Consider the following 49567-nt stretch of genomic DNA (forward strand, 5'->3'; position numbering starts at 1 on the left):
GGTCCAGATGGACTTTTATTTTTATAAAGTGTTCAACTTGATTTTACAATCGGCGAAAAATAATTTTTAATAAAAAAGATCAACTGTTGTAAATTGCAGCAGTTGATCTTTTTTTGCCTAATTTTCTTCTTTTTCCAGCATTTTCTTTAAAACATTAACTAAACCTATAGTCTCATCTTTGCTAAGCATCTGAGTAATGGTTTGATCAGTTTCTCTGCGGTGCTTCTCTACTTTCTTGCAAACTTCCTTACCATCTTCAGTAGAAATCACGGTGCCATTATCATCAGTAACTAAATCTTTAGCAACTAAACTTTTTACTAATTCTTCAACTTTATCCTTAGTTACATGAAGCTCCTTGGCTAATTTGTCATATGTCTTGCCATGCTTATGGTGTTCCAATTCAATCAAAACTTCTAATTCATTTGCACTGATATTAAAACTCTTTAAATCAGCATCCATTTGCTTTTCTACTTCATTGCTAATTCTAGTAAAAAATGATCCAATAGTACTTTCTGTCATCATTTCAGATTCTTTCAATTCATTAACTCAATTATACTAGCCGAAGAAAAAACAGCTCAACAATGTTGAACTGTTTTTTGAATTTTAAATTAAAGGTTCTCATCCATGTTGAAGGTTAACTTAGACATGTTAATTGAATCAATCATCATTTGACCCCAAAGCTTTTCAGTTTCCTCACGAGTATGAGCAACTGTCTTTTGGTTTTCCTTAGTCAAGTAATCAGTTAATTCTTCACCTGATTTGCCATCAGCACCCTTAATAATTTCTTCAACACGATCTCTGAAGTAACGGTTAAGTTCAGTTAAGTATGTAGTGTCAAGTTGAACAAATTGTGGGTAATGACTTTCAACAAGTGCAGCAAATGACTTGTAGTACCACCATGCATCATTCATGTTGTAATCCATTGAAGTATTGTTATATGAAGGATCAGTATCATTCATATTAGCAAAGAATGGAACAAATGGAGTAAAGGTTGGACCACCAATACATAGCCACATAATAGCTGCACGATCTTCTGGCACATCACTTCTAATTTGCAAAATGTGGGCATTTTGGGTACGGTTCAAACCAATTGGACGATAGCGGTGCTTTTCTTCTTCAGTACCTTTGCCAAATGGATCATATGGAGTGTCTTGGTAGTGTGAACCCAAAGCAAATTGAATATCTTCTTTAGTGATCTTTTTAGCAGCCTTACGAATGAATGGAATATCACCATCTTGTGGATCTTGTTCAATTTCTGGGTTAAACAACTTTTGAATGTACCATTGACGATTAGTGTTGTAGTGACGGTCTTGTTCAGTGTAAGTACCAAAAATGTGGCGGAAGTTCCAGCCCTCATGATCAGGATTCAAATGATGTTCTTCAACAAATTCTTGAATTCCTTCACTCCACATGAAGTAATCAGGATTATCAAAATCAACTTGTTCAATTGCCACACGGTTACCAGTAGCTGCATAACAATCATCTGGGATACGCTCTGCAACCCAATGGTGACCAGTAACAATTTCCATGTACCAAATTTCGTCTTTATCACTGAAAAGAACTGAATTACCAGCTGGTGAACCATACTTAGCAATCAACTTACCTAAGTATCTAACACCGTCTCTAGCGGAATGAATATATGGCAAAACTGAAGTTTGCATACAGTCTTCATCCAAACCATCTTTAACAAGTGGATCAAATGCTAAAGTACGTTCATTACCATATGTTGATTCAGTACATGACATAGCAACGTTTTCTTCGTTAATACCACTTTCGTCGTAATAACCGCGATGCTTGTAATCAACGTTTGGAACAGCTGGAACACGTTGAGCGTCTTCTGGTAAATCCATTTCAAACTTGTTAAGCCATGACTTAATGTGTTTCTTTTCACCATGACGAGCTGGTTCGATAATAAACTTTTGTGGGGTGATTGGACGGAATGTATCATCATTACGAGCAATCATAGTAGTACCATCGATTGAGGCTTTTTTACCTACCAAGATAGTAGTACATGCACTATATTCTTTCATAAAATTCTCCTTATAAAACTATATACACTTAAACTTTATCACTAGACTAAGCCATGGAAAAGACCAATTGCATAATTTGCGGCATCAAAATCAGCCAAATCTTCAGCTTTTTCACCAAGTCCAACCAATTTAACCGGTAAGTTCATCTCATTACGGATAGCCAAGACTACCCCACCTTTAGATGAACCATCAAGCTTAGTTAAAACCAGACCCGTTAATTTGGTTGTCTTATCAAAATCTTTAGCTTGGAGCAAGGCATTTTGTCCGGTTGAACCGTCAAGAACCAATAATGTTTCAGTTGGTTGGTCAGGCAGAAGCTTTTTAATAGTTCTTTGAATCTTTTCTAGCTCAGCCATGAGGTTCTTTTTGTTTTGCAAACGGCCAGCAGTATCAACTAACAAGTAATCAGTTTTTTCATTAATTGCACGTTCAGTTGCATCATAAACAACAGAAGCAGGATCAGCTTTTTCTTTTCCAGTTACTACAGGAACATCAACGCGTTTGCCCCACTCAACTAATTGTTCTACGGCACCGGCTCTGAAGGTATCAGCTGCAGCCATGATAACTGACTTACCTTCATCTTTAAAGCGTTTTGCAAGCTTACCAATAGTAGTAGTTTTACCTGCACCATTGACGCCGACAAAGAGATAAACATTAGGCTTATCTTCAGGGTGATAAATTAACTTTTCATCTTCACTGTTGCCACCCTTGTCATACAAGTCAACCAATTTTTCAACAATAACCTTTTTCAGATCATCACGAGATTTGGCATTTTGCAATTTGGCTTCTTCACGAAGTTCATCGGTTAATTGTTCTGCTGTCTCATAACCTACATCAGATTCAATCAATAAATCTTCCAAATCATCAAAGAAGTCCTCATCAACAGTTCTAAATTTAGCAAAGAATGCATTAAGTCGAGCACCAAAACCTTTATTGGTTTTTTCCAAACCTTTTTCATAAAGTTCTTCTTGTGAGGAATCTTCATCTTCTTCTAGTTCTTCAGTTTCAGGTTCTTCCTCGTCTGTTTCGGTTTCCGCCTCTTCAGTAGTTTCAGATTCTTGAGGTTCTGTTTCCTGTTCCTCTTCAATTTCAGCGGTTTCTTCAGATTCAGGCTTTTCTTCATCCTCTGCTACTTCTCCTGAAGCTTCAGACTCGTTATCCTCTTCAATGGGTTCTGTTTCTTCTTGCTTGTCAGATTCAGCAGATTCTTCAGATTGTTCCTCTTGAGCAACTGCTTCACTATCGTCCTGTTTTTGCTCTACTTCTTCTTGTTTTTCCTGCTCTTCTTTTTTCTCTTCTTCGTCATCTTTTTTACCAAAGAGAGACTTTTTAATTCGATCAAATAATCCCAATTATTTCACCCCGTTTTTCTTTTTCATTTCTTTTAATGATACTGACAATACTTGAGATATACCAGATTCTTGCATTACCACACCATACAATTGATCAGCTTGCTTCATTGTTCCTCGTCTATGAGTAATCACAATAAACTGTGTCTTTAAATTATATTTAAGCAAAAATTGAGCAAAACGTGTGACATTTGCATCATCAAGCGCTGCTTCAACCTCATCAAGTAAACAAAATGGTACTGGATTTACCTGCAACATTGCAAATAATAATGTTATCGCAGTTAATGCCCGTTCACCACCAGAGAGCAAACTTAAACGCTGTAACTTCTTGCCAGGTGGCTGAGCGATAATCTCAATTCCTGTTTCTAATAAATTATTTGGTTCAGTTAATTCAAGCTTAGCCTTTCCACCGCCAAAGACAAGTGGGAAAATCCGCTTAAAGCTTTCAGCCACTGCCTCAAATGTTGCTTTAAATCGACTCTTAACCTCTTCATCTAATTCATTCATTGATTTTTCAAGGTCATCACGAGCTTTAAGCAAGTCATTTTGTTGACCATTCAAGAAGTCATAACGCTTTTTAACATCTTCATATTCTTGAATAGAATCCAAATTAACTGGGCCAATGTCTTCAAGTGACATTCGATGCAGTTTAACACTTTTAGCTAATTTTTCTCGAGTTTCTTGATCATTTTGACCTTCAGCTTGAGCAATAGCGGCTTCAAATGTTAATGCATAATCATCACGCAAAGTTTCTAAGCGTTGATCAATCAAACTATTAAACTTTGCAATTTTAACAGAATAATCTTCCTGTTCGATTGCCGCATCCTTACGCAAATCATAATTTCGGCTAGCAACTTGATCTAACTGATTAATTTGCGCATCAAATTGTCCAAGTTGTGAACTAAGCTCATTTAATTTATTTTGCAGTTGTTCGTTCTTTTGTTTAATTTCTTCCTTCTGCTTCTTTAAATCGGTGTTCTTCTTAACAGAAAGTTCTCCATTTTGATTAAGATCTGTTAATTTTCCCTTTAAATCAGCAGCCTGCTTTTCATTATTATCAATTTGATTGCGTTTATCTTTTTCTTGAACAGCTAGATTTTCTAATTTATTTGCAAAAACTGCGATTTGTGGATCAAGCTTGGATAATTCACTTTGCACACGTTGACTTAAATTATTAAAGTTCTTAATACGTGATTGCAATTCATTCATTTGGCTCTTTTTCTCTTCACCTTGTTTAGATAAAAGAGCCTGCTTATCATTTGCTTCTGCAATCTGCTTTTGCAATTCAACTATATGATCATTCCGCTGCTTCACACGTGATTCATATAAAGTATTAGCATCTTGAAGTCGCTTAACCTCTTTTTCTTGATTTTGGAAAGAAATAGCTGCTTCATTAATCGTTTGATTAATTTCTTGCAAAGAATCATGCAATTTTTGCAACTTATTTTCTACTTTAACGCTTTGATCAACCAAATCTTTTAATTGTGCTTGGTCTTCCTTAAATGATCTAGTTAAACTACTGATTTGCTTTTCTAACTGATTAATCTCAGTTGCCGTCTGCAATGGTGAATTATTGCGCAGGTTCTTTTGTCCACCGGTCATAGAACCACCCGGTGAAACAACATCCCCATCTAAAGTAACTATTCGATAACGACCAATTCGTTGAGAAATTGCCATTGCGTTTTCGATTGTATCGACAATCACAACACTGCCTAACAAGTAATTAATTGCGGCAGTAATATTATGATCCGTTTTGCTTTCTACTAGCTCACTGGCAATTCCCTTGAATCCATTAAAGGACTTCAAGGTAGTTACTGTAGATTGTGGAATGGTATATTGGCGTAACCCATCTAATGGCAAAAATGTGGCACGACCAGCTCTACTGCGTTTTAACTGATTAATTGCATTTTTAGCACTATTACGGCTATCTGTAATCAAATCTTGAACGCCGCCACCAAGAGCTGTAGTCATCGCTGCTTCAAGTTCAGCTGGGAAAGTAAGCAACTCACCTACGGCACCAATTACGCCAGGAAAATCATTTAAATGATTCAAGACGTTACGGACACCGTAGTAATAACCTTCATGACGTTTTTGAATATTAATTAAAGCTTCATGACGGGCTTCGATCTTTTCCAGTTTATTCCGCTCATCATTAACTGTTTGCTGCAGACGCCTAATTTGATCATTCAAGTCATTACTTTGATCACTGGCTTCAGCAAAAGCCGCATTTTTGTCTTTACGTTTAGCAGTTAGATCTTTACCTTCGGCTCGTAATTTTTCCAGTTCTGCTTTAGCTTCAGATAGTTGTTTACCCACATCATTGCTTTGATAAGTGGTGTCAGCCTTACTACGTTTTAGCTCAGTATTCAAGTTAATTACTTGATTGTTAACCGCAGCTTGATCTTGCAATAATTGAATGTAGTCGTTACGACAATCCTCCAGTTTCTTATTGAGTTCCTCTGGATTTTCACTCAATTCACCTGTAAGCTTATCCCGCTTTTCTTGTAAAACCGCTTGTTGCTTCTTAAGGCTAGCTTGATCTTTTTGTAAACTTTCCAAATGAGCGTTCAGTTGTACCAGGCTCTTCTTCAGCGTTTCAACTTGATTTTGATATTCGATCTTAGTAGCATCATCAAATTGACGTGATTGTTCAGCCATTTGCAAGTTAGCATTCAAATCTGATAATTGCTGACTTAATTTTAATAATTCATTTTGAACTTTTTCTCGTTCATCCCGAATTTTTTGGTACTCTGCTCTTTTTTCTGAGACCGCATTTTGAGATTCTTTAACTTCAGCATCTAATTTTGATAATAAAATCTTATTCTTATCAGCTGATTTTTGAATAGTTTCTTTTTGCTTATTAATATCTTCGATTTCAAATGCTAATAAACTCTTTAGTTCTTTATCTAAACCAGCCTTTTGAAACTTATATTCTTTGGCTAGCGAACTTTGTTCATGCAGCGGCTCTAAGCGGCCCTCAAGTTCTTTTACTAAATCATTAATTCGAATCAAATTATCTTGAGTCTTCTTAAGTTGCCCTTGAGCTGCTTCTTTTTGCTGTTTAAAGTGAAGCACACCCGCAGCTTCTTCAAAAATTACGCGGCGCTGTTCCGGACGTGAATTTAAGATTTGATCAACTCGTCCCTGAGAAATAATGGCTAAGCTATTTTGCGATATACCAGAATCAAGAAAAAGCGTCCGTACATCACGCATGCGGACTTGCTGTCCATTAATCAAAAACTCACTATCGCCAGAACGTAAAATATTTCTAGTAATTGAAACTTCGTCCGTATCAAATGCTAATTCACGTTTGCGATTATCAAAAATTAAGGTAACTTCAGCTTTATTTAATGGCTTACGATATTGACTACCAGCAAAAATGACGTCCTTCATGTTTGTTCCACGAAGAGACTTAGCGCTGGATTCACCCATTACCCAACGAATAGCTTCTGTAATATTACTTTTACCACTCCCATTAGGACCAACAATACCAGTTATTCCATCATTAAAATGAATAGTTGTTCTGTCAGCAAATGATTTAAAACCATCGAGCACTAATTCTGTTAATGGCACCTTTTTAAATCCCCTTACTCTAATTTTTGTAAAGCTGCTTTAGCGGCTTGTTGTTCTGCAGCTTTCTTGTTATGACCTTCACCTTGTGCTTGAACTTGATCATTAATCTTTAATTCAACTACAAAATGTGATGGCAATTGTGATTCACTAAGTACCGAATATTCAATATTTACTGGACCATTTTGTTGTAATAACTCCTGCAAATCGGTCTTATAATCACGTGAATCATCAAATTCGCCTTTATCAATCAATGGATAAACAGTTAAATGCAAAAAATGTTCAACTGCTGGCATCCCTTGGTCAAGGAATAAAGCGCCATTGAATGCTTCAAAAACGTCTTCCAACAATGTTTTACGATTACGAGCACCAGCTTTTTCCTCACCATTACCTAAATGAATTTCATTTTGAAAACCACATTCAATCGCAAATTCAGAGAATCCTTCAGTTCTAACAATATTAGATCTTAACCGTGTTAATTCTCCTTCATTTAATTTAGGATAATGACGGTATAAATAATCAGAAACAGCCAATTCAAGAACGGCATCACCTAAAAATTCCAACTTTTCATAATCACGAATTCCATCGTTAGGATGCTCATTTGAATATGAAGAATGCGTAAATGCTTCTTCTAATAGCTTTTCATTATTAAATTCAATATTATATTCATCTTTTAATTTTTTTAGAAATTTTGTACTTACCATAAAATTGCCCCTTTTATACCTTTAAATTATACCAGTTTTAGTGCTATATTTTGAATGCAAAAAAGTCACTTCTAGAATTAGAAGTGACTTTTCGTTTTTAAGCTTAATTTTACTTAGTATAAGCAACATTGTACCAGTTAGGAAAACCATTACCCATTGAGTCAGATGGCTTAAGTGAGTAGCCAGTAAGTTTCTTGTTAACTGCAGTAATAGTGTAACTGTTTGATACAGGAAGAACGTAAGCTTCGTCATCCATGTACTTTTGCCATTCGTGGAACTTATCTACACGGTACTTGTGATTAAATGCCTTTTGTGAGTCCATTTCATCAAGAAGTTGAGTATTCTTCTTAGTTACGAAACGAGAATAGTTCATTGGTGACTTTTCACCGTAAAGGTCGTTTGGTGATGGTTCACTTGAAAGTGACCAGGCACCGATAAACATATCTACTGATGGATCATCATGTTGAACCTTATCGTAGAATGAGTTGAATTCAATTAAACGACCACCGGTCAACTTAACATTCAAGCCCATCTTCTTCCATTGTTGAATGTAATTTTGAACGATTGGTTCTTGGTTTGAAGTACCAGTCATAGCTGCAAGACGGATAGTTAAAGGCTTACCATTTGGTTGTACACGATACTTGCCCTTCTTCTTAAAGCCTGCCTTGTCCAAAATTTCGTTACCCTTCTTAAGGTTGTAAGTGTAACCCTTTACATCCTTATCGAAGTAATCACCAAATTGTTTAGGAATTAAAGTCGGAATTCTAAAGCTTAAGCCGTATGAGTAACGCTTAGCAACTTGGTTTACATTCATACCGTAACCAATTGCTTGACGAAGAGCCTTATTGTTCATCTTGGACTTAGGGTTCATTACGTTTTCGCCCTTCTTAGCGTCCCACTTACCTACCTTAAAGCCAAGGTATGAGTATGAAAGTGGAACAGTAGCAATGAAGTTAACGCCCTTAGTATTCTTAACGTTTGGCCATTGTGAGTTGATAACTTGGATAACGTCAAACTTGTTTGACTTAATACTTTGAGCAACTGAGTTAGGGTTGATTACAGTAGCGGTAATCTTAGTAATCTTTGGCTTGCCCTTGTAGTAATATTCGTTAGGAACCCAAGTGGTTGATTGACCACGAACAAGTTTTTGTAACTTGTATGGACCAAAGAACAACGGTCTCTTACGAATCTTATCACTAGACATTAAGTCTTTGAATTTAACATCTTTTAAGTAGTGGTATGGTGCAGCTGCTTCCCAAATATAGCCGTTACCACTAGTGTTCATGCCTGGCTTCATAGTCTTAAAGTGAAGAACAACCTTACGACCATTTTCACCATCTGGCATTTCAAGACCAGAAATAGTGCTTGCCTTGCCTTCGTGGTATTCTTTCAAACCTACCAAGTCAGCTAAACTTGCAGTGTAACGTTGTGACTTAGAATCCTTGTTAGCAATGATTTCGTAAGCATATTCATAGTCTTTAGCGGTTACTTGCTTACCATCTGACCACTTAACACCCTTCTTAATGTTAATAGTTGCAGTCTTAGCCTTTTGATCAATCTTAATAGTAGCTGCACCCTTATTGTTGAACACATAGTGATCATCGGTACCAAAAAGACTCTCAGCACCATATTGCATAACTTCACTATCAGTATTAGAAGTTGAAAGTTCATCATTAAAAATTCCAGTAAATGGTGTATCAGTTTCAACCGCAACCTTTACTGTACCACCATTTTTAGTGGCTTTAGTTGGAACAGCTTGGCTAAATTTAGCGGCGTTAGAAGCTTCATTGGCATTAGAGCCAGATTTACCACAAGCTGCTAGTGTAAGGGCAACACCTGATAAAAGTGTAATGCCAGCAAAAACTTTTGCCTTTTTCATTAGTAAAAATCCTCCATAACTTGGAACAAGTTGACTTATCCATAATATCACTATTACAAAAAAGTTACAACAGCATGAAAACGGCAGGTATCTTTTTTAAGATATCTGTCGCTTTTTTATGTTAGTTATTAGATTTTATAATATGAAAGTTTATGTAAAGGATTATTTATTGTTTAGAATTTTGGAGATTTTTACTAGTGTGCCTAATTACTTAGCGTAACCTACTTGGTACCATAATTGGTGCCCGTTGTTGTTTTGTGATGGCTTAGTTGAGTAACCGGTGATCTTGTTGTTTACAGCATTGATACTGTATGAGTTGCTGGTTGGGATTACAAAGGCTTCATCGTACATGTACTTTTGCCATTGGTGGAAGACCTTTACGCGGTACTTAGTGTCAAATGACTTCTCTGAGTCCATTTCAGCAAGCAACTTGTTGTTTTCTGGAGTTACGAAACGTTCGTAGTTCATTGGTGAAGTTTCACCGTACATGCTTCCTTGTGATGGTTCAGAAGCTAAGCTCCAACCTGCTTGGAAGAAGTCGATATCCTTAGAATCGTGTTGAACCTTGTCGTAGAATGAGTTGAATTCCATCAAACGACCACCAGTAAGCTTAACGTTCAAACCGATCTTGTGCCATTGTTGTAAGTAGTTTTGAGCAATAGCTTCAGCGTTTGGTGAACCTGACATAGTAGCAAAGTGAAGTACTAATGGCTTACCGTTAGGTTGTACACGCCACTTACCCTTCTTCTTGTAGCCAGCCTTGTCCAATAATTGGTTAGCCTTCTTCAAGTTGTAGTTGTAGCCCTTGATGCTGCTGTCGTGGTATGCACCGAAGCCTGAAGGAATTAAAGTATTAACTCTGAAGCTCAAGCCTTGGGTGTAACGCTTGTTAACGGCATCAATGTTCATTGCGTAACCAATAGCTTGACGCAATGACTTGTTGGCAACCTTGGAGTTCTTATCCATGACATTCTTGCCAGTCTTAGCGTCCCATTTACCCATCTTAAAACCAACGTAGCTGTATGCCAATGGAACTTGAGCAACCCAGTTAACACCCTTGGTGTTCTTAACTTGATCCCATTGTGAGTTAATTACGCCAGTGATATCGAACTTGTGACTCTTAATAGCTTGTGAAGCTGAGTTAGGGTTAACTACTTGGATTACAACCTTGTTTAACTTTGGTTTACCTCTCCAGTAGTACTTGTTTGGTACCCAAGTTACTGATTGACCACGAACAAGCTTATCAAGCTTAAATGGACCAAAGTATAATGGCTTCTTTCTGATTTGGTCACATGATTGAAGCTTGTTAAATGGAATATTCTTTAAGTAGTGGTATGGTGCAGCTGATTCCCAGAAGTAGCCGTTACCTGAGAAGTACATACCTGGTCTCATTTGTTTGTAGTGAATTACAATTGTACGGCCATTTTCACCATCTGGCATTTCAATACCGGAAATAGTCTTAGCCTTGCCTTCGTGGTATTCTTTCATACCTTGAATTGATTCAAGAGTTGAATCGTAACGTTGTGCTTGAGTCTTCTTGTTTGCCAAGATTTCGTATGGATATTCAAGGTCTTTAGCATTTACTTGCTTACCGTCTGACCACTTAACACCCTTCTTAACAGTGATGGTTACTGTCTTGGCCTTACGGTCAAGTTTCATAGTTGCGGCACCTTTATTGTTAATTCTGTAATAATCATCAGTATCGAATAATGATTCTTCACCAGGTGCAGCTACACTTGAGTCAATTGCGGAGGTTGATAATTCATCTGAAAAGATTCCAGTAAATGGGGTATCAGTTTCCAATGCTACAGAAACGGTACCACCTTGCTTGGTAGCTTTCTTAGGAGTTGAATCTGGAAACTTCTTAGCATCCTTTGCTCCTTAGTTATTACTGCTACCGCTTTGACCACAAGCAGCCAATGCTAATGCGGCTGCGGAAACTACTCCTACAGAACCTAAAATCTTTGCTAATTTCATATAATTATTCCTCCATCTAGGACATCTTTTATGTTTTTTATTAATAATCTTTGAATCAAGTTGATGATTAAATAATACCACGATATATTAGTTTTTCAATAGTTTTATGAAATTAATTTTAATTTTTATTTTATTAGAATTGCATAACTTTATTATTATGCAGACACAAAAACAGCTCTATCAAGCGATGGAGCTGTTTTAATATATTTATTAGATTATTAATTTTCACGTTGTCTTGCGTCACCTGCACGTTGTAAGGCACGACCAACATAGTTAATACTTAAGGAAATAACCAAAAGCAAGATAGTAGCTGGGAGCCATAACCATGGACGGTTAATAACGTTAACTGGGTCATCAGCAAATCCAATCAAAGTACCAAGTGATGGTGTAGTGGTTGGCAAACCGTATCCCAAGAAGGACAAACTAGTTTCAATACCGATGTTACCAGCAATAGTCAAAACAACGTCGATGATAATCATTGAAGTGATGTTAGGCAAAACTTCACGGAACATAATTTGGAAGTTAGATGAACCTGAAGTCTTTGATGCCAAAACATAGTCACGGTCACGCTGTGAAAGGATGAATGAACGGTAGTAACGTGCCGTCGTCGTCCATCCAAACATGGCAATCAAGAATACCAAAGTTACAGCGTTGTAGTTAGGAATAACTGTAGTCAAAACAATGATAATTGGCATTTGTGGCAAAATTTGAATGAAGTCAACTATTCTCATGATGATGACATCAACAACACCACCGTAGTAACCAGAAACTAATCCGACTACCAAACCAACAATTTCAGTAATTACAGTAACTGAGATACCGATCATGATTGAGTTACGTCCACCCATGATGAGCAGTTTCAAAATATCACGACCACCATCGTCAGTACCTAGAAGGTGACCCCCTTGGCCCCAACCGTAGTATGCGTCAACGATGTTCATTTCAGTAATTTGTGCTCTGTTCAAAAACAATGAACCACCGAAAGTAAGCAATAAAATTAAAATAATGATAATTAAAGCTGTAAGTGCAGACTTAGAACGTAAAATTTCACGTACAGCCACCCTGAATCCAGAAGGTGGGAGAGTAGCCTTCGGTGTAGCGTCTTTTTTACTTGCTTTCTTTGTAGCAGTATCTTTCTTTTTATCAGCCATTTCTTCTCTCCTCCCTATTGAATTCTAATACGTGGGTCAATAATACTCATGATGATATCTGAGAGCAAGTTACCAATTAGAGTCAAGATACCAAAGATAAGAATCAAAGCAGTTAAAGTGGTGTAGTCACGTTGACTGATTGAGTCAAGGAACAACTTACCCATACCAGGATAACTGAAGACACTTTCAATAATCATTGAACCACTAAGAAGACCAGTAATAGTGTTACCAAGGAAGGCAGCAATTGGCAATAATGAATTTCTCAAAATATGCTTATGGAAAACTACATTTTCAGGAACACCCTTACTGCGGGCAGTTCTAACGTAGTCTTCAACCTTGTTATCAACAATACCTGTTCTCAAGTACTGTACAGTACCAGTAGTAGCAATCAAGGCATACAAGATAGCTGGAAAAATCATGTGGTAAAGTCTACTGCCAAGTACACCCCAAAATCCTGAGGCGTTGGCTGAAACTGAACCTGAAATTGGGAACCAACCCAAGGTAAAGCCGAAGAGCCATAATCCTAAGATATAGAATACGAAACCCGGTGTAGCTAAAGTAATGTAGTTAAAGATTTGTACACCAGTATCTTGCCATTGGTCTTGGTGACGACCAGCAGTAATACCAAGAGGAATCGCAATACTATAAGTTAAGATAGTTGTCAAAAGTGATAACCAGAAAGTATTATTTGCACGGTCTGCAATTAATGATGTTACAGGTACGTGTTGAATATAACTTGTACCAAGATCACCATGGAATAAGTTGCCTACCCATCTAAAGTATTGAACATACCATGGATCATAAAGACCAGCAGCTCTTCTTAAAGCTTCGATTTGTTTAGGGTCGGTGTTAGGGTTAATTGATCCACTGAATGGGTCACCTGGCATCATCTTAGCAAGCAAGAAGACCAACAGACTCAAGATAATCAATTGTGGGATCATGATTAACAAACGCCGTAAGATTGTTTTCCACATGCTTAATCACTCTCCTTTTCTTCTCGTTCTTTGAGTTCAGCTTCTTGAGCCATATCTTCAGGCAATGCTACCCAGTGCTTAGGTGCAACCTGTTGCAATGGATATACACGTCCGTTCTTGTCATACCATTTGCTTTGGTTTTCCTCGAATTCTTTTTCTACTTGTTCACGGTGTTTCTTATGTTCTTCACGATGTTCAACGTCAACTTGAGGAATAGCAGAAAGAAGTCGCTTAGTATAAATGTGAATTGGGTGCTTGTAAATTTCTTCACGACTACCTAATTCAACCAAACGACCACGGTGCATAATAGCTAAGTTTTCTGACATGTGCTTAACAACACCTAAGTCGTGAGAAATGAAGAGATATGCAATGTTGTATTGTTGTTGAATATGCTTCATGAAGTTCAAAACCTGAGCTTGAACTGATAAGTCCAAAGCAGAAGTTGGTTCGTCGGCAACAATTAATTTAGGGTTAGTAGCAACGGCACGAGCGACACCAATTCTTTGACGTTGACCACCAGAGAATTCATGTGGGTACTTGTAAATTGCATCACTAGGCATCCCTACGATGTCAAGCAAGTCCTGTACACGATCACGTTCTTGATCGGTAGTCAAATTTTCAAAGTTTCTAATCGGTTCAGCAATGATGTCTTCAATTCTCTTACGAGGGTTCAAACTTGACATTGAATCCTGGAAAATCATTTGAACATCTTTGTTATAATCAAGCTTCTTACGATTGCTTGCCTTAGTGACGTCCAAACCCTTATACATGATTTGTCCGCCAGTAACTTTTTCAACCCCAACGATTGCTTTACCGGTAGTTGATTTACCAGAACCAGATTCACCAATCAAACCGTAGGTTTCACCTTCGTTAATTGAGAAGTTTACACCATCAACGGCACGAACATAATCTGTAATTCTGTTCCAAAAGCCGGAGCGAATTGGGTAATAGACTTTTAAATCTTTTATTTGGATAATTTCTTTTGCCATAAATTACTCCCCGCTTGCTGCTGTTGCTTTTTGCGTACTGTCTTCATCCTCAAAGTGGAATGTCTTCCAGCAGGTACATCTTACCCAGTGACCAGGTGCTACCTCATGAACACGTGGCTCCTCCTCATGGGCACTTGCAGGAATCCAAGGAATTCTTGCAGCAAATCGATCACCACTACGTGGCATATTCTTAAGAGATGGTACAGTACCCTTGATAACATGAAGGTCTTCATCAGTATCATCAGATTGAGGCATTGAATTAAGAAGTGATCTTGTATATGGATGAAGTGGATTTTCAAAAATTGTCTTAACATCTGATTTTTCAACAATTTGTCCAGCATACATAACCGCAACTTCATCAGCAGTCTCAGCCACAACGCCCAAGTCGTGGGTAATCAAGATAATACCTGAATGTGACTGTCTTTGAATATCTTCTAGCAAGTCCAAAATTTGAGCTTGAATAGTTACATCCAAAGCAGTAGTTGGTTCATCAGCAATAATTACTTCTGGCTTACATGCAATAGCCATCGCAATAACTACACGCTGACGCAAACCACCTGAAAGTTCATGTGGGTACATCTCGTACATTTCTTCAGGTCTAGGCATTCCTACTTGATTAAATAATTCAATAACTCGTGCGTGACGTGCTTTTTCATCCATATCAGTATGGTAATAAAGAGTCTCGGCAACTTGGTCACCAACACGCATTAATGGATTTAAACTAGCAAGTGGATCCTGAAAGATCATCCCGATCTTATCTCCACGAATCTTGTTGAACAATGATTCATTCAAACCAACAAGGTTCAATTCATTATAAAGAATGTCCCCTGTAACTTTAGTATTTTTATGGTCGTACAATCCAATAATACTTGAAGCGATAGTACTTTTACCACAACCAGATTCACCAACAATGGCTAAAATCTCGTCGCGCTTTAAAGTTAAATTAATATCGTCCGCAGCATCATAGAACTTCCCTTGCAAACGGTACGCCGTATGCAGGTGCTGTATATCTAGTAATAGATCACTCTGCTTTTCCAAAGGTCATTCCTCCATTTATAGCTTCTTTTATTAAAAGCTGTTTAATATTTTCTATTTATTTTCTAATTATAAACACAAAGTCGGTCGTATGCAAATAACGACACGGCTTTTTTTTAGAAAATTAACCTTGATGTGACTTAATATATAATACAGCGTCACCAACAGTCTTAATTTTCTCAGCTTCGTCATCAGGAATTTCTGAACCAAATTCATCTTCAAGTTGCAAAATAAATTCAACTAAGTCGATAGAATCAGCGTCTAGATCATTTGTAAAATTAGTATTTTCAGTAATTTTATCTTGATCAACATTAAAATTATCGGCAATTAAGGTTTTAATTTTATTGAAAATTTCTTCTTCTGTCATACAAATTCTCCTTTTTAATAAACTATTGTACTATTTTGTAGCGAATTCGTCTTTAAAATCTTGCACTAAATTTTCTTTAATCATTTTATCAACTTGTTTTAAAGTGAAATAAATTGGACGTTCATTAGAGCGGCCATGAGTTTTAACCACTGGTGCATTAACTCCAAGCAAAACTGCACCGCCATACTTAGCTGTATCAAACTTTGATTTAAGACTTGATAAAGAGCCCTTTACCATCAAAGCTCCTAATTTGGTCATAACACCACCGTTTAACAAGCTATCTTTTAGCAAATGCAAGATTACGCTTGATGTACCTTCAATATTTTTAAGAACAGCATTGCCAGTAAAACCGTCTGTAACTACTACATCAGCTTTACCTAGTAATAATTCATTCCCCTCAATGTTCCCTTGGAAGTTAAGGTCACTATCTTTTAATAATTCATAGGCAGCTTGGTGAACCTCATCCCCTTTATCACTTTCAGAACCATTATTTAATAGCATTATGCGAGGAGTTTGAATGCCACGAATTTTTTCAGCATAATATGATGCCATTTCTGCCCATTGAAGTAAATATTCAGGTTTGCTCTTAGCATTGGCACCTACATCGACCATATTAAAGCCGTCATCACTATTTTGAAGTGGTAAGGTTGGCATTAAGCCTGGACGAGTAATGCCCTTAATACGACCGATGATAAAAATACCACAGGCTAATAATGCACCAGTATTACCTAAAGAAAGAAGAGCATCGGCCTTTCCTTCTTTAACAAAGTTTGCTGCTACAACCATTGAAGAATCTTTCTTTCTTCTAATTGCCTTAACGGGTTCATCTTCATCGGCAATCACTTCGGTGGTTGCAACTACGCCCAATTGATCATTAATTTGATCAGCAGGAATTAAATTACGTAATTGTTCTTTATCACCGAATAATAAAAACTTAGTTTCAGGCATTTCATCTTTTGCCTTTAAAACAGCTTCAACGATTGCTTCAGGCGCATTATCTCCGCCCATCGCATCAATAGCAATTGTTCTCAATATAATTCACCACAATCTTTTAAATTCTATTTTGTTCTAATCGTTTATATTCTAGCACTTGGTTAAGTGTCTGATGATCAGCTAATTTCGGATCTTGCTGAACTAATTCTCGCGCCACTTTTTGCGCAACAACCAAGGTATTGTAGTTATTAACTACATCTCCCACGCGAAATTCAGGCAATCCAGATTGAGCTTTACCAAAAAGATCACCCTCGCCACGCATTTTAAGGTCTTCTTCTGCTAATTTAAAGCCATCATTGGTAGCAGCAATTATTTTCATTCTTGCTTTACCAGAATCAGTCTTCGGATCAGCTATAAAAACGCAATAACTTTGCGTCTTACCACGTCCAATTCTTCCGCGAAGCTGATGCAGTTGACTTAATCCGAAACGATCCGCATTATAGATGACCATCATATTGGCATTAGCCACATCGACTCCAACTTCAATTACGCTAGTTGTAACCAAAATATTTATTTTTCCACTAGCAAAAGCGGTCATAATTTCGTCCTTTTTAGGACCGGGCATTTGACCATGAAGCAAAACCACATTTTGATTAGGAAAATCATGACTTAACTTAGCATGTAATTCCTCCGCATTCTTTAAATCCAATGTTTCAGATTCAGTAATCAGCGGCGTAACAGCATATATTTGAAAACCTTGTGCAAGTTGCTCCTGCATTTTCTGATAAACATCTTTCATCTGACTACTAGTCTTCCAAGATGAAATGATTGGTTTTCTACCGGCAGGCATATGATGAATTTCAGAAACAGTCATATCTCCATATACTGTTAAAGCCAGCGTTCGAGGAATTGGAGTGGCCGTCATAGCTAGAATATCAGGCTGATCACCTTTATTAATTAAAGCCTGTCTTTGTCCAACGCCAAAACGGTGTTGTTCATCAATGATTACCAAGCCTAACTTTTTAAAAATGACACTGTTCTGAATTAAAGCGTGTGTGCCAATTACCACATTAATTGTGCCATCAGTTAATTCACGATAAATTTCTCTACGCTCGAGTGTTTTGGTATTACCTGTTAATAGAGCAACTCTTACGCCCAAGGGCCTCAGTAATTCATCAATCTTTTTAAAGTGCTGTGTAGCTAAAATTTCAGTTGGCACCATCAAAGCTGCTTGATAACCCGCAGTAATCGCCGCAAAAATAGCATAAACTGCAACAACAGTTTTACCAGATCCTACATCCCCTTGTAACAGACGACGCATTTGACCTGATGAATGCATATCAGCAAAAATTTCATTAACAACTTCTTTTTGATCGTCTGACAATTCAAACGGTAAAGAAGAGGTCAATTGAGCTATTTCTTTTAAATCATAATTTTTAGGATAGCCTGCTTGTTTGCCATCATGGCTAGCCAAAAGAGCTAGCTGCAATTCAAAAATAAAAAATTCTCGAAAGATTGCACTTCTTTTAGCTAGATTTGCTTCAGTACTATTTTTAGGATGATGCATTTTTTGAATAATCGCTTGATCAGTCAACAAACGATATTTTTCTCTAATGCTCTGGGGAACAATATCTTGTACTTTATCTAAGAAACTATCTACCGCTAAATTAATCAAATTAACTAGCTTTTTTTGTTTAACATGACGATTAACAGGATAAATTGGCGCCATGCCACTATCATTTTCTTTTACTGCAACAAATTTAAAGGCAGAAAGACTTTGACGAGCAACATTATATTTACCATAAATTGCTACTTCTTCGCCAATTTCAATCTTGCTCTTAAGCCATGGCTGATTAAAAAAATTGACCATGATTACATCATGGTCAATTCTCATTTTAAAACTTAGGCGACTCTTCTTATAACCAAAACGACTAACAAAAGGTTCGGTGGCTACAATTCCCTTTAGCATTACTTTTTGACCATCCATGATTTGATCTAAAGGCAATGTCTGCAATTCGTCATAACGAAAAGGAAAATAAAAGAGCAAATCATAAATACTATAAATGCCTAAGCTACCTAGATCAGCCGCAGTTTTTGTTCCTACACCTTTTAAATCTGTTACAGGAGCAAATAATGCGTTTTCTATCATTTTTTATTCAACTGATACTAAGAAGTGATATACAGGTTGACCACCATCATGAATTTCAAATTCAAGATCATCATGACTGGCTTCAAGAGCTTCAACAACCTGTTGTGCCTCATCTTCGCTTGCATCACGACCATACATAATAGTGATAATTTCTGAATCTTCATCAAGCATCTTTTCGATCATTTCGATAGTAGTATTGATCAAATCAGCGTTATCAACCTTAATATTACCGTCGATGATACCAAGGTAATCATTCTTGTGAATTTCTACGTCGTCAATTTCAGTATCACGAGTAGCTTGAGTTACTTCACCTGAAACTACAGTGTCGAGATCTTCTGACATAGCTTCAACGTTATCATCAACGGAAGCATCTGGGTTAAATGAAAGCATTGCAGTGAGACCTTGTGAGATAGTCTTGCTTGGTACGATACCTACTGGAATGTCACTAACTTCTGCAGCTTGCTTAGCAGCCATCACGATATTACCGTTGTTTGGCAAAACAATTGCCTTCTTAGCACCTGACTTCTTGATTGCATCAATAAAGTCTTGGGTTGATGGGTTCATTGTTTGACCACCAGAAATAATTCTGTTTATGCCTTCGCTTTCAAACAATTTTCTAATACCGTTACCAGAAGCTACGGCAATAACAGCAAAGTCAACTGATTCTTGTTGTTCTTTATCTTGATCAACGATGCTTTCGTGTTGGATACGCATGTTGTCGATCTTGATCTTGCCTAATTGACCGAATTGACTACCGTACTTGAAGACATCACCAGGGTGTTCGGTGTGAACGTGAACCTTAGCAATTTCACCATCAGATACAGCTAAAAGTGAGTCGCCCAAACCTGACAAGTGCTTTCTGAATTCTTCCAAATCGAATTTCTTCTTGTTTGGCACGTCAGCGTTAAGGTCAACCATAATTTCAGTACAGTAGCCATTCTTGATATCTTGAGTAGCTAGTTGACTTTGTACAGAAGATTGGTGGTGCATTGCGTTGATCATTTCATCCATTTCAGTTTCGTCAGGTTGATATTGATCAGCAAAGTTTTCACCAAGAAGACCTTCTAAGAAACCTTCATAAATGAACAAAAGTCCTTGACCACCTGAGTCAACAACACCAACTTGCTTCAATACTGGAAGTAAATCTGGAGTTGATTTAAGAGCCTTCTTAGCACCTTCAACAACTGCCTTCATTACTTCAGTAACATCATCAGTGTCATTAGCCTTAGAAGCACCTTCTTGAGCAGCAACACGAGCTACAGTCAAAATAGTACCTTCGACAGGTTTCATTACTGCCTTATAAGCAGTAGCTACACCATTTGAAAAGGCGTTAGCCAATTCTTGTGCAGTTAAGGTCTTCATGCCTTGAGTAGCCTTGTAAAAGCCGCGGAACAACTGTGAAGTAATAACACCACTGTTACCACGTGCACCCATCAACATTCCTTTAGCTAAGCTTTCAGTCAAATCACCAACATTGCTGCTAGGATTTTCAGAAACGGCTCTTGCCCCACTTTCAATAGTTAAATTCATGTTGGTACCAGTATCACCATCAGGAACTGGGAACACGTTCAATGAGTTAACAAACTCAGCGTTCTTACCAATTCTGTGGGTGGCAACACGCACCATATCTCTAAATTGCTTACTATCTATTTCATTTAAAACCACTATTTAAAACCTCCGCTTACGTTATTCGTCAAGTACCTTTACACTTTGAACGATTACATTAACGGCTTTAGTGTTAATTCCTAATTGATTAGAAAGATTAAATTTAACACTATCTTGAACATTCTTACTTACTTCAGAAATCTTAAGCCCATAGCCTACGATAATGTATACATCAACAGTGATTTCGTTATCTTCTGACTTGACAACAACACCGCGCTTATAGTTGGCACGGTTAAGAATTCCATCGAATCCATCACGAATGGCATTTTTTGAAGCCATTCCCACAACGCCATAATTAGACGTAGCTGCGCCACCAACAACAGTTGCGATTACACCGTTTGAAATATCAATCAAACCATCTTTTGTCTTGATCTTAACAGCCATGTTCTTCCTCCGTCTTATTATCTACATATACGATTATTATTTTATCATAGTACTGCCGTAATCAATAAATAAAATACGTCCTAAAAAAAGTTGAATTGCGACAAAACATATGATAACCTAATTAAGTATGACACCATATATAAAGGAGGTTTAGCAAATGGCTAAAGATTACGTAACAGGTAAGAAGACCACATTCGGTAACAAACGTTCACACTCATTGAACTCAGCTCGTCGTGCTTGGAAGCCAAACCTTCAAAAAGTTCGCATTCTTGTTGACGGTAAGCCAAAGCGCGTATGGGTTTCAACCAAGGCTTTAAAGTCTGGTAAAGTTACTCGTGCCTAATAACCAGCCTTGCAGATTTATCTGTAAGGTTTTTTGTTTGCTAAAAATTTTGTACATCAAAAAAGGACAACTGATTTTTCAGCTGTCCTTTTTTAAATTATTTCATAATATTATGATTTTTATCATCATCTGAAATTTCATCAGCCATTCTTTCCTTAATTGGAGTATAGGCATATTCAGTAATCATTTCGCCCAATTTAGTTGGCAAGCCCAAGTCTTGGTAAGTAACGTTTCTAGCAAGGCCATTAATAGTTGCTACTTCCTTCTTCTTTTTCTTATCAAAAACGTGAACATGGTTTTTGTGCATTTAATTTTCTACATTTTGTTTTGCGCGATCAAGTCTTGCTTCATAGCGACCATCTTCAAAAGCGGCCACATTCTTTTCAAAATCAATATATTTCATAATTAATCCTTGATTCTTTTTCATCTATTTTAAACCAATCATTAAAGATTATGAAAGCGATTAACATCTTTTGAATAAATCGCCGCAAGCATCCCTTTTTCAAAATTAATTTCAAATTGAGAAGTATTCGGCAAAAATTCATTTGAAGAAAACACTCGTGGATAATCTCCAGAATAATGGTGCAACTCATAACGGGCACCTAAAATATTAAAATCTTTAATTGCAGTTAAAGCAGCAAAACCAATATATGGGTACTCTGATACTTTCTTTATTACATGACGTCCCGGATTGAAAAAGACAATTTCATTTTGCTTATCCATTATTGAGACCTGTTCAGCGAATTGTCGCAGAGATGGATCGAGCAGCATTAATAAATTAATTAAAAAATGATCTATTCTGCCCCCTGTTGCACCCAAAATATTTAAATTATCAATCTGATAATCATCAAAAACTGTATGCAGCATCAATTCAGAATCAGTCAAATCTTTAACCGGATTTGAATAACGAATATCTCTTACATTACTTTCAATTTCCGCTAGATCTGCTTTTTTTAATGAGTCAAAATCCCCCAGCGCTACATCAGGAGTTATTCCTAATTCTTCTAAGTACAAAGAACCACGATCTACTCCAACAATAAGATTATTTGTCTTTCTTGCATCTTTAAGTATTTCTTTGATGTTAACAGGCCACAAATCTGTTGGTCCACCTAATAATGCATATGCTTCCATTACTTAATAATTTTTTCTAATTTAAGTACTTGATTTGCAATATTACCATTTTCATATAAATAAGAGCCAACTACAAAGACATCAGCACCTGCATCTTTGGCAATTTTAATCGTACGGTCATTAATGCCACCATCAACTTCAATTGCCATGTTTGGTCCTACAATTTCTCTGACTTGCTTAATCTTCTCAGCTGAATCAGCAATAAAGCTTTGACCACCAAAACCAGGATTGACGGTCATGACTAAAACTTGTTTAATTTTTGGCAAAAATTTTTCGACAACGTCAGCTGGAATATCCGGTTTAATTGCTAAAACAGCCTCAACTCCATTAGAAGCCAAATAATCAAGCCAATAATTCAGCTTGGATTCACTCATCGCACCATAATGCAGCTCCATGATATCTGCTCCGGCTTCAACAAAGGCTGGAATAAGATCATCAGGATTATTACTCATAAAGTGAATCTCAGCATCTGTCATGGGAAATTCACGTTTAAAATCACTAATTAATTGTGGTCCAAAAGATAAATTTGGCACAAAATGTCCATCCATAATATCAATATGGAAACGATCAATGCCTACTGCAACAGCATCTTTAATATTTTCTTTTAAATTTAAATTATCTGCGTTCAAAATTGATGGCGCAATAATCATTTTCTTCTCCTATTATTTTAAATATTCGGGTAATCGGCCTTCACTAATTTCTGTCCGCATTGCCAGATAATCATCATAACGATGAGGCATTATTTGGCCTTCTTCAAGCAACTTTTTAACTTCACAGCCAGGTTCCTTTAAATGTTGGCACCCTCTAAATTTACATTTGCTGCTAGCACGTTTAAATTCAACGAAATAGTTACATAATTCATTCAATTTGATCGGTGTTAAATCAATCGAAGAAAAACCTGGTGTATCAGCTAAGAAACCTTCACCTAATTTAAATAATTCGACTTTTCTAGTAGTATGCTTACCACGGTTTAAACTAGTAGAAATTGCTCCCGTTGCCTGATTAGCATCCTTCTTCAAATGGTTAAGTAAAGTAGATTTACCTGCACCAGATTGTCCTGCCAATGTCCAAATTTGCCCCGCTTTAATCATTTGAGGAATTTGAGCTTCTACATCATGATAATCAGTAAACACTGGATAACCAATTTCTTGATAATATGATAGTTCTTCTTTAATTTTAGCTAACTTGTCACCTTTTAATAAATCGCTTTTAGATAAATAAATAGTGACTTGTACTTTTTGCCAAGAAAAGAAAGTTAAAAAGCGATCCAATAATTCTAAAGAAAAATCAGGTTCAACCGCAGAAATAACTAACAATACATGGCTGACATTTGCTACAGCGGGACGACCAATTCTGTTGAGTCGCGGTAAAATCTTTACCAAGTAACTCATACCCTGATCATCTATTTGAATTTCTACATGATCACCTACTGCAGGTTTTTGCTTTTTTTGACGAAAAACGCCGCGAGCACGCGTTCTAACGATACCCGCAGCAGTTTCCACATCATAATAACCAGCAATTAACCCGACAACGGTTCCTTCTGCTAGTTTCATTTATTTTGTCACCTTTTCATTCAAAACAGTTTCTCCGTTACGAACTACGCGCAACTGGCCGTTTCCATCCTTAATTGAAAATGGAATTGAGAAACTCATATCACGTTTAATATATAAGTCACGATAGATATTACTCAAGGAGTGATCATCATCTTTGATATAAATCTGAACATGGTCGCCTTTACTATTGTCTTCCTTAGTGTCAGTTTCTCCACTTTTACCATCGAATTTATCATCCTTTTTCAGATCGCTGCCAACATAATTAACAGTAAATGTCTTCGTAACAGTAGTATCTTTTTCTTCTTTTGGACCGCGTGAAACTTTAATGGTTACCGTAGATCCACGATCAACCTTAGTACCCGCTTCCGGCTGCATTGAGATAACCAAACCTCGCTCAATTTCATCAGAATATTCTTGATTAATCTGTAAAGTTAAGCCATGTTCCTTAGCATAATCTTGCGCACTCTTTAATGAGTAATTGTGCAAATCTTTTAAGGTAACGGTATTTATCTTTGGCTTTATCTGTTTTCCTCGAGAAACCACCAAAGTAATTGTAGTCTGCGTTGGTTTTACTTCTACACCAGCAGCAATACTCTGAGAAATGATGTTGCCTTTAGCCATTTTATTTGAATATTGATCTTCTCTAACAACATCGAAGCCTTGATTTTCTAATTTTTCTGCAGCTTCATCGTAATTATCCCCGACTACATCAGGTACCTTTACCATGCTGGTACCACTAGAAACAATTAAAATGATAGCCTTTCCTTGATCCACTCTATTACCGGCTGCTGGTTTAGTACCAATTACATGACCTTTTTTAATGTCATCAGACTGGCGTCTAATTACTTTTCCCACTTGTAACCCGGCGGCTTCTAACCGTTTTTCAGCACGCTTTTCAGTTATATTAGTTACATCAGGAATATGAACTTGACGTGGTTTATTATTATTGCCACTTAGTGCGAAAATCATAATAAAAATAATTAATCCAGCGGCAATAACTGAAAAAATCCACCACCATTTATGACTTTTAACATTTTGCCAAAAGTCTTTTTTCTTTTCCTTTTTATCAGGTTTATTTTCCTCTTCAGATTCTACAGTCTGCTCTTTTTCAGGGGCTTTAAAACCTGGCAGAACGATTGTTTTATCATTATTGTTACCATGATTAGGCACAAAAACCGGCTCATCTGCTCTTTCGGGATCTAAGCTACTATCTAGGTCAGCCTGCATGGCTTGTGCTGTAGCATATCGATCTCGTGGATCCTTAGCAGTTGCTTTTAACACAACATTTTCTAATGCTTGCGGAACACTTTGATCCTTCTTTCTAATAGAAGGTATTGGTTCCTGCGCGTGTTTTAACGCAATTGAAACAGGAGTATCACCATTAAACGGCACAGTGCCTGTAATCAATTCATACAGAATAATCCCTAAAGAATAAATATCGGACTGCTTAGTAACCAATCCGCCTCTAGTTTGTTCAGGTGACATATAATGAACTGATCCCATGACAGAATTAGTCTGCGTTACAGAGCTCTGATTCAAGGCAACCGCAATACCAAAATCAGCAATCTTAATATTGCCTCTCTTGTCCATCAAAATATTTTGTGGTTTAAGATCACGGTGGATGACATTATGTTTATGAGCCAAAGCAACTGCACTTAGAATTTGATCCATAATGCGAATCACTTCATGCAAATCCAAAGGAGCATTTTGACGAATATACTCTTTCAAATCTGGACCATCAACATATTCCATTACCATATATGGCAATCCATGATCAGTTCCTACATCAAGAACAGAGACAATATTAGGATGACTTAATTCACTAGTGGCTAAAGCCTCTCTTTGAAAACGAGCTTGTGTTTGAGGTTCATTTTGTAAATCTAACCGTAATATTTTAACTGCTACTTTACGTTGCAGAATAATATCTTCAGCCAGATAAACATTGGCCATACCGCCTTCGCCTAAAGTATCAATAATGCGATAACGTTCACCAAGCAGATAACCTTTATCGATCACTGCTCTCGTCCTCCTTATTCCAAATTAGGCAAACGGTAATATTATCACCACCACCTAATCGATTGGCTTCACTAATTAATTTATTGCATCGTTCTTTTAAGCTTAATTCTTTTGTAGCTAAAACTTGTTGTATTTGTGGATCACTGAGTGAGTTCGTTAATCCATCAGTACATAGCAAAATGATGTCGTCATCATCAAGCTTAATTTCCTTAACTTCAGGATCAATTGTACTAGATACACCTAGGGCTTGAGTAATGATGTTCTTTTGGGGATGATGCTTAGCCTGTTCCTTAGTAATTTGCCCCATTTTGACTAGCTCATTAACTAAAGAATGATCTTCAGTTAATTGGACAAACTTTCCTTCGGAATAACTATAAGCACGTGAATCGCCCAAATGAGCTATCAACGCATTATCCTTAAATGCAAAAGCTAAAACAATTGTCGTACCCATTCCATTTAAGTCAGGAAATTTATCAGCTGTTTTTAAAATTGTTTCATTTTCAGAATTTAATTGCACATCTAGCCATTTTCGAGCAATATTAGCATCAGTAAAATCTGTTATGCCAAAATTATGTCCTAAGTGAGTGACAGCCATTGTAGAGGCAACATCGCCGCCTTGATGGCCACCCATACCATCACAAACAATTGCTAAGGTAATTCCCTTACGATTCTCAAAAACTTGTACAAAATCTTGATTGCTTTTTCGTACCTTGCCGATACTTGAAGCGTATGCTGTTTCAATCAAAAATCTAACCTCGTAATCTAAATTTTGCAATGAAAAATCCATCATTGCCATCTTGATCAGGCATTATTTTTAACATTCCTGTCTTGGACTCAAGCTTGCTTAATAAAAATGGTTTTAATTCAAAATCAGGATGAGTTCGCAAGAATTGCTTAACTACTTCTTCATTTTCTTCCATTGAAATTGAACAAGTTGAGTATACTAATTCTCCCTCAACTTTTAACAATGTGCTAACAGAATCTAAAATCCCTAACTGAATTTTTTGTAAGCTCTTCAAATCTTGCAAACTCTTGGTATAACGAATCTCAGGCTTGCGTCTTAATAGTCCCAAACCTGAACATGGAGCATCAACTAAAATTTTAGTGAACTCACCTGCATTAAACATTTCTTGCGCTTTTCTAGCATCACATGCCTTAGTTGTTACTTTGTCCGACACATGCATGCGGCGAGCATTTTCTTTTACTAGACGTAATTTCTTTTCATGAATGTCTAGTGCAGTTACATCACCAGTGATATTTTCAGCAATCTGGACAGTTTTCCCGCCAGGTGCACTACATGCATCTAAAACATGTTCAGCTTGATTTTTATCAAAATCAAAAGCTTCTACCACTAAGCTAGCGGCTTCATCTTGAATTGTCAACTCTCCTTGTTCAAATAAATCACTTTCGCTAATGCCACCATGACTTAAAACGGCGTCATTAAGAGATAAATTTGACCATTTCGGTTGATATCCTTCTTTTGTTAATTGATCAAAAACCTGATTTTTATCTGCTAGTGATGAAATTCGCACACTATTTTTGGCTGGTTCATTAATACTGCTTAAAACTGATTTTGCTTTTTGCATTCCCCAATTGTCAATTAAATACTTAACTAACCATTTAGGAACGCTTTCTCTAATACTTAAATATTTAACGGTATCCTTTTCATCAGGTAAAATCACACCGCGTCTAATAAATGCACGCAAGATTCCGTTCACTACTCTATAGCCTGAAGAATGATGTTTGCCAAACTGTTTAGCTAGTTTATTAGCTTCATCTAGTACAGCACGGTTAGGAACCTTGTCTAAGAATATTATCTGATAAAGTGACATCAACAAGAGCGGCTTCAAATATTTTTCAGTGATTTTTGTTTTAAGCAAACCGGTCAATTGATATTCCAAAAAAAGGCGATATTGAATCGTTCCGTAAACAATTCTAGTTGCTAAATTTTGATCAGCAATCGATAAATCAGAATGCTTTAAACTATTGTTCAAACTAATATTTGAATATGAGCCATTTTTTAAGACTTTAATTAAAGTATCTAAGCTAATTGCACGGGCACTTTTATTTGTCGACAATTTCTTCTCCTGGGGCAAATTTACTACCTTGACCATTTAAAAAGTTCTTAATATCCATTTTCTTCTTGCCGCTTGGTTGTACCTCGAGCAAGTTTAAAACAGTACCATTAGCAAAGCTAATTGCAAAGCGGCCCTTATTAGCTACTACGCAACCTGGCTTTAAATCAGTACTATCCTTAGCAACTTCTGCTTTCCAAACCTTGAAGCGCTTGCCTTCAAGCATCATATAAGCACCTGGATCTGGATTAAGAGCACGGATCATATTGTTAGCTTCAGCAGCTGTCATAGTAGGAACGATGCGTTCTTGTTCTTTAGTAATATTAGGTGAAAAGACTACCTTATCTGGATCTTGAGGAATCTTTTTAACGCTGCCATCAATAATCGAAGGTAAAGTCTTCAAAAGTAAGTCTCTACCTACAATTGATAATTTATTAAATAAAGTTCCTGCATTGTCCTCTGGCTCAATCTTAATTGCTTTTTGAGAATAAATATCACCAGCATCCATTTTCTTTACCATTTCCATAATGGTGATACCAGTTTCTGCATCCCCATTAATGAGTGAATATTGAATTGGTGCACCACCACGATATTTTGGCAAAAGTGAACCATGGACATTAACAGCAGCAATTTTTACTGAGTTTAAAAACTTAGTTGGCAAGAACTGACCGTATGCGGCGGTGACGATTAAGTCAGCATGCATATCAATCAATTGTTGCATTTCTTCTGAGCCAGACAATTTCACTGGTTGAAAAACAAGTAAATTATGCTTTTCTGCAGCAATTTTAGCTGGGGTCTTAGTGATCTTTTGTTTACGACCAACCTTTTTATCAGGCTGCGTTACAACAGCCTTAATTTCATAATTATTTTTGATTAAGCCTTCTAATACTGGAACTGAAAACTCTGGTGTTCCCATGAATATTACTGATGTCATTAAAACAACTCCTTACATTACTCTTTCTGGTTCATTATCGATAAAAATACTTAAACCATATTTCTTAGCTTCTTGAGCAGAATCTTGAACATGGTGCAATAGTTTATTTAAATTTGGTTCTTTTTTATATTTTACCAGTATTTGGTAATAATATTGATTTTTTACTCTAGAAATTGCACTTGGCGATGGTCCTAAAATTATTGCTTGATTATTTAAATGCTGCAATAAGTATCTTTTTATCTTGAATGCTTCTCTAGCCGCATTTTGCTCTTTTTTAGCAGCAACTGATATTAATACTGTATAAAAATATGGTGGGTAATTGCCAGCATGACGCATATGCATTTCATAACCATAAAATCTTTCATAATCCTGCGTTTGTGCCAATTGAATGGCATAGTGTTCTGGATTATAAGTTTGAATTAAAACTTCGCCTTCCTTGTCAGCACGTCCTGCACGTCCTGCAACTTGCGTCAGCAACTCAAATGTTTTTTCTGATGCATTATAATCCGATAACCATAATCCCGTATCTGCGTTAATTACGCCAACTAAAGTTACATTTGGAAAATCTAATCCTTTAGCAATCATTTGAGTTCCTAACAAAATATCCGCCTCATGGTTACCAAATGAATCCAAAATCCGCTTATAACTGCCTTTTCTCCTAGTTGTATCAACATCCATTCTTAAAATTCTAGCTCCTGGTAAAAGTTCTTCAAGTTCTTCTTGAACTTTTTGGGTTCCAGTACCTAAAAAACGGATTTTTGAACTTTGACAATTAGGACACCGAGTAGGAATTGGCTCTGTATGTCCGCAATAGTGACATTGCATACTATTAGTATCTTTATGCAAATTAAGTGAAACATCACAATTAGGACATTTCAAAACAAAACCACATTCCCGGCAAAGCATGAAATTAGCAAATCCTCGCCGATTAAGCATCAAGATGACTTGCTCTTTTTTCTCTAGTCTTTTCTTAATTGCATCGACTAATTCAACAGACAAGTCAAATTGCCCACCTGCAAATTGAACATGCTTAAGATCAATCAAATTAACTTTAGGTAATTTTTTATGATTTGCACGTTTAGTTAAACGTAATAGATGATATACATCTTTTTGAGCACGTGCTCGACTTCCTAGTGATGGAGTAGCACTTCCTAGTACTAATGGACAATGGTGATATTTACTACGCCAGAGTGCCACATTTTTAGCATTATAACGAGGATTGGTCTCTTGTTTATATGATGATTCATGCTCTTCATCAATTATGATTAATCCAATATTATCTAGCGGAACAAAAACTGCACTTCTTGCTCCAACTACTACTTGAATTTCACCACGACGAATTCTACGCCATTCGTCATATTTTTCCCCTTCAGATAAAGCACTATGTAAAACGGCCACTTTATCACCAAAACGTGCCTTTACTTGCTTTACCATTTGCGGTGTTAACGAAATTTCTGGCACTAGCATCAAGGCATTTCTTCCTTGAGCTAAAGCTTGTCCAATTGCATGCAAATATACTTCTGTCTTCCCACTACCAGTAATTCCTTCAAGTAAAAAGGTCTCTGCATTACGCTGATCAATTGCGCTATTAATTTGGTCCAACGCAGCCTGTTGTTCATCATTTAAGGTCACTAGAATTGGCTTTTTTTCATCTTCAAAACCAGCTAAGGGATTACGATAAACTTCGACAGCTTTTCTTTTTAACCAACCTTTTTTAACAGCTGAATTTAAATTAGCAGCCGATAAGCCTAACCCTTTTATCAAATCACTTTGACTTTTAGGATAATCATCTTTATTTTCAATAATATCCATCATCAATTGCTTTTGCTTAACCGCATTTTGACGCAAAGTATTGTAAATCTTGGTGTATTCTGCAGAATCTAGCGCTAATTCATACTGATTTTCTTTTTTCTCTTTAGCTCTATTTTCTACAACATATTCTATTTTGGCATCATCATTTTTCAGCAATTGATGAACTTTTTTTATTTGCTTCAGATCCATCATTTTAGCTAAATCAATGGGATCACCTTGAAAGAACGGCATCTTTTTAGCTTTTTCATTTGCAGGTACTAACAGTTTACGATAGCCTGCCCGCATTACCCATGGCAACATTGCTTGTAAAATGGTAATTCGATATGAAAAAATATTTTGTGCCAAATTTTCAGACAATTTTATTAATTCTGGTGTAAGTGGTGGCATTTCATCCACTGTCACTAAAAGATCTTTTAACTTACCTGTAAATTGACTTTTTGCCTCTATGCCTACTACAAAGCCTTGAACTTTTCTTCGACCAAACGGTACTATTACTCTTGAACCAATTTTGACATCTTTTTCTAATTCAGCCGGAATATGATATTCAAAAATACGATCTGTTTGCTTGGTTGCAACATCAACAATAACCTGAGCAATCATCTAATCACCTGTAAAAAAGACCTCCACCCAAAGGATGAAGGTCAGTAAATTAGTCTTCGAGGTTAACCTCGGCATGAGCTGGGTCAACCGTTACTTTACCAGCGGCAATTTCTTCAAGTGCCTTACCAACTGCCTTATCACACTTGAAATGATCTAAAGTTGGTGGATCGCCAGCTTCAAGTTCATGTGCTCTCTTAGCAGCAAGTACAGATAATGAATAACGTGAATCAACACGTGACAACAATTTATCAATTGATGGATAAGTAATTCTCATGATTAATCCTCCTTGACCATCTTACGATAGTCATCAATTACACGCTTAACACTGACATGCTCTGCATCAACAATTGCCTTGATATGGTCTACTGCATTAGCAACTGTATCATTTACAACTGCATAATCATATTCTTCCATTTCCAAGATTTCATTTCGAGCTTGTTTAATTCTACCACGAATTACATCTTCTGACTCAGTACCACGATGTTCTAATCGCAGGTGCAATGTATGCAAATCTGGTGGAGTTAAAAAGATGAACACGCCATCAGGCATTTTCTCACGGACCTTAGCGGCACCGTTAACGTCAATCTCCAATAAAACGTCTTTGCCATCATGTAACATCTTTTTTACAGGACCTAATGGCGTACCATAATAATGTCCAACGTAATTATTATATTCTAATAACTCACCATTTTTAATAGCTTCTTGAAAACGTTCTTCACTTACAAAGAAATAATCTTTTCCATCGACTTCGCCGGGACGAGGCTTACGAGTAGTCATTGAAACTGAATACTCAAATGGAAAGACTTTGTTTTCAACAATAGCACTTTTTACAGTTCCTTTACCAACACCTGAAGGACCCGAAAGTACTAATAACAAACCTTTATCTGCCATGCTGAACTCCTCTTAGTAACTATTAATATATCTAGTTTGCACTAAAATCAATAGTTTTTCAAGTTTTCTCTTTATGTAGTTCAACCGTAGACGTCTCAAGGCATCAAAAAAGTAGACTGATAGCCTATTTTTTGCCTCAATCTACTTTTTCAAAAGTCTCACAAACTACTTCAGTATTTTCACTAAAAATAGTGTTTAAATTTTCTCGACATTCCCATGCAAAAAAATTTTCATGAATTTTTCGCCAATAATCATATGAGCGATCTCCTTCACCCTCTAAATATGCATGTTCAGCAGAAACATTTTTAAATGGCATAATTTCCACGGTTTTATTTCGAATTACGCACACTGGTTTATTTTCTCCATTTAAAACAATAGCATATTGACCGACTGTGGGAACATCTTCATCTGGATCATATACGCTTGTAGTAGCGGTTTTAATGCCACGATTAATTAAATCGCTTAATACATCAGCATCTTGGCTATTTCCGCCAAATGCATAAGCACCTTCTAATTCTCCCGGATTAACATGATGTTTTTGACAAAAATCCATCCAAAACTTATTGATACTATTCATCTTTAATACTCTTAATCAAATCAGCAGCGTTCTTTTTAGCCGCATCTGTTACATCTTGTCCTGCCATCATTTGAGCAATTGCAGTAATAGTTTCTTCCTTGCTTAAAGGTCCTATTTGAGTAAACGTAGAACCATCTTTTACTTGTTTTGCAACTAAATAACGTTGATCACCTGCAGCTGCAACCTGTGGAGAGTGGGTTATAGCAATTACCTGCTTGTCTTGACCAATAGAATGCATCTTTTTACCAATTGCGGCAGAAACACGTCCTGAAACACCTGTATCAATTTCGTCAAAGATCATCGTTCCAACAGGTTCAACATGACTAAAGATAGCCTTCAATGCCAATATTAATCTCGATTGCTCACCGCCTGAGACAATTTTTACTAACGGCATTAGATCTTCACCTGGGTTAGGTGCAATCAAGAATACAATTGCATCTGTACCTTTAGCCGTAAAAGTTTTGGTTTCTTCAAAATTAATAGAAAAGCGGGCCTTTTCCATATAAAGATCTGCTAATTCTTGTTTTATTTGCTCTTCTAGTGAATGGGCAACTTTTTCTCGAATTAGGTGCAATTGTCTAGCTTCTTTGGTCATCTTTTCTTCAACTTGTGCCACTTCTGCTTGCAGCTTTTCTTCATCTAAACCGCCAGTTTCAAACTGACCAAGTTCTTTTTGCACTTTAGCGTAAAAAGCAAAGACATCTGCCAACGTTGGACCATACTTTTTCTTCAATGAGTTCAACGTATCTAAACGATTAGTTACATATTGGAAACGTTCTTCATCAAAATCCATCTGATCCATCAAATTAGACAACTCACTACGAGCGTCGTTTAAAGCATACACTCCGTCATCAACAGTTTTAGCAAAATCTTTAAATTTTGAACCAAATTCCGTTAAATCTGTCGCTGCATTTTGTGCATCCCCTAATAACGTTGCAATTCCGTGCTCGTCATCATCGTACAGCTGCATAAAATAATTGGCAGTATCTGCAATTTTTTGATAATTATTTAATTCGTTAAATTCTTCCTCTAATTTTTCATCCTCATCAGGATCCTCCAAATTAGCAGACTCTAACTCATCATTTTGAAATTGAAGAATATCTTGTTTTTGAGCCAATTCTTGTGCATCTTGACGCAAATGACGCAGTTGATTAATTAACTTTTGCCAATGGCGATAATCCTCTTGATACGCTGATAATTCTTCTTTAAAAGAATCAGATGCATAATCATCAACTAAATCAATTTGACGATCTTGATCCATTAATATTTGCTGATCATGCTGACCATGAATATCAACTAAATAATTGCCGATTTCACGTAAAACATTGATAGTAGTTAATTGACCATTAATACGTACTATATTTCTACCCTTGATGGCTAATTCTCGGCTAATCACTAATTGATCGTCATCATGTGGCAGACCATACTTTTCACAAAGCTCCGCAATCTTTTCTTTTTGATTATCAAGTACAAACAAACCCGTAATTACAGCCTTTTGTTCTCCAGAACGGATCATCTCTTTTTGACTACGGCTTCCCATCAATAATGAAACCGCATCAATGATTATTGATTTACCAGCACCAGTTTCACCGATAATCACGGTCATTTTTTCTTGAAAGCGAACTTTTAAGCTTTTAATAATCGCAAAATTTTTAATATCTAGTTCAACTAGCATTTTTCCACTCCTAGAGACTATTTACAGCACGTTCTACTACTTCTGCTGGGGTACTTGACCACAAATTACGACCACCGTTAGCTTCGTCTTTTTGCAAATGAATCAAAAATTCAATGTTTCCTTTACCACCTTTAATTGGTGAATAATCAACATCTAAAACATTAAAACCAATTTCCATTGCCTTTTGCATAGTATGTTCAATTACATTTTTATGGACTTCATGATCGTGAACAATACCATGCTTACCAACGTTTTCTGGACCTGCCTCAAATTGTGGCTTAATTAGACAAACAGCATCACATTGATCCTTTAGGATTTCATACATTGGCGGCATGATCAAATCAAGTGAAATAAACGAAACATCAGTCATCGCAAAATCAGGTAAGCCTTGATTAAAATCTTCAGGTTTAGAATAACGGAAATTCTGCTTCTCCATTACTACTACACGTGGATCATCTCTTAATTGCCAAGCTAATTGATTGTAGCCTACATCTAACGCATAAACCATCTTGGCCCCGTTTTGCAGAGCAACATCGGTAAAGCCACCAGTTGAAGCTCCAATATCTAAACAAATCTTATCTTGTAAGTCGATGTCAAAAACCTTCAATGCTTTCTCAAGTTTGAAACCACCACGAGAAACATATTTTTTACCATCATCTTTGACGTAAAACTTCTCGCCTTCAGGGAACTTAGTTCCGCTCTTATCAATTCTTTGATGATTATGATCTGAAACTAAGCCCGCCATAATTGCTCTTTGCGCAGCAGAACGAGAATGAAAGATTCCTTGTTCAGCTAATAAAACATCTGCTCTTTGCTTTGCCATTTACAACACCTTTTGATATAGATTCAAAAAACCAGCTAATACTTCTCCATTCAAGCCATGCAAATCATCTTTAGCTTGATCAATCAAATCCCTTAATTCCTTCCGGCTTTGATTAATTCCCAATAAAGTTAAAGTATTATTTTTGCCTTCTTCTTTATCCTTATGAGTAGCTTTGCCGGCTTCTTCACTTGTCTCAACCACATCAACTAAGTCATCATAAATTTGATATGAACGACCAAATGCTTTGGCAAAATCAATTAATTTAACTTGTTCAATATCGCTAGCCTTAGCATAAGTAGCTGCCATTTCCACACTGGCTTGAATTAAACAACCGGTTTTTAGCCATTCCATCTTGTTGATAAACTTAGCGTCATCAGCCACACTTGCATTATTAGTGGAATCAATATCAAGATATTGACCACCAACCATACCGTTAGGCCCGACTGCCTGTGTAATGATGGCAACTAACTTGGCAGAACGACTACCTTCTGCTATCCATTGAATGCCTAATGGTAAAAGTGCATCCCCAGCTAAAATAGCCTCAGCTTCACCCCATTTTTTATGACTAGTTAACTTACCACGACGATAATCATCATTATCCATTGCAGGTAAGTCATCATGAATCAAGGAATATGTGTGAATTAATTCAATCCCACAAGCAATTCTAATTTCAGGCTCTTCTATTTTGCGTCCTAATGTATTCAAGATTGCCAAAAACAAAAGGGGTCTTAATCTTTTACCACCAGCCATAACTGAATAAGCCATGATCTGACTAATTTTCTTGTCATCAACCTCTGAAGCTAAATGTTTAGCTAGATAATCATCAATTACTGGTGTCCAATCTTCTTTAAAATATTCAAATGCTGTCATATTAATCCTCTGGAGCTGCTGCATTATTTGGATCTAGTTCATGTTCAGTACCATCACTATCAATCAACTTGGCTACAGTTTCTTCTGCACTAGTCAACTTTTTATCTAGTTCACGACTAATCTTTACTCCTTCTTGAAATTCCTTTAAAGCATCTTCAAGTGGTACATTTCCGTTTTCAAGATTAGTGACAATTTTTTCTAAACTATTTAATTGTTCTTCAAAATTATTTTTCTTTGTTGGCATATTTATTTCCTTACCTCTGTAACTGTTGCTGTAACTTGTCCATCTTTAAAATGAAGATTTAAATGATCATCTTTTTTAATTTGATTAACTGAACTAATAGTTTCTCCATCTTCATTAGTAGTATAAACAAAGCCACGTTCTAAAGTTTTAAGTGGACTATAATCATCAAGTTGTTGAACTACTTTACTAAAATCACTACGCTTACTCTTTAGATAATGACGCATATTGTCATTTAACTGTTTAGTCAAAAAATTTTCTTGTTGTTTCATTCCTGCAATTTGCTTATCAGGACTAACGCTGAGCAAACGCTGTTTTAATAAACGATAATTTTGCAAAGAATTATTCACTTTATTTTGAATACTATTTTGCAGGCGCTGCTTTAATAAATCAACTTGTTGAATTTGTTGATCATAAAGTCGGGTAGGTTCTCTCATAATTACAGAGTTTTTAATTCGATTTAAACGATCTCGTTTTTGGCTAATATTATTTTGCATTCCTGCAATTAACCGACTCTGTAATTGATGAATTCCTGCCAATTCATCTGCCAAATTAGGCGTCGCATACTCAGCGGCTGCAGTTGGCGTAGCCGCCCGTGCATCAGCTACTAAATCACATAAAGTAGTATCTGTTTCGTGTCCTACTGATGAAATAACCGGCATTGGCATTGCATAAACTTGCCGTACTACTTCCTCTTCATTAAAAGGCCACAAATCTTCTAGTGATCCACCACCACGACCAATAATCATTACATCATATTTATCGCCTTGTGCAGCAATCTGGCGCATGGCTTTAACTAATGAATCAGCCGCAGTATCGCCTTGTACTTGTGCTGGGAATAGATCAATTTCCGCATGAGGAAAGCGGCGGTTAGCTGTCACCATAATATCATGAATAACAGCTCCAGAAGCACTAGTTACGACTGCGATCCTATCAGGAAAACGTGGCAGTTTTCTTTTATGCTCTGGATTAAATAAGCCTTCCTTAGCTAATTTAGCTTGAAGTTGCTTTAATTGTTCATAAAGCGCTCCAAGTCCGGCCGGTTCCATATTCTCCGCATAAAACTGATATGAGCCCTGTGGTCCATAAACGCTAACATAGCCAACTACATATACCTTCATTCCTTCTTCAGGCTTGAATTTCACCTTATCAAAGTAGGAACGAAACATCACCACATTAATTTTAGACTTTTCATCTTTTAATGAAAAATACTGATGTGAATTTCGACGATAACGAAAGTTAGACAATTCACCTTGCAAAAACACCTTATGCAAGTAAGGATCATTTTTAAATTTTTGCGTAATATAATAATTTAAATCTGTAACCGTTAAATACTTATTATCGGTCATTTATTTTGTCTCCTAGTCAATTTAACTACTGCTTCCATCAAGAATTGCACAGTTAAGGGACCTACACCACCTGGAACAGGAGTAATATAACTGGCCTTTTCTTTTACTTTATCAAAATCTACATCACCGACTAATTTACCATCAACGTGGTTCATACCAACATCAACCACAACTGCACCATCTTTAACCATATCTGCTTTAACTAAAAATGCCTGACCAGTTGCAGAAACTAAAACATCTGCCTTTTTAGTAATTTCACCCAAATTCTTAGTTCTTGAGTGCGCAATCGTAACTGTAGCATTTTGTTCCAACATTAAAGCTGCTAAAGGCTTACCTACAATATTGCTACGGCCAATAATTACAACGTTTTTACCTTCAAGTGGAATTTCATAATGCTTAAGTAAAGCAATGATCCCTTCGGCAGTAGCTGGTTCTACAAAATGGTTACCCATCCAAAGATGACCAATATTAGCTGGAGTTAATCCATCTACATCTTTATTAGGATCAATTCTTTCTAGCAAGGCATCCGCATCAATTTGTTTAGGAGCTGGCAATTGTACCATTAAACCATTGATTGCTGGATCTGCATTTAATTTATCAATTAAAGCTAAAGCTTCTTCTTGCTTTGTATCAGCCGACATTTGATAAATGTCTTGGATAATACCCATTTTTTCAGCACGACGCTTTTTAGTTCGAACATAGATTTTGCTTGCAGGATCGTCCCCAATATTTATTACGCAAAAATGTGGCGTTATTCCCTCATCTTTTAATTTCTTAACCTTTTCTTTAAGATTTTGACCTAATAAATTTGCAAATGCCTTACCATCAAGAATTTTTTCCATTATTTTTTCTCCTTATTACTAAAAAATAGCCGGCAAAGCTGCCGGCTATTCAATCGTTATTAAACAAAGTTTGCTAACATACCATTAATAAATGGTTTTTCTTTTGGCTCAGCAAATTCGTCACATAAATTTAAAGCTTCATTAACTGCTGCCTTAGGATCAATTTCATCACTATTCTTAATTTCAAAAAGTGCAACTTCCATAATAGCAACAACTATTTGACTTACACGTTCAAGACGCCAGCCCTTTTTCAAATGACTAGTTAATTCAGACTGCAAATCTTCACGATTTTCAAGTACGCCTTCAATTAGTTTCTTTGAATAGGCAGAAAGCTGTTTTAAATTAAGTGTTGCGACGACTTTTGCTTCCACATCTTCAGCAGTTAAATCTGGCTCTTGATTAGCCAAATATACTGCTTGCATAGCAACTTTTCGACTTTCGTGTTGGTTCATTATCTCTCTATTCATCCTCCGGAAACAGCTCTGAGGTGGTTTGACTTTCTTCAGCGTCATTTTCATCTTCTGGGAAAGCTAAGCCTACCACATGAACATTGATTGACTTAAGTTCAAGGTCAGTCATTTGTAACAATTGAGCCTTCAATTCCTTTTGAATTTCCATTCCCACTTTAGGAACATTAACGCCACTTTCAAGGTAGACATAAACATCAGCAATTAATTTATTATCTTCGTCAACTTTTACGTTAACGCCCTTACCGTGATCTTCACGGCCAAGAACCCAATTAAGTCCTGACTTTAAGCTACCACGCATTCCAGCAACGCCATCAATTTTTTCAGCAGCAATCCCCAAAATAACTTCTAGAACACTTGGATCAATTTTAATTTGTTCGCTGTTTTCTTCACCACTTAAGAGAATTTTTGAACTATCTGCCATTTTGTTACCTCAAAAAACTACTTATTTGCACGTGATACGTATGTACCATCAGAAGTGTTGATAGTTAATACGTCACCTTCGTTAATAAAGAATGGTACGTTAACTACCAAACCAGTTTCCATAGTAGCTGGCTTACCACCACCTGATGAAGTATCACCCTTGATGTTTGGTTCAGTCTTAGCTACCTTCAAATCAACAGTATTAGGTAATTGAATACCTAAAGTTTCACCTTCGTGCATGATTACGTTAACTACCATGTTTTCTAACAAGTAGTTAGCTTCATCCTTGATTTGTTCATTTGGAATAGCTAATTGATCATAAGTTGAAGTATCCATGAATACGTAACTTGAACCGTCATTGTACAAGTATTGCATTGACTTAGTTTGAATATCTGCAGTTTCAACCTTTGCAGTTGAACGGAAAGTATATTCTTGGACAGCACCGGTTCTCAAGCTCTTAAGCTTTGAACGTACGAATGCACTACCCTTACCTGGTTTTACGTGTTGGAATTCAACAATACGCCATAAATCGTTATTGTATTGAATAGTTAAGCCATTCTTGAATTCGTTTACTGAAATCATTGTCATAATAAGTCCCTCATTTCTACAATTATTATCTTACCAATCTTAGACCGTTTTGGCTATAACTTCGGCCTATTAAAATATTAACTATAATGAAATTAACTCATCTTTAGGCAAAGTAGATAAAGTTTCAGGCGCTTGATCATGAATCAAAATATCATCTTCGATTCTAACGCCGCCTTTATCAGGTAAATAAATCCCTGGTTCAACAGTGTGAACCATATTATTAACTAGTTTAGTTGTCCTAAAAGGCAGAGCAGGTTGACATAATTCATGGATTTCAAGACCAATTCCGTGACCAATACCATGACCAAAGTATTTACCATAACCTTGCTCAGTTATATAATCACGAGCTGCCTTATCAACATCGTGGCCTGTATTTCCCACAACGGCTGCTTCAATACCTCGGCGCTGTGCTTCATGGACAATATCATAAATCTTGTGCATTTCCTCATCAACGTCACCTAAGGCAACCGTTCTAGTAATATCAGCCGCATAACCATGATAAAAACTACCAAAATCAATGACGATCATATCGCCTTCTTCAAGTTCCTTGTCACTAGCTACGCCGTGAGCCCAAGCCGAGCGCACACCTGAAGCAACAATTGTCTCAAAGTCTGGGCCGTCTCCACCATTTACTTTAAAAAGATAATCTAGTTTAGCACCAATTGCACGTTCCTTTACGCCAGGCTTGATCATTGGCAAAATACCTTTGAAACTTTCCATTGATATATCAATAGCTTTGCGTAAAGCAGCAATTTCAAGTTCATCTTTTACATTTCTGACACGTTCGACTAGTTCTTCAACCATTTCAAAATTAAGATCTGGATTTAATTCCTTTAATTTTGAAAATTCACTAGCTGAAACAAATTCACCTTCTACCAAAACCTTTTTGATATTCATTTTCTTAAGGGCTTTAGTCAATTCTTCATAGTCACTTGAATGTTTCATTATTACATTCATTTCACCTGGAGCTTGCGCCTTAATTTGCCCTGCAAAACGTGAATCTGACAAAAGAATTCGCTCACCACTGGCCGTCAATATTAATTGTGCCTCTTCGCCGGTAAAATTAGTAAGATAACGATAATTAGCTTGATTAAAGATAATCATAGCATCTGCGTTATGTTCCTTAATCAAAGCTGTAACTTGATTAATACGATGGTTAATTAATGTAAGTAATTCCTCTTTATTTTCCATAATCAGATACCTTCTTTGCGTAATATATTTATTAATTATACTAAATCTGCTATGGAAAATACCATAAAAAAAGACGGGTGGCACTAGCTACCCGCCTTATTTTATATCTGAATTACTTAGCTTCTTCAGCTGGGTATACAGAAACTTGCTTCTTGTACTTGCCAAGACGTTCAAACTTAACAACGCCGTTAACAAGTGCAAATAAAGTGTCGTCTCCACCTTGACCTACGTTCTTGCCTGGGTGAATCTTAGTACCACGTTGACGGTAAATAATAGTACCTGCGTGGATAGTTTGACCGTCACCAGCCTTAGCGCCTAAACGACGACCAGCTGAGTTACGACCGTTGGCAGTAGAACCGCCACCCTTGTGGTGGGCAAATAATTTCATACCTAAAATATTCATAATCATTTCACCTCTGAATTAAGCTTCAATCTTTTCAACTGTAACCTTAGTGTAAGGTTGACGGTGACCATACTTGCTGTGTGAGTGCTTCTTAGGCTTGTACTTGAAAGTTACAACCTTCTTTTCCTTACCTTGCTTTTCAACTTTAGCAGTTACCTTAGCACCATCTACTAATGGAGTACCAACCTTAACGTCGTCGCCATTAGCAACAAGGATAACTTCGTCAAAAGTTACTGAGCTACCTTCTTCAGCATCAAGCTTTTCTACAAATACGCTGTCGCCTTCTGCAACTTTGTATTGCTTACCACCGGTCTTAATAATTGCGTACATTTGTACACCTCCGAAAAAATACTTAGACTCGCCGAACTGAGGTGCTTCTTACTCAAGAAGACTTCTAACCCCGAGCCGTGCGGTTGCAGATGTGGAGGTCTCCACAAATACAACTCTTATAGTTTACTACCTAAAAAAGAATTTATCAATAAAAACAAAGCAGATATTAGTTATCTTTTGCTTCTTTATAGTCAATTGTTTGTGTTCCTTCGTAAGCAGGTAATTTATTTTCCGCACGATATAGTGCTCTTTCAAATGACCTATAACCTTTTGATGACGAAACTGCAAATTTCACCCCATATTTTGAAGCAAATTCTTGAATATTCCAAGTCGCATCATGAGCAGCATATGCTGTCATCAAAATCACAATATCAAGATCTTTAATTTGGCGTTCCATGACCTTCTTTTTACCTTCAAAGGCATCAATTGGAATCGGAATGCCATTATAACGATTAACTATTCCCTCTAAAACTCCTTCGTTTTGATTATCACCAATTGCAATACCTACTCGTTGATAGTGCAGATTCATATCTAATTTAGTTAATTCTTCTGCTGCTTTATCTTTGCTCTTGTCTTTCTTCTTATAAGAAAGGTCTGATTGTTTAGGTGGATCTACTTGATAAATCCAGCGAATTTGTACGGCATCAGCAGGATTTTTCTTAATGCGAACATCCCCAGTATACCAAGCTAAATCAACAATTGAGCCATCTTCCAAATGAATATTTTCACCTTGATAATAGCTTGAATCTACTGGAATGGTTATTGCCTTACCTCTGATGCGTAATTTTTGTCCTTTAATATTACGCGTAATTGCCAATTGTCCAGTTCGACCTTGCACAACCGCATAACGAAATTCCTCAATAGGATCATAATCTCGCGTACGTAATTTGCGATAGCCAACAACACGCAAAATTTCAGCTTCAAAATGAGGATTCTCTCGATCTTCTAGTGCTTCTACAATATCTCCGCTTTTCAAATTAAGCGAATGAATTTGTGATTCCTTAATGCGATAAACAATTTGACCATCATCATTAATTAAATTGCAACCAGAAAGTGCACGGATAACTGTATAGCGTCTACCTTTACGATAATCACGCTTAGGTTGCTCTTTAGGCTTCATCGCATCTTCAAAAATCTTTTTATTGACTGCCTCTTTAGTAGTCTTTGACTTTTGAATCGCTTGGTCTAGTTTGCCTAAAACATTGCCATAACGTTTACCCACACCAGGAACAAAAGTTAATTTATGTAGAGCTTCCAATGAAGTTTTCTTAGCTTTTTCATTCCCTGGTGTTTCGATTAAATTAGTTAATCCCATCAATAGTTGCTTAAATTGCTTCAAATCTGCATTTCGTTGGGCAATTGATTGAGTATTGGCATTTTTCTTTGGAGCGCTTTTTACTTTTGGTTTGTCCACATTTCCGCCATCAGCCATAGCAATAATTGCTTTGATGGCATTTAAACTGTTGGCTAAACTTTTGTCGTCTGCCTCCGTTTTATTTAAAATTACTTTGATATTATTACGATAATCGTACATATTTTCACCACTTTTTCAATTTAACTATATTGTTTTATTTTTACTTACTTTAAGTATATATCAAACCTTTTGCTTTTTAAGTTAAGTCTCACTATAATCTAATAAAAATGATATTGAGACAACGAGGAGGACAATTATGGCTAAAACTAATCCCGAAGACTTAGACTGGAATAAACTCGGCTTTAAGTATCACGATTTGCCTTATCGCTGGGTTGATGAATTTAAAGATGGTAAATGGCAAGGCGGCCACTTAACCCAAGACTCATCAATTACCTTTAATGAAGCAGCTGAAGAACTGCACTATGGCCAAGAGGTCTTTGAAGGACTTAAAGCTTATCGCAGAAAAGATGATGGCATTAATTTATTTAGACCTGAACAAAATGCTAAAAGAATGGCTAACTCTGCAAAACGACTATTAATGGAGCCTTATCCTGAAGACGAATTTATTAAAGCCGTTAAGGAGGTTGTTAAAGCTAACCAAGACTTTGTTCCTCCTTATGGTTCTGGCGGAACGCTCTATATTCGCCCATTCATGATGGGGATGCAGCCAATTGTCGGCGTGTCACCATCTGAGACTTATCAATTTAGAATTTATGCCACTCCAGTCGGAGCTTATATTAAAGGACTTAAGCCAATGCCTTATGAGGTCAGCGATTACGACCGTGCAGCTCCAGCCGGTACTGGCCAAGCAAAAACTGCCGGTAATTATGCCAGCAGCTTAATGCCATCATTAATTGCCAAGAAAAATGGATTTGCGGATGCTCTTTATTTGGATCCTAAAGAACACAAATACATTGATGAATTTGGTGGTGCCAATTTCTTCGGTATTACTAAAGATGGTCAATTCCAAACACCTAAATCAGATTCTATCTTGCCATCTATTACTAAGCGTTCAATTTTAAAGATTGCGGAAGAGCTTGGACTTAATCCAATTGAAACAAAAATTCCAATCGATGATGTTGATCGCTTCGTTGAAGCAGGTGCAATGGGAACGGCCGCAGTTATTTCACCAGTCGGCTCACTTACCTACCAAGGTAAAAAGCATGCCTTCGGTGACGAAACCAAAGTAGGCCCAATTACACAAAAACTTTATGATACGTTATTTGGCATCCAAGTCGGCGATTTAGAAGACAAATATAATTGGATAGTTAAGTTAAGTTAAATTAATTTTATCAAGGATTTATCTCGATATTTTATCGAAGTAAGTCCTTATTTTTTATCCAAATTTTCATACAATGGCGCCAAGTCCATAATTGCCTGTGTAATAAAGTCTTCCATATTAACATCATGTTGCTGATCTCTAAAAATAAATTTTCCTATCAAAAACGTTGCATCTTTGAGATCTGATTTAAATTGTGTCTGAATATCGCTTTGCTTTAAATAATCATTTAATTTTGTATGCTTATCAAATTCAGAAGACATTTCGCCATTCCAAATATACCAGTCTTGCAAATCAATTTGCTTACTCCAACTAGGAATGTCAGTCAATAATTTATTATATTGTTCAGAAGCCATTCTTCTTTTTTCACTCTTATAATGCTGAAACATCAAATATACTTGCAATTGTTTCTTATCCAGCATTACGCCAATACAAGGATTAGCATCTGCTAAGTCTTGCAAACGATATGAAGCCCAGTAATGATCGCGCAAATTCCAACCATTAGTCCAGCTCTCTACATGAACTTTAGCAAATTCGCCCGCTGGCAATTTTTTTGCTACAGCCTGATTAACAGCCTTCCAAGTTTGCCATACGCCTTTAAATTTGTCCTTTAATTCTGCTACTTCTGCTTCAGTGTGCTGCATTTTGATCTTCTTAAAAGAAAATTCTGGTTGATCAAAAATTTGAAACATTTCATCAGTTAATTGCGTCATATTTATCCCCTAATCCTAAAACGAAAAAATAATCTTTCGCCGATGCAAAAGATTATCTTCAAATTATTAAGCCCTCCATTCTCCGCCTTGACCGTATGAATGCTTACCTAATTCATTAATAATGACATGAATATGTTCCTTAGGAGCGCCTGTATTTTTATGAACGGCTTCAGTAACATCCTTCATTAAGTTAGTAATTTGTTCGTCAGAACGACCTTTAATTAATTCAATGTGTACAAATGGCATAATTCATCCTTCTTTCTTTTTTCCTTTAATTATACAAGTTTTTTCATCGTTTTGTTTCTAAAATTCTCCGATTAAAAAGCACCTCCGCCGCTGCCGCCACCTACACCGCCGGAGGAGCCACCGGAAAAGCCGCCACTGCCGCCAGATGAGGACGACGAACCATAAGATACACCTTCAGAAAAACTACTAGTAAAGTTTCTTTCAAAGCCATCACTACCCGTACTATAGAAAGAACTGCCAACGATGAAGCCAGTCGCATTCAATTCATCTTCAGAGAATTCAAGTCTTAATTGCTTTAAAACTTTTTTCGACAAACCAAAGGCAACCGCGTATGGCATAATATCTTCCCATAAAATCAGGTCACCGACATCTTTCATTTTAAATCTGCCAATGTCATCTAGCATCTTTTCAAATCCACGCACTTGATCAGTTTCAAGCGCGCCTTTTTTTGTATACAGACTAATCTTATTATTGCCGATAAAGAAAGCGATAAATTCAATGATAATTAGTAAAATTCCACCACCAACAACACTGGCTGTAGATGAACCAAGTTGGAATATTGCAATCGCCCAGGCAGCAATACTAATCATAATTCCTATGATAGCTAGACTACGATAGTGACTTCTAACCATTTTTAATCCATGATCTAAAAATCCATCTTTTTCGGTCTGTTTATATCTTTTCTTGCACCAGCTATCGAATTTTTTGCCTAATTTTCTGGAAGTATAATTCCTTAATCCCTTGGTTGTAAAAGATTTTCCATCTCCTACCTGTTTAAAGAGAAAGTATAACAAATCATCATCTAAGATACTTTCATCTACAACAGAAATTCGATAATTGGTCTTCTTTAAGTGCTTTGTCTTAAACTCCTCAATTTTAATTTTCTTTTTACCAGCAAGTTGCATTAAATATGCTGTAAATGCCTTTGTATCTGGCCAGGCAGCATTATCTAAAACCTGGGCAGTTACTGGATCCACATTAGGAATTTCATAATTATGAGCAAGATCCCGCTCCTTTTTAGGTTTAAAACCTAATTTTTTACCAAAGAATCCCTTGATAATAACTGCTAACCCACTAATTAAAGAAACAAAGGCTAAGCCCCAACCAAAGTATGATTTTCTTTTTCTTCTTTCATTAGCTTCTTTGGCTAGTTGCGCCTCTTGCTTTTCAATCGCTGCTTTTTTATTCTGATCAACAAAATTTTTATTTGCTGCTGTGACAGCGGTAGGGAAAATCGCATGCACTTCGATTCCAACATCACCTGCTACGCCGTCTGCTTTCATAATGACTTTACCCTTTTGTGGCAAAACTTGAGTATAGCCATCTAACGAGCCATGAGCCCATGCTTTTAGCCCTTTTACCGGTTCAGGAAAAACAACTGTAGCTTGAGCATGATCAATGTCGGCATCCCAACCATTCCCAATAATTTTAAAATTTAATTCAGCAGTATCTTTATAATTAGTGATTAAATTTAAAATTTTATAAGAGTATTCAACTTTAATCCGGCTATCTTCCGAAATTCGATGAAAAATCTTAAACCTATAGGAATTATCTTCCTTGGTTAATTGATAAGTATTATTTTTCTCGTTATTTGCAGCAATCACCGGTTGATTATTTACCTTTACTTGAATATCCTTAATTTGCTGTTTTTGCGTTAAATTTTGTCGATAAAAAACGCCATGTGCATCGCTGTCAAAATCATAATATATCTTTCGATGGATCATAACTGAACCATCACGATTAACCTTAGCAGTAACATTCATATCAGTAATGTCATAATCAACATCAGCCTTTACAGGTTGAGTCCAAATTACAAAAATACTTATTAAACTAAGTATTCCTATTAAGTTTAGAAGTTTCTTTTTCATTATTTCCCTCCTTACTTTTTCCAACTTATTTGAAATAATCATATCTTGCCAACACAAAAAAGCGCAAGCAAATTCTGATAAACGAATTCACTTGCGCTTCTATTTATTTTTTATTAATTAAAAGTTACCACACTTAACATACATGTTTTTACCAATACGGTAATAGCTCTTACCATTAATGTGGAATTTTGAACCATATGTCTTAATTGGAGTGCCTTTTCTTAATACACGCCAGCTAGCACGAGAATAACCATTATTCTTATAAACATAAGCATTATGCCTTAAGACACGAGAGTTACCTAAAACATTGCTTGCCATAATGTAACGGTCTGTGCCAACTCTAATAGCGGTCTTACCATTATCAAGCTTAGTTGCTCCACCATAATAATTAATATTGGTATATGCAGCATATGAACCACTTACACGTTCACCCTTCTTATTGTAAACGTATGACTTCTTCATAATGTAGCCAGTAGTTGTTGGTTCATTGTCAGCTGGTTTTGAACTAGTAGCAGGCTTACTTGGAGCTTGAGAAATAGCACCATTGTTTGAAGTTACATTTCCATCAATTGACAATGGAAGAACTGCAACATTACCGTCAACGTTTAAGCCACGCCAGTTATCAGTAAATTGCCAAATTGATACACCGTCCATTGATGGGAAGTAATTAAAGTTAGGATTATCAATTCTACCTGAAATAGCATATGAGGCTACCCACAATGAATTAGGATACTTGGCAACTACACTGTTAGTATCAATGTTGTTTTGCAAAACAGATGAACTTGCGTAAAGAAGTGGTTGGTAACCAGCTGCCTTGATTGTGTCCATGAATGCAATGATTGCGTTAGCAGTTGGCGTCTTACCACCATAAATGTTGTTGCCTTGGCCAGTTTCGTAGTCACAAGCAATGTATGAACCCTTAGGCAAACCAAATGCTTGAGCTGCCTTAATAGCGTAATTTGCTTCAGCAACTGCTGCATTAGCATTTGAACTAAATGTAGCAAAATGATATGCCATTGGCATCATATTATTAGAAATAGCTGTTGAGATTTGGTTAGATGCTTTTGGATTACGATAAGAGGTTCCTTCACTTACCTTAACAATAGCAAATTGTGAACCAGCTTGAGCGTGACTTGATAAATCAGCACTTTGGTAACTAGCAACGTCAACCCCAAGAGCACGAGCTGCTACAGAAGTAGTTGCAGCATTAACAGTAACTTGTGGTCTATTTACTTGAGTTACTGCTACGCCAGCCGCACCAAGAGCTGTTGCACATGCCAGTTTCATAATAATCTTTTTGGTAGTAGTCAATCTTCTTTCCCCCGTTATGCGAAAATAATATAAATTCACACTTATTTTTTAAGAAATCAAATTTAGAATAATATCGTTAGCAAATTTAGTCAACAGATTAAGCTTCAATGTAAGAATAACTTAATTATTGTCATGAATTTGTATTATACAATTTTTAGTGGTCAAATGGTGATCAACTTATTTTAAGCACAAAAAAAGCAATACACGCAGTATTGCTTTTATCAGTGATCCGGGTGAGATTCGAACCCACGACCCACAGTTTAGAAGACTGTTGCTCTATCCAGCTGAGCTACCAGACCATTTCGTATGTTTGTATGTCCTCAACAGAACATAAATTATTATAGGGAATATCTTTTAAAAATGCAAGCATATTTTTTAAAAAATTATTTTTCGCCGATTGTAAAATCAAGTTGAACACTTTATAAAAATAAAAGTCCATCTGGACC

Annotated in this window: 46 protein-coding genes, 1 tRNA gene, 1 pseudogene and 1 other annotated feature; of the genes and pseudogenes, 2 read left to right on the top strand and 46 right to left on the bottom strand. The window is 36.6% G+C overall.

Going from position 1 to position 49567, the window contains the following annotated elements:
• Nucleotides 1-117: 117 nt before the first annotated feature.
• The 16 genes and pseudogenes from CP355_RS03615 to CP355_RS03690 all read right to left on the bottom strand — a co-directional run bounded on the left by CP355_RS03615 (nt 118) and on the right by CP355_RS03690 (nt 21156).
• Entirely contained in the window at nt 118-519 is a 402-nt protein-coding gene (locus CP355_RS03615; RefSeq protein WP_369823212.1) for a MarR family winged helix-turn-helix transcriptional regulator, read from the bottom strand.
• A gap of 89 nt (nt 520-608) precedes the next feature.
• A complete protein-coding gene (locus tag CP355_RS03620) occupies nt 609-2030 on the bottom strand; it encodes a C69 family dipeptidase (protein WP_025005827.1) in 1422 nt (473 codons plus the stop codon).
• 41 nt (nt 2031-2071) lie between these two features.
• A complete protein-coding gene (gene ftsY / locus CP355_RS03625) occupies nt 2072-3382 on the bottom strand; it encodes a signal recognition particle-docking protein FtsY (RefSeq protein ID WP_098036234.1) in 1311 nt (436 codons plus the stop codon).
• Nucleotides 3383-6952, bottom strand: a complete 3570-nt coding sequence (gene smc / locus CP355_RS03630; RefSeq protein WP_098043910.1) for a chromosome segregation protein SMC — start codon at nt 6950-6952, stop codon at nt 3383-3385.
• Between the two features lie 14 nt (nt 6953-6966).
• A complete protein-coding gene (rnc, locus tag CP355_RS03635) occupies nt 6967-7653 on the bottom strand; it encodes a ribonuclease III (RefSeq protein WP_025005830.1) in 687 nt (228 codons plus the stop codon).
• Between the two features lie 109 nt (nt 7654-7762).
• On the bottom strand, nt 7763-9532 hold the full coding sequence (locus CP355_RS03640) for an oligopeptide ABC transporter substrate-binding protein (RefSeq protein ID WP_098043911.1): 1770 nt from the start codon (nt 9530-9532) through the stop codon (nt 7763-7765).
• Nucleotides 9533-9739: 207 nt separating this feature from the next.
• Nucleotides 9740-11509, bottom strand: a pseudogene (locus CP355_RS03645) (oligopeptide ABC transporter substrate-binding protein).
• A 218-nt stretch (nt 11510-11727) separates the two neighbouring features.
• On the bottom strand, nt 11728-12660 hold the full coding sequence (locus CP355_RS03650; protein WP_087235455.1) for an ABC transporter permease: 933 nt from the start codon (nt 12658-12660) through the stop codon (nt 11728-11730).
• 14 nt (nt 12661-12674) lie between these two features.
• Nucleotides 12675-13634: an oligopeptide ABC transporter permease gene (opp4B, locus tag CP355_RS03655; RefSeq protein WP_025005833.1), complete on the bottom strand. Its 960-nt coding sequence runs from the start codon at nt 13632-13634 to the stop codon at nt 12675-12677.
• 2 nt (nt 13635-13636) lie between these two features.
• Nucleotides 13637-14623: an ATP-binding cassette domain-containing protein gene (locus CP355_RS03660; RefSeq protein ID WP_098043912.1), complete on the bottom strand. Its 987-nt coding sequence runs from the start codon at nt 14621-14623 to the stop codon at nt 13637-13639.
• A 3-nt stretch (nt 14624-14626) separates the two neighbouring features.
• Nucleotides 14627-15661 (bottom strand): ABC transporter ATP-binding protein, encoded by a 1035-nt coding sequence (locus tag CP355_RS03665; RefSeq protein ID WP_087235454.1) that lies wholly within the window; start codon nt 15659-15661, stop codon nt 14627-14629.
• A 121-nt stretch (nt 15662-15782) separates the two neighbouring features.
• On the bottom strand, nt 15783-16025 hold the full coding sequence (gene acpP / locus CP355_RS03670) for an acyl carrier protein (RefSeq protein WP_025005836.1): 243 nt from the start codon (nt 16023-16025) through the stop codon (nt 15783-15785).
• Nucleotides 16026-16055: 30 nt separating this feature from the next.
• Entirely contained in the window at nt 16056-17057 is a 1002-nt protein-coding gene (gene plsX, locus CP355_RS03675) for a phosphate acyltransferase PlsX (protein ID WP_098043913.1), read from the bottom strand.
• A 19-nt stretch (nt 17058-17076) separates the two neighbouring features.
• Nucleotides 17077-19107: an ATP-dependent DNA helicase RecG gene (gene recG, locus CP355_RS03680; RefSeq protein WP_098043914.1), complete on the bottom strand. Its 2031-nt coding sequence runs from the start codon at nt 19105-19107 to the stop codon at nt 17077-17079.
• A gap of 3 nt (nt 19108-19110) precedes the next feature.
• Entirely contained in the window at nt 19111-20772 is a 1662-nt protein-coding gene (locus CP355_RS03685; protein ID WP_098043915.1) for a DAK2 domain-containing protein, read from the bottom strand.
• A 21-nt stretch (nt 20773-20793) separates the two neighbouring features.
• Nucleotides 20794-21156, bottom strand: a complete 363-nt coding sequence (locus CP355_RS03690) for an Asp23/Gls24 family envelope stress response protein (RefSeq protein ID WP_003547910.1) — start codon at nt 21154-21156, stop codon at nt 20794-20796.
• Between the two features lie 157 nt (nt 21157-21313).
• On the opposite strand from CP355_RS03690, the gene rpmB reads away from it, so the two are divergent.
• Complete coding sequence (gene rpmB / locus CP355_RS03695) at nt 21314-21499, top strand: 50S ribosomal protein L28 (RefSeq protein ID WP_025005840.1); 186 nt, start codon at nt 21314-21316, stop codon at nt 21497-21499.
• Nucleotides 21500-21596: 97 nt separating this feature from the next.
• Here the strand turns inward: rpmB and CP355_RS03700 are convergent, their stop codons facing one another.
• From CP355_RS03700 to CP355_RS03820, 25 genes are all read right to left on the bottom strand, one after another.
• Complete coding sequence (locus tag CP355_RS03700) at nt 21597-21806, bottom strand: hypothetical protein (RefSeq protein ID WP_087235451.1); 210 nt, start codon at nt 21804-21806, stop codon at nt 21597-21599.
• A gap of 137 nt (nt 21807-21943) precedes the next feature.
• Nucleotides 21944-22630 (bottom strand): thiamine diphosphokinase, encoded by a 687-nt coding sequence (locus tag CP355_RS03705; RefSeq protein ID WP_098043916.1) that lies wholly within the window; start codon nt 22628-22630, stop codon nt 21944-21946.
• A complete protein-coding gene (rpe, locus tag CP355_RS03710) occupies nt 22630-23280 on the bottom strand; it encodes a ribulose-phosphate 3-epimerase (RefSeq protein ID WP_087363636.1) in 651 nt (216 codons plus the stop codon). The genes CP355_RS03705 and rpe overlap by 1 nt, the downstream gene beginning before the upstream one ends.
• Nucleotides 23281-23292: 12 nt before the next feature.
• Nucleotides 23293-24183 (bottom strand): ribosome small subunit-dependent GTPase A, encoded by an 891-nt coding sequence (gene rsgA, locus CP355_RS03715; RefSeq protein ID WP_087176438.1) that lies wholly within the window; start codon nt 24181-24183, stop codon nt 23293-23295.
• Complete coding sequence (gene pknB, locus CP355_RS03720) at nt 24184-26199, bottom strand: Stk1 family PASTA domain-containing Ser/Thr kinase (RefSeq protein WP_087176437.1); 2016 nt, start codon at nt 26197-26199, stop codon at nt 24184-24186.
• Nucleotides 26189-26944, bottom strand: coding sequence for a Stp1/IreP family PP2C-type Ser/Thr phosphatase (locus CP355_RS03725; protein ID WP_025005845.1), 756 nt, complete (start codon nt 26942-26944; stop codon nt 26189-26191). The genes pknB and CP355_RS03725 overlap by 11 nt, the downstream gene beginning before the upstream one ends.
• Nucleotides 26945-26948: 4 nt before the next feature.
• Nucleotides 26949-28313 (bottom strand): 16S rRNA (cytosine(967)-C(5))-methyltransferase RsmB, encoded by a 1365-nt coding sequence (gene rsmB, locus CP355_RS03730; RefSeq protein WP_098043917.1) that lies wholly within the window; start codon nt 28311-28313, stop codon nt 26949-26951.
• Complete coding sequence (gene fmt / locus CP355_RS03735) at nt 28264-29208, bottom strand: methionyl-tRNA formyltransferase (RefSeq protein WP_098043918.1); 945 nt, start codon at nt 29206-29208, stop codon at nt 28264-28266. Before fmt ends, rsmB begins: the two co-directional genes overlap by 50 nt.
• Before the next feature lie 12 nt (nt 29209-29220).
• Nucleotides 29221-31620 (bottom strand): primosomal protein N', encoded by a 2400-nt coding sequence (gene priA, locus CP355_RS03740; RefSeq protein WP_098043919.1) that lies wholly within the window; start codon nt 31618-31620, stop codon nt 29221-29223.
• Between the two features lie 49 nt (nt 31621-31669).
• The gene (rpoZ, locus tag CP355_RS03745; RefSeq protein ID WP_003627587.1) at nt 31670-31894 is read right to left on the bottom strand and encodes a DNA-directed RNA polymerase subunit omega; all 225 of its coding nucleotides are present in this window, start codon (nt 31892-31894) and stop codon (nt 31670-31672) included.
• 2 nt (nt 31895-31896) lie between these two features.
• Nucleotides 31897-32511 (bottom strand): guanylate kinase, encoded by a 615-nt coding sequence (gmk, locus tag CP355_RS03750; protein WP_025005848.1) that lies wholly within the window; start codon nt 32509-32511, stop codon nt 31897-31899.
• Nucleotides 32512-32647: 136 nt separating this feature from the next.
• Nucleotides 32648-33088, bottom strand: coding sequence for an ASCH domain-containing protein (locus CP355_RS03755; protein WP_025005849.1), 441 nt, complete (start codon nt 33086-33088; stop codon nt 32648-32650).
• Complete coding sequence (recN, locus tag CP355_RS03760) at nt 33081-34763, bottom strand: DNA repair protein RecN (RefSeq protein WP_087176432.1); 1683 nt, start codon at nt 34761-34763, stop codon at nt 33081-33083. The genes CP355_RS03755 and recN overlap by 8 nt, the downstream gene beginning before the upstream one ends.
• Nucleotides 34764-34773: 10 nt before the next feature.
• Nucleotides 34774-35586, bottom strand: a complete 813-nt coding sequence (locus CP355_RS03765; protein WP_056945479.1) for a TlyA family RNA methyltransferase — start codon at nt 35584-35586, stop codon at nt 34774-34776.
• Nucleotides 35587-36456: a polyprenyl synthetase family protein gene (locus CP355_RS03770; RefSeq protein WP_098043920.1), complete on the bottom strand. Its 870-nt coding sequence runs from the start codon at nt 36454-36456 to the stop codon at nt 35587-35589. It lies immediately after the preceding gene.
• A 1-nt stretch (nt 36457) separates the two neighbouring features.
• Nucleotides 36458-36700, bottom strand: a complete 243-nt coding sequence (locus tag CP355_RS03775) for an exodeoxyribonuclease VII small subunit (RefSeq protein WP_025005852.1) — start codon at nt 36698-36700, stop codon at nt 36458-36460.
• 2 nt (nt 36701-36702) lie between these two features.
• Nucleotides 36703-38046: an exodeoxyribonuclease VII large subunit gene (gene xseA / locus CP355_RS03780; protein ID WP_087176430.1), complete on the bottom strand. Its 1344-nt coding sequence runs from the start codon at nt 38044-38046 to the stop codon at nt 36703-36705.
• Entirely contained in the window at nt 38043-38888 is an 846-nt protein-coding gene (locus CP355_RS03785; RefSeq protein ID WP_098043921.1) for a bifunctional methylenetetrahydrofolate dehydrogenase/methenyltetrahydrofolate cyclohydrolase, read from the bottom strand. Before CP355_RS03785 ends, xseA begins: the two co-directional genes overlap by 4 nt.
• 59 nt (nt 38889-38947) lie before the next feature.
• Nucleotides 38948-39340 carry a transcription antitermination factor NusB gene (gene nusB, locus CP355_RS03790; RefSeq protein ID WP_025005855.1) on the bottom strand — a complete coding sequence of 131 codons (393 nt, stop codon included), beginning with the start codon at nt 39338-39340 and terminating at the stop codon, nt 38948-38950.
• Nucleotides 39341-39347: 7 nt separating this feature from the next.
• The gene (locus CP355_RS03795; protein WP_025005856.1) at nt 39348-39779 is read right to left on the bottom strand and encodes an Asp23/Gls24 family envelope stress response protein; all 432 of its coding nucleotides are present in this window, start codon (nt 39777-39779) and stop codon (nt 39348-39350) included.
• 17 nt (nt 39780-39796) lie between these two features.
• A complete protein-coding gene (gene efp / locus CP355_RS03800) occupies nt 39797-40366 on the bottom strand; it encodes an elongation factor P (protein WP_025005857.1) in 570 nt (189 codons plus the stop codon).
• 81 nt (nt 40367-40447) lie between these two features.
• Entirely contained in the window at nt 40448-41557 is a 1110-nt protein-coding gene (locus CP355_RS03805) for a Xaa-Pro peptidase family protein (protein WP_098043922.1), read from the bottom strand.
• Nucleotides 41558-41669: 112 nt separating this feature from the next.
• A complete protein-coding gene (gene rpmA, locus CP355_RS03810) occupies nt 41670-41960 on the bottom strand; it encodes a 50S ribosomal protein L27 (protein ID WP_007125344.1) in 291 nt (96 codons plus the stop codon).
• Between the two features lie 18 nt (nt 41961-41978).
• A complete protein-coding gene (rplU, locus tag CP355_RS03815) occupies nt 41979-42290 on the bottom strand; it encodes a 50S ribosomal protein L21 (RefSeq protein WP_003627604.1) in 312 nt (103 codons plus the stop codon).
• Nucleotides 42291-42304: 14 nt separating this feature from the next.
• Nucleotides 42305-42385, bottom strand: a sequence feature (ribosomal protein L21 leader region).
• A 71-nt stretch (nt 42386-42456) separates the two neighbouring features.
• Entirely contained in the window at nt 42457-43824 is a 1368-nt protein-coding gene (locus CP355_RS03820) for a DUF2325 domain-containing protein (protein WP_025005859.1), read from the bottom strand.
• A gap of 133 nt (nt 43825-43957) precedes the next feature.
• Here CP355_RS03820 and CP355_RS03825 point away from each other — a divergent pair, with 133 nt between their 5' ends.
• Nucleotides 43958-44986 (top strand): branched-chain amino acid aminotransferase, encoded by a 1029-nt coding sequence (locus CP355_RS03825; protein ID WP_304441176.1) that lies wholly within the window; start codon nt 43958-43960, stop codon nt 44984-44986.
• Nucleotides 44987-45033: 47 nt separating this feature from the next.
• Here CP355_RS03825 and CP355_RS03830 read toward each other — a convergent pair whose 3' ends face one another.
• The 5 genes from CP355_RS03830 to CP355_RS03850 all read right to left on the bottom strand — a co-directional run bounded on the left by CP355_RS03830 (nt 45034) and on the right by CP355_RS03850 (nt 49420).
• A complete protein-coding gene (locus CP355_RS03830; protein WP_098043924.1) occupies nt 45034-45696 on the bottom strand; it encodes an HI_0552 family protein in 663 nt (220 codons plus the stop codon).
• 66 nt (nt 45697-45762) lie between these two features.
• Complete coding sequence (locus CP355_RS03835; protein WP_003547962.1) at nt 45763-45942, bottom strand: 2-hydroxymuconate tautomerase; 180 nt, start codon at nt 45940-45942, stop codon at nt 45763-45765.
• Between the two features lie 71 nt (nt 45943-46013).
• On the bottom strand, nt 46014-47810 hold the full coding sequence (locus CP355_RS03840) for a DUF2207 domain-containing protein (protein ID WP_098043925.1): 1797 nt from the start codon (nt 47808-47810) through the stop codon (nt 46014-46016).
• Nucleotides 47811-47927: 117 nt separating this feature from the next.
• The gene (locus CP355_RS03845) at nt 47928-49121 is read right to left on the bottom strand and encodes a GH25 family lysozyme (protein ID WP_098043926.1); all 1194 of its coding nucleotides are present in this window, start codon (nt 49119-49121) and stop codon (nt 47928-47930) included.
• A gap of 225 nt (nt 49122-49346) precedes the next feature.
• Nucleotides 49347-49420 (bottom strand) — tRNA-Arg (locus CP355_RS03850).
• Nucleotides 49421-49567: the final 147 nt, after the last annotated feature.

Source organism: Lactobacillus sp. UMNPBX4 (genome assembly GCF_002554115.1).
Classification (GTDB): Bacteria; Bacillota; Bacilli; order Lactobacillales; family Lactobacillaceae; genus Lactobacillus; species Lactobacillus gallinarum.

What these genes read in the sequence shown, in the direction of transcription:
- rnc (WP_025005830.1), bottom strand. Translation starts at nt 7,653, where the DNA reads ATGGTAAGTACAAAATTTCTAAAAAAATTAAAAGATGAATATAATATT.
- CP355_RS03795 (WP_025005856.1), bottom strand. Translation starts at nt 39,779, where the DNA reads ATGGCAGATAGTTCAAAAATTCTCTTAAGTGGTGAAGAAAACAGCGAA.
- CP355_RS03650 (WP_087235455.1), bottom strand. Translation starts at nt 12,660, where the DNA reads ATGGCTGATAAAAAGAAAGATACTGCTACAAAGAAAGCAAGTAAAAAA.
- CP355_RS03620 (WP_025005827.1), bottom strand. Translation starts at nt 2,030, where the DNA reads ATGAAAGAATATAGTGCATGTACTACTATCTTGGTAGGTAAAAAAGCC.
- CP355_RS03765 (WP_056945479.1), bottom strand. Translation starts at nt 35,586, where the DNA reads ATGGCAAAGCAAAGAGCAGATGTTTTATTAGCTGAACAAGGAATCTTT.
- CP355_RS03840 (WP_098043925.1), bottom strand. Translation starts at nt 47,810, where the DNA reads ATGAAAAAGAAACTTCTAAACTTAATAGGAATACTTAGTTTAATAAGT.
- CP355_RS03805 (WP_098043922.1), bottom strand. Translation starts at nt 41,557, where the DNA reads ATGGAAAATAAAGAGGAATTACTTACATTAATTAACCATCGTATTAAT.
- gmk (WP_025005848.1), bottom strand. Translation starts at nt 32,511, where the DNA reads ATGGCAGATAAAGGTTTGTTATTAGTACTTTCGGGTCCTTCAGGTGTT.
- CP355_RS03775 (WP_025005852.1), bottom strand. Translation starts at nt 36,700, where the DNA reads ATGCCAACAAAGAAAAATAATTTTGAAGAACAATTAAATAGTTTAGAA.
- CP355_RS03830 (WP_098043924.1), bottom strand. Translation starts at nt 45,696, where the DNA reads ATGACGCAATTAACTGATGAAATGTTTCAAATTTTTGATCAACCAGAA.
- priA (WP_098043919.1), bottom strand. Translation starts at nt 31,620, where the DNA reads ATGATTGCTCAGGTTATTGTTGATGTTGCAACCAAGCAAACAGATCGT.
- CP355_RS03700 (WP_087235451.1), bottom strand. Translation starts at nt 21,806, where the DNA reads ATGCACAAAAACCATGTTCACGTTTTTGATAAGAAAAAGAAGAAGGAA.
- nusB (WP_025005855.1), bottom strand. Translation starts at nt 39,340, where the DNA reads ATGAACCAACACGAAAGTCGAAAAGTTGCTATGCAAGCAGTATATTTG.
- recN (WP_087176432.1), bottom strand. Translation starts at nt 34,763, where the DNA reads ATGCTAGTTGAACTAGATATTAAAAATTTTGCGATTATTAAAAGCTTA.
- CP355_RS03785 (WP_098043921.1), bottom strand. Translation starts at nt 38,888, where the DNA reads ATGGAAAAAATTCTTGATGGTAAGGCATTTGCAAATTTATTAGGTCAA.
- acpP (WP_025005836.1), bottom strand. Translation starts at nt 16,025, where the DNA reads ATGACAGAAGAAGAAATTTTCAATAAAATTAAAACCTTAATTGCCGAT.
- opp4B (WP_025005833.1), bottom strand. Translation starts at nt 13,634, where the DNA reads ATGTGGAAAACAATCTTACGGCGTTTGTTAATCATGATCCCACAATTG.
- fmt (WP_098043918.1), bottom strand. Translation starts at nt 29,208, where the DNA reads ATGACATCAGTAATATTCATGGGAACACCAGAGTTTTCAGTTCCAGTA.
- efp (WP_025005857.1), bottom strand. Translation starts at nt 40,366, where the DNA reads ATGACAATGATTTCAGTAAACGAATTCAAGAATGGCTTAACTATTCAA.
- CP355_RS03835 (WP_003547962.1), bottom strand. Translation starts at nt 45,942, where the DNA reads ATGCCATTTGTACACATTGAATTAATTAAAGGTCGTTCTGACGAACAA.
- CP355_RS03660 (WP_098043912.1), bottom strand. Translation starts at nt 14,623, where the DNA reads ATGGCAAAAGAAATTATCCAAATAAAAGATTTAAAAGTCTATTACCCA.
- CP355_RS03770 (WP_098043920.1), bottom strand. Translation starts at nt 36,456, where the DNA reads ATGACAGCATTTGAATATTTTAAAGAAGATTGGACACCAGTAATTGAT.
- rpe (WP_087363636.1), bottom strand. Translation starts at nt 23,280, where the DNA reads ATGATTATTGCGCCATCAATTTTGAACGCAGATAATTTAAATTTAAAA.
- rpmA (WP_007125344.1), bottom strand. Translation starts at nt 41,960, where the DNA reads ATGAATATTTTAGGTATGAAATTATTTGCCCACCACAAGGGTGGCGGT.
- rplU (WP_003627604.1), bottom strand. Translation starts at nt 42,290, where the DNA reads ATGTACGCAATTATTAAGACCGGTGGTAAGCAATACAAAGTTGCAGAA.
- CP355_RS03690 (WP_003547910.1), bottom strand. Translation starts at nt 21,156, where the DNA reads ATGGCTGTTAAGATCAAGACAAAAGATGGTTTGATTGATATTTCAAAC.
- rsgA (WP_087176438.1), bottom strand. Translation starts at nt 24,183, where the DNA reads ATGAAACTAGCAGAAGGAACCGTTGTCGGGTTAATTGCTGGTTATTAT.
- CP355_RS03615 (WP_369823212.1), bottom strand. Translation starts at nt 519, where the DNA reads ATGACAGAAAGTACTATTGGATCATTTTTTACTAGAATTAGCAATGAA.
- CP355_RS03705 (WP_098043916.1), bottom strand. Translation starts at nt 22,630, where the DNA reads ATGGAAGCATATGCATTATTAGGTGGACCAACAGATTTGTGGCCTGTT.
- rpmB (WP_025005840.1), top strand. Translation starts at nt 21,314, where the DNA reads ATGGCTAAAGATTACGTAACAGGTAAGAAGACCACATTCGGTAACAAA.
- CP355_RS03820 (WP_025005859.1), bottom strand. Translation starts at nt 43,824, where the DNA reads ATGTACGATTATCGTAATAATATCAAAGTAATTTTAAATAAAACGGAG.
- recG (WP_098043914.1), bottom strand. Translation starts at nt 19,107, where the DNA reads ATGATAGAAAACGCATTATTTGCTCCTGTAACAGATTTAAAAGGTGTA.
- CP355_RS03755 (WP_025005849.1), bottom strand. Translation starts at nt 33,088, where the DNA reads ATGAATAGTATCAATAAGTTTTGGATGGATTTTTGTCAAAAACATCAT.
- xseA (WP_087176430.1), bottom strand. Translation starts at nt 38,046, where the DNA reads ATGACCGATAATAAGTATTTAACGGTTACAGATTTAAATTATTATATT.
- CP355_RS03640 (WP_098043911.1), bottom strand. Translation starts at nt 9,532, where the DNA reads ATGAAAAAGGCAAAAGTTTTTGCTGGCATTACACTTTTATCAGGTGTT.
- rsmB (WP_098043917.1), bottom strand. Translation starts at nt 28,313, where the DNA reads ATGGTCAAGGTAGTAAATTTGCCCCAGGAGAAGAAATTGTCGACAAAT.
- rpoZ (WP_003627587.1), bottom strand. Translation starts at nt 31,894, where the DNA reads ATGAGAATTACTTATCCATCAATTGATAAATTGTTGTCACGTGTTGAT.